This window comes from Streptomyces sp. NPDC091280 (assembly GCF_044768565.1).
Classification (GTDB): Bacteria; Actinomycetota; Actinomycetes; order Streptomycetales; family Streptomycetaceae; genus Streptomyces.
In genome coordinates this window covers 451,779-505,998 of the sequence record NZ_JBIVUZ010000006.1, presented here as the reverse complement: position 1 = coordinate 505,998, position 54,220 = coordinate 451,779, and the positions used below count along the sequence as shown (strand labels likewise).

At 71.9% G+C, this 54,220-nt stretch carries 55 protein-coding genes (1 of these 55 running past the window's edge); 20 read left to right on the top strand and 35 right to left on the bottom strand.

What is annotated here, in order from left to right; translation table 11 throughout:
* The 3 genes in view from ACIQPR_RS21125 to ACIQPR_RS21115 are tightly spaced (at most 49 nt apart) and all read left to right on the top strand, a layout consistent with a single transcriptional unit that may run on beyond the window.
* On the top strand, positions 1-211 hold the 3' end of the coding sequence (locus tag ACIQPR_RS21125) for a family 2B encapsulin nanocompartment shell protein (protein ID WP_403650495.1). The gene continues 1,232 nt to the left of window position 1, outside the view; 211 of the gene's 1,443 nt are visible here — the last part of the coding sequence; its start codon lies off the left edge, out of view; the stop codon is at positions 209-211.
* 16 nt (positions 212-227) lie between these two features.
* Positions 228-1,268: a family 2 encapsulin nanocompartment cargo protein terpene cyclase gene (locus ACIQPR_RS21120; protein ID WP_403650493.1), complete on the top strand. Its 1,041-nt coding sequence runs from the start codon at positions 228-230 to the stop codon at positions 1,266-1,268.
* A 49-nt stretch (positions 1,269-1,317) separates the two neighbouring features.
* On the top strand, positions 1,318-2,193 hold the full coding sequence (locus tag ACIQPR_RS21115) for a geranyl diphosphate 2-C-methyltransferase (RefSeq protein WP_403650491.1): 876 nt from the start codon (positions 1,318-1,320) through the stop codon (positions 2,191-2,193).
* Between the two features lie 68 nt (positions 2,194-2,261).
* Here the strand turns inward: ACIQPR_RS21115 and ACIQPR_RS21110 are convergent, their stop codons facing one another.
* The 6 genes from ACIQPR_RS21110 to ACIQPR_RS21085 are packed head-to-tail and all read right to left on the bottom strand — an operon-like array spanning position 2,262 to position 10,080.
* Positions 2,262-2,930, bottom strand: a complete 669-nt coding sequence (locus ACIQPR_RS21110) for a TetR/AcrR family transcriptional regulator (protein ID WP_403650489.1) — start codon at positions 2,928-2,930, stop codon at positions 2,262-2,264.
* Positions 2,927-4,933, bottom strand: a complete 2,007-nt coding sequence (locus ACIQPR_RS21105) for a CocE/NonD family hydrolase (protein ID WP_403650487.1) — start codon at positions 4,931-4,933, stop codon at positions 2,927-2,929. The genes ACIQPR_RS21110 and ACIQPR_RS21105 overlap by 4 nt, the downstream gene beginning before the upstream one ends.
* On the bottom strand, positions 4,930-6,660 hold the full coding sequence (locus ACIQPR_RS21100) for a dipeptide ABC transporter ATP-binding protein (protein WP_403650485.1): 1,731 nt from the start codon (positions 6,658-6,660) through the stop codon (positions 4,930-4,932). Before ACIQPR_RS21100 ends, ACIQPR_RS21105 begins: the two co-directional genes overlap by 4 nt.
* Positions 6,660-7,541: an ABC transporter permease gene (locus tag ACIQPR_RS21095; protein WP_403650483.1), complete on the bottom strand. Its 882-nt coding sequence runs from the start codon at positions 7,539-7,541 to the stop codon at positions 6,660-6,662. Before ACIQPR_RS21095 ends, ACIQPR_RS21100 begins: the two co-directional genes overlap by 1 nt.
* Positions 7,538-8,494 carry an ABC transporter permease gene (locus ACIQPR_RS21090; RefSeq protein ID WP_403650481.1) on the bottom strand — a complete coding sequence of 319 codons (957 nt, stop codon included), beginning with the start codon at positions 8,492-8,494 and terminating at the stop codon, positions 7,538-7,540. The genes ACIQPR_RS21095 and ACIQPR_RS21090 overlap by 4 nt, the downstream gene beginning before the upstream one ends.
* A gap of 2 nt (positions 8,495-8,496) precedes the next feature.
* The gene (locus tag ACIQPR_RS21085) at positions 8,497-10,080 is read right to left on the bottom strand and encodes an ABC transporter substrate-binding protein (protein ID WP_403650479.1); all 1,584 of its coding nucleotides are present in this window, start codon (positions 10,078-10,080) and stop codon (positions 8,497-8,499) included.
* 387 nt (positions 10,081-10,467) lie between these two features.
* Here ACIQPR_RS21085 and ACIQPR_RS21080 point away from each other — a divergent pair, with 387 nt between their 5' ends.
* Complete coding sequence (locus ACIQPR_RS21080; protein ID WP_403650477.1) at positions 10,468-12,996, top strand: beta-L-arabinofuranosidase domain-containing protein; 2,529 nt, start codon at positions 10,468-10,470, stop codon at positions 12,994-12,996.
* Positions 12,997-13,013: 17 nt separating this feature from the next.
* Here the strand turns inward: ACIQPR_RS21080 and ACIQPR_RS21075 are convergent, their stop codons facing one another.
* Positions 13,014-13,496: a VOC family protein gene (locus tag ACIQPR_RS21075; RefSeq protein WP_403650475.1), complete on the bottom strand. Its 483-nt coding sequence runs from the start codon at positions 13,494-13,496 to the stop codon at positions 13,014-13,016.
* 159 nt (positions 13,497-13,655) lie between these two features.
* On the opposite strand from ACIQPR_RS21075, the gene ACIQPR_RS21070 reads away from it, so the two are divergent.
* The 3 genes from ACIQPR_RS21070 to ACIQPR_RS21060 all read left to right on the top strand — a co-directional run bounded on the left by ACIQPR_RS21070 (position 13,656) and on the right by ACIQPR_RS21060 (position 16,245).
* Positions 13,656-14,864: an epoxide hydrolase family protein gene (locus ACIQPR_RS21070; RefSeq protein WP_403650473.1), complete on the top strand. Its 1,209-nt coding sequence runs from the start codon at positions 13,656-13,658 to the stop codon at positions 14,862-14,864.
* Positions 14,865-14,987: 123 nt separating this feature from the next.
* The gene (locus ACIQPR_RS21065; RefSeq protein ID WP_403650471.1) at positions 14,988-15,641 is read left to right on the top strand and encodes a ClpP family protease; all 654 of its coding nucleotides are present in this window, start codon (positions 14,988-14,990) and stop codon (positions 15,639-15,641) included.
* Between the two features lies 1 nt (position 15,642).
* Positions 15,643-16,245, top strand: a complete 603-nt coding sequence (locus tag ACIQPR_RS21060) for a ClpP family protease (RefSeq protein ID WP_403650469.1) — start codon at positions 15,643-15,645, stop codon at positions 16,243-16,245.
* 9 nt (positions 16,246-16,254) lie between these two features.
* On the opposite strand, the gene ACIQPR_RS21055 is transcribed toward ACIQPR_RS21060, so the two are convergent.
* A complete protein-coding gene (locus ACIQPR_RS21055; RefSeq protein ID WP_403650467.1) occupies positions 16,255-16,689 on the bottom strand; it encodes a helix-turn-helix domain-containing protein in 435 nt (144 codons plus the stop codon).
* Positions 16,690-16,776: 87 nt separating this feature from the next.
* Here ACIQPR_RS21055 and ACIQPR_RS21050 point away from each other — a divergent pair, with 87 nt between their 5' ends.
* Complete coding sequence (locus ACIQPR_RS21050; protein WP_403650465.1) at positions 16,777-17,559, top strand: class I SAM-dependent methyltransferase; 783 nt, start codon at positions 16,777-16,779, stop codon at positions 17,557-17,559.
* Here the strand turns inward: ACIQPR_RS21050 and ACIQPR_RS21045 are convergent.
* Together ACIQPR_RS21045 and ACIQPR_RS21040 are read right to left on the bottom strand one after the other, a co-directional pair.
* Positions 17,556-18,008, bottom strand: coding sequence for an ATP-binding protein (locus ACIQPR_RS21045; RefSeq protein WP_403650463.1), 453 nt, complete (start codon positions 18,006-18,008; stop codon positions 17,556-17,558). The genes ACIQPR_RS21050 and ACIQPR_RS21045 overlap by 4 nt on opposite strands.
* 80 nt (positions 18,009-18,088) lie before the next feature.
* Positions 18,089-19,366, bottom strand: coding sequence for a DUF6777 domain-containing protein (locus ACIQPR_RS21040; protein WP_403650461.1), 1,278 nt, complete (start codon positions 19,364-19,366; stop codon positions 18,089-18,091).
* A gap of 162 nt (positions 19,367-19,528) precedes the next feature.
* On the opposite strand from ACIQPR_RS21040, the gene ACIQPR_RS21035 reads away from it, so the two are divergent.
* Both ACIQPR_RS21035 and ACIQPR_RS21030 read left to right on the top strand, forming a co-directional pair.
* The gene (locus tag ACIQPR_RS21035) at positions 19,529-20,818 is read left to right on the top strand and encodes a streptophobe family protein (protein WP_403650459.1); all 1,290 of its coding nucleotides are present in this window, start codon (positions 19,529-19,531) and stop codon (positions 20,816-20,818) included.
* A gap of 31 nt (positions 20,819-20,849) precedes the next feature.
* Positions 20,850-21,266: a nuclear transport factor 2 family protein gene (locus tag ACIQPR_RS21030; protein WP_403650457.1), complete on the top strand. Its 417-nt coding sequence runs from the start codon at positions 20,850-20,852 to the stop codon at positions 21,264-21,266.
* 78 nt (positions 21,267-21,344) lie between these two features.
* Here the strand turns inward: ACIQPR_RS21030 and ACIQPR_RS21025 are convergent, their stop codons facing one another.
* Genes ACIQPR_RS21025 through ACIQPR_RS21010 form a run of 4 tightly spaced genes read right to left on the bottom strand, consistent with a single transcriptional unit; the run spans position 21,345 to position 25,635 of the window.
* The gene (locus ACIQPR_RS21025; RefSeq protein WP_403650455.1) at positions 21,345-22,283 is read right to left on the bottom strand and encodes a serine/threonine-protein kinase; all 939 of its coding nucleotides are present in this window, start codon (positions 22,281-22,283) and stop codon (positions 21,345-21,347) included.
* Positions 22,273-22,821 (bottom strand): hypothetical protein, encoded by a 549-nt coding sequence (locus ACIQPR_RS21020; RefSeq protein ID WP_403650454.1) that lies wholly within the window; start codon positions 22,819-22,821, stop codon positions 22,273-22,275. The genes ACIQPR_RS21025 and ACIQPR_RS21020 overlap by 11 nt, the downstream gene beginning before the upstream one ends.
* A 9-nt stretch (positions 22,822-22,830) precedes the next feature.
* A complete protein-coding gene (locus ACIQPR_RS21015) occupies positions 22,831-25,170 on the bottom strand; it encodes an FHA domain-containing protein (protein ID WP_403650452.1) in 2,340 nt (779 codons plus the stop codon).
* Positions 25,171-25,224: 54 nt separating this feature from the next.
* A complete protein-coding gene (locus tag ACIQPR_RS21010) occupies positions 25,225-25,635 on the bottom strand; it encodes a hypothetical protein (RefSeq protein ID WP_026178618.1) in 411 nt (136 codons plus the stop codon).
* 370 nt (positions 25,636-26,005) lie between these two features.
* Between ACIQPR_RS21010 and ACIQPR_RS21005 the strand changes: the two genes are divergently transcribed.
* The gene (locus ACIQPR_RS21005; RefSeq protein WP_403650450.1) at positions 26,006-26,395 is read left to right on the top strand and encodes a nuclear transport factor 2 family protein; all 390 of its coding nucleotides are present in this window, start codon (positions 26,006-26,008) and stop codon (positions 26,393-26,395) included.
* 119 nt (positions 26,396-26,514) lie between these two features.
* Here the strand turns inward: ACIQPR_RS21005 and mgrA are convergent, their stop codons facing one another.
* A complete protein-coding gene (gene mgrA / locus ACIQPR_RS21000) occupies positions 26,515-27,507 on the bottom strand; it encodes an L-glyceraldehyde 3-phosphate reductase (protein ID WP_403650448.1) in 993 nt (330 codons plus the stop codon).
* Positions 27,508-27,632: 125 nt separating this feature from the next.
* Between mgrA and ACIQPR_RS20995 the strand changes: the two genes are divergently transcribed.
* The gene (locus tag ACIQPR_RS20995; RefSeq protein WP_403650446.1) at positions 27,633-28,523 is read left to right on the top strand and encodes a LysR substrate-binding domain-containing protein; all 891 of its coding nucleotides are present in this window, start codon (positions 27,633-27,635) and stop codon (positions 28,521-28,523) included.
* Positions 28,524-28,550: 27 nt separating this feature from the next.
* Positions 28,551-29,066, top strand: coding sequence for a DUF664 domain-containing protein (locus ACIQPR_RS20990; RefSeq protein WP_403650444.1), 516 nt, complete (start codon positions 28,551-28,553; stop codon positions 29,064-29,066).
* Here ACIQPR_RS20990 and ACIQPR_RS20985 read toward each other — a convergent pair.
* The 4 genes from ACIQPR_RS20985 to ACIQPR_RS20970 form a co-directional block, all read right to left on the bottom strand.
* Positions 29,048-30,127: an adenosine deaminase gene (locus ACIQPR_RS20985; RefSeq protein ID WP_403650442.1), complete on the bottom strand. Its 1,080-nt coding sequence runs from the start codon at positions 30,125-30,127 to the stop codon at positions 29,048-29,050. The two genes, ACIQPR_RS20990 and ACIQPR_RS20985, sit on opposite strands and share 19 nt — an antisense overlap.
* Positions 30,128-30,184: 57 nt before the next feature.
* The gene (locus tag ACIQPR_RS20980) at positions 30,185-30,580 is read right to left on the bottom strand and encodes a VOC family protein (protein WP_403650440.1); all 396 of its coding nucleotides are present in this window, start codon (positions 30,578-30,580) and stop codon (positions 30,185-30,187) included.
* Positions 30,581-30,676: 96 nt separating this feature from the next.
* Positions 30,677-31,609, bottom strand: coding sequence for a M48 family metalloprotease (locus ACIQPR_RS20975; protein ID WP_403650438.1), 933 nt, complete (start codon positions 31,607-31,609; stop codon positions 30,677-30,679).
* 34 nt (positions 31,610-31,643) lie between these two features.
* Positions 31,644-32,015 carry a BlaI/MecI/CopY family transcriptional regulator gene (locus ACIQPR_RS20970; RefSeq protein WP_403650436.1) on the bottom strand — a complete coding sequence of 124 codons (372 nt, stop codon included), beginning with the start codon at positions 32,013-32,015 and terminating at the stop codon, positions 31,644-31,646.
* 228 nt (positions 32,016-32,243) lie between these two features.
* Between ACIQPR_RS20970 and ACIQPR_RS20965 the strand changes: the two genes are divergently transcribed.
* Positions 32,244-32,702, top strand: coding sequence for a pyridoxamine 5'-phosphate oxidase family protein (locus tag ACIQPR_RS20965; protein ID WP_403650434.1), 459 nt, complete (start codon positions 32,244-32,246; stop codon positions 32,700-32,702).
* Between the two features lie 46 nt (positions 32,703-32,748).
* Here the strand turns inward: ACIQPR_RS20965 and ACIQPR_RS20960 are convergent, their stop codons facing one another.
* The 9 genes from ACIQPR_RS20960 to ACIQPR_RS20920 form a co-directional block, all read right to left on the bottom strand.
* A complete protein-coding gene (locus ACIQPR_RS20960) occupies positions 32,749-33,654 on the bottom strand; it encodes an aldo/keto reductase (RefSeq protein WP_403650433.1) in 906 nt (301 codons plus the stop codon).
* Positions 33,655-33,696: 42 nt separating this feature from the next.
* Complete coding sequence (locus ACIQPR_RS20955; protein WP_403650432.1) at positions 33,697-35,061, bottom strand: phospholipase; 1,365 nt, start codon at positions 35,059-35,061, stop codon at positions 33,697-33,699.
* Between the two features lie 134 nt (positions 35,062-35,195).
* On the bottom strand, positions 35,196-36,257 hold the full coding sequence (locus tag ACIQPR_RS20950) for an NAD-dependent epimerase/dehydratase family protein (RefSeq protein ID WP_403650430.1): 1,062 nt from the start codon (positions 36,255-36,257) through the stop codon (positions 35,196-35,198).
* An 84-nt stretch (positions 36,258-36,341) separates the two neighbouring features.
* Positions 36,342-36,974 carry an SRPBCC family protein gene (locus ACIQPR_RS20945; RefSeq protein ID WP_403650428.1) on the bottom strand — a complete coding sequence of 211 codons (633 nt, stop codon included), beginning with the start codon at positions 36,972-36,974 and terminating at the stop codon, positions 36,342-36,344.
* Complete coding sequence (locus ACIQPR_RS20940) at positions 36,971-37,336, bottom strand: ArsR/SmtB family transcription factor (RefSeq protein ID WP_403650426.1); 366 nt, start codon at positions 37,334-37,336, stop codon at positions 36,971-36,973. Before ACIQPR_RS20940 ends, ACIQPR_RS20945 begins: the two co-directional genes overlap by 4 nt.
* Before the next feature lie 59 nt (positions 37,337-37,395).
* A complete protein-coding gene (locus tag ACIQPR_RS20935; RefSeq protein WP_403650643.1) occupies positions 37,396-38,757 on the bottom strand; it encodes an aldehyde dehydrogenase family protein in 1,362 nt (453 codons plus the stop codon).
* A 72-nt stretch (positions 38,758-38,829) separates the two neighbouring features.
* Positions 38,830-40,026, bottom strand: coding sequence for an RNA polymerase sigma factor (locus tag ACIQPR_RS20930; protein ID WP_403650424.1), 1,197 nt, complete (start codon positions 40,024-40,026; stop codon positions 38,830-38,832).
* Positions 40,026-40,382, bottom strand: coding sequence for a YciI family protein (locus ACIQPR_RS20925; RefSeq protein ID WP_403650422.1), 357 nt, complete (start codon positions 40,380-40,382; stop codon positions 40,026-40,028). The genes ACIQPR_RS20930 and ACIQPR_RS20925 overlap by 1 nt, the downstream gene beginning before the upstream one ends.
* Before the next feature lie 92 nt (positions 40,383-40,474).
* Positions 40,475-40,987, bottom strand: a complete 513-nt coding sequence (locus ACIQPR_RS20920) for a MarR family winged helix-turn-helix transcriptional regulator (RefSeq protein WP_403650420.1) — start codon at positions 40,985-40,987, stop codon at positions 40,475-40,477.
* A gap of 111 nt (positions 40,988-41,098) precedes the next feature.
* Between ACIQPR_RS20920 and ACIQPR_RS20915 the strand changes: the two genes are divergently transcribed.
* The 3 genes from ACIQPR_RS20915 to ACIQPR_RS20905 all read left to right on the top strand — a co-directional run bounded on the left by ACIQPR_RS20915 (position 41,099) and on the right by ACIQPR_RS20905 (position 45,223).
* Positions 41,099-42,181, top strand: a complete 1,083-nt coding sequence (locus tag ACIQPR_RS20915) for a substrate-binding domain-containing protein (protein ID WP_403650418.1) — start codon at positions 41,099-41,101, stop codon at positions 42,179-42,181.
* A gap of 213 nt (positions 42,182-42,394) precedes the next feature.
* Entirely contained in the window at positions 42,395-44,092 is a 1,698-nt protein-coding gene (locus tag ACIQPR_RS20910; protein ID WP_403650416.1) for a purine-cytosine permease family protein, read from the top strand.
* Positions 44,093-44,194: 102 nt separating this feature from the next.
* The gene (locus tag ACIQPR_RS20905; RefSeq protein ID WP_403650414.1) at positions 44,195-45,223 is read left to right on the top strand and encodes an acyl-CoA dehydrogenase family protein; all 1,029 of its coding nucleotides are present in this window, start codon (positions 44,195-44,197) and stop codon (positions 45,221-45,223) included.
* Positions 45,224-45,272: 49 nt separating this feature from the next.
* Here the strand turns inward: ACIQPR_RS20905 and ACIQPR_RS20900 are convergent, their stop codons facing one another.
* From ACIQPR_RS20900 to ACIQPR_RS20880, 5 genes are all read right to left on the bottom strand, one after another.
* Positions 45,273-46,415 (bottom strand): LLM class flavin-dependent oxidoreductase, encoded by a 1,143-nt coding sequence (locus tag ACIQPR_RS20900; RefSeq protein ID WP_403650412.1) that lies wholly within the window; start codon positions 46,413-46,415, stop codon positions 45,273-45,275.
* 62 nt (positions 46,416-46,477) lie between these two features.
* Complete coding sequence (locus ACIQPR_RS20895; RefSeq protein WP_403650410.1) at positions 46,478-47,698, bottom strand: SfnB family sulfur acquisition oxidoreductase; 1,221 nt, start codon at positions 47,696-47,698, stop codon at positions 46,478-46,480.
* Between the two features lie 5 nt (positions 47,699-47,703).
* The gene (gene ssuE, locus ACIQPR_RS20890) at positions 47,704-48,258 is read right to left on the bottom strand and encodes an NADPH-dependent FMN reductase (RefSeq protein ID WP_403650408.1); all 555 of its coding nucleotides are present in this window, start codon (positions 48,256-48,258) and stop codon (positions 47,704-47,706) included.
* A 30-nt stretch (positions 48,259-48,288) separates the two neighbouring features.
* Positions 48,289-49,410 (bottom strand): dimethylsulfone monooxygenase SfnG, encoded by a 1,122-nt coding sequence (gene sfnG / locus ACIQPR_RS20885; RefSeq protein WP_403650406.1) that lies wholly within the window; start codon positions 49,408-49,410, stop codon positions 48,289-48,291.
* A gap of 118 nt (positions 49,411-49,528) precedes the next feature.
* Complete coding sequence (locus ACIQPR_RS20880; protein ID WP_351520955.1) at positions 49,529-49,606, bottom strand: putative leader peptide; 78 nt, start codon at positions 49,604-49,606, stop codon at positions 49,529-49,531.
* A 143-nt stretch (positions 49,607-49,749) separates the two neighbouring features.
* Between ACIQPR_RS20880 and ACIQPR_RS20875 the strand changes: the two genes are divergently transcribed.
* Positions 49,750-50,685 (top strand): LysR family transcriptional regulator, encoded by a 936-nt coding sequence (locus ACIQPR_RS20875; RefSeq protein WP_403650404.1) that lies wholly within the window; start codon positions 49,750-49,752, stop codon positions 50,683-50,685.
* Positions 50,686-50,727: 42 nt separating this feature from the next.
* Here the strand turns inward: ACIQPR_RS20875 and ACIQPR_RS20870 are convergent, their stop codons facing one another.
* Positions 50,728-50,916: a hypothetical protein gene (locus tag ACIQPR_RS20870; protein ID WP_403650402.1), complete on the bottom strand. Its 189-nt coding sequence runs from the start codon at positions 50,914-50,916 to the stop codon at positions 50,728-50,730.
* A 179-nt stretch (positions 50,917-51,095) separates the two neighbouring features.
* Between ACIQPR_RS20870 and ACIQPR_RS20865 the strand changes: the two genes are divergently transcribed.
* Positions 51,096-52,469 (top strand): cryptochrome/photolyase family protein, encoded by a 1,374-nt coding sequence (locus ACIQPR_RS20865; protein WP_403650400.1) that lies wholly within the window; start codon positions 51,096-51,098, stop codon positions 52,467-52,469.
* On the opposite strand, the gene ACIQPR_RS20860 is transcribed toward ACIQPR_RS20865, so the two are convergent.
* Complete coding sequence (locus ACIQPR_RS20860) at positions 52,458-53,441, bottom strand: MerR family transcriptional regulator (protein WP_403650398.1); 984 nt, start codon at positions 53,439-53,441, stop codon at positions 52,458-52,460. The genes ACIQPR_RS20865 and ACIQPR_RS20860 overlap by 12 nt on opposite strands.
* A 157-nt stretch (positions 53,442-53,598) precedes the next feature.
* On the opposite strand from ACIQPR_RS20860, the gene ACIQPR_RS20855 reads away from it, so the two are divergent.
* Entirely contained in the window at positions 53,599-54,201 is a 603-nt protein-coding gene (locus ACIQPR_RS20855) for a sigma-70 family RNA polymerase sigma factor (protein ID WP_403650396.1), read from the top strand.
* Positions 54,202-54,220: the final 19 nt, after the last annotated feature.

Below are 54,220 nucleotides of genomic sequence, written 5' to 3'. Positions count from 1 at the left end.
GCGCACCGGGGAGGCCGACCAGGGTGTCGTGGGGCTGTTCCAGACCGGCATCCCCGAGGAGTACCAGCCCGGTCTGAACGTCCGCTTCATGGGCATCGACCCGGCGGCGATCATCCGCTACCTCGTCACCGCGTACTACTCGATGGCCATCCTGGTCCCCGACGCGGCGGGAATCCTGGAGAACGTGCAGCTCGGCCGGACCGCCGAGTGAGTGCCTGGAGAAACGAATGAGCACATCCCTCTCGCTGCCCGGTCCGCCGGATCTGGCGGGCACACTGCGGGCCCGGCCCACCGGCGCGATCCCCGGTCTCACCCACCGTCCGGCCGCACCCGCCGACCCGGAGAAGGCCGCCGAACTCGACCGCAGACTGGAGCTCTGGGCGCGCGGCCTCGATCTGTTCCCGGCCGCGTGGGACGGGGACTTCGCCGGTTTCCAGCTCGGCCGGGCCGTGGTGCTCCAGCATCCGGGGGCGGTCGACCTGGAACGGCTGACCGCCGCCGGCAAGCTGCTGCTCGCCGAGAACATCGTCGACAGCTGCTACTGCGAGGAGGACGAGGGCAAGGGCGGCGCGCACCGCGGCCTCGGCGGCCGGCTGATCCTGGCCCAGTCGGCGCTGGACCCCTACCACGGCACCCCCGAGCTGGAGGCCGAGTGGCGCCAGGGCATGCGGGCGGACGGTCCGCTGCGCTCGTACCACTTCGCGATCCAGGACTACGCCCTCCTCGCCACCCCCAGCCAGACCGACCGGATCGTGCACGACCTCGCCCGGCTGCACCTCGGCTATCTCGCCGAGGCGGCGTGGGCGGAGATCCGGTACAAGCCGCGGGTCTGGGAGTACCTGGTGATGCGGCAGTTCAACAACTTCCGGCCCTGTCTGTCGATCGTGGACGCGGTCGACGGCTACGAACTGCCCGAGCAGCTCTACGCCCGCCCCGAGATCCAGCGGGTCACGGCGCTGGCCTGCAACGCCACCACCATCGTCAACGACCTCTACTCCTTCACCAAGGAGCTGGCCAGCGACCCGGAGCACCTCAACCTCCCGCAGGTCGTCGCCGCCGCCGAGCGGTGCGGGCTGAAGGCCGCCTATCTGAAGTCGGTCCGGATCCACAACGAGATCATGGACGCCTTCGACGAGGAGTCCGCGGCCCTGTCCGCCACCTCGCCGCTCGTCGCCCGCTACACCGAGGGCCTGGCCGCCTGGGTGTCCGGCAACCACGAGTGGCACGCGACCAACACCCACCGCTACCACCTGCCCAACTACTGGTAAAAGTCCGGTCCCTGACGTCTCGTCAGACGCACCACGCTAGGAGTCACCGTTGACCACCACCGACGCCGGCACCACCGCAGCACCGGTGCCGACCCAGTCCACGTACCAGAACCGTGTCGCGGACTACTGGAACGCCGAAGAGAACCCGGTCAACCTCGCCCTCGGCCAGATCGACGACCTGTACCACCACCACTACGGGATCGGCGGGGCCGACGAATCCGTACTGGAGGACCCCGACCCCGTGCGGCGCCGGGAGCGGCTCACCGCCGAACTGCACCGCCTGGAGCACGCGCAGGCCGAACTGCTCGCCTCCCACCTCGGCCGGCTCACCCCGGACGACCGGGTCTTCGACGCCGGCTGCGGGCGCGGCGGCGGGAGTGTGGTGGCGCATCTGCGTCACGGCTGCCGGGCCGACGGGGTCACGATCTCCGCGAAGCAGGCCGAGTTCGCCAACGCGCAGGCGCGGGCCCGGGGCATCGACGGCAAGGTCCGCTACCACCACCGCAACATGCTCGACACCGGCTTCCCGACCGGCGGGTTCGCCGCGTCGTGGAACAACGAGTCCACGATGTACGTCGAGTTGGACCTGCTGTTCGCCGAGCACGCCCGGCTGCTGCGCCGCGGCGGACGCTATGTGGTGATCACCGGCTGCTACAACGACACCTACGGCCGGGCCTCGCGCGAGGTCTCCCTCATCAACGCCCACTACATCTGCGACATCCACCCCAGGTCGGAGTACTTCCGGGCGATGGCCCGCAACCGGCTGGTGCCGGTGCACGTCCAGGACCTCACCGAGGACACGATCCCCTACTGGGCGCTGCGCAGCCAGGCCGACCATCTGGTCACGGGGATCGAGGAGACCTTCCTGACCGCCTACCGCAACGGCAGCTTCCAGTACCTGCTGATCGCGGCCGACCGGGTCTGAGGCCGACGCCCCGCGTACCGCGCGCCCCCCGGCAGGCGCGCGGTACGCGGTGGGCGGCACCGGGGAGGTCAACCGGACGGTCGGCGCCCCAACTCCCTCTCGATCAGCCGGTTGAGGTGCCGGCGGGCGTCCTCGGTGCTCAACGGGGGTGCCTGGCGCAGCCGTTGCAAAGCGAGACCGTCCGCGAGGGCGGCGAAGCGGACCGTGAAGCCGTCGAGGTCGTCGGAGTCGAACTCCCCGTCCGCGACGCCCCGTTCGGCCAGCGCGCGGATCTGCTGGTGCCAGCTCTCGTACCGCCGGGCCTGGCCGCCGCTGAAGGCCTCGTCGGTGCCCTGCTCGCCCGCGTTCCAGTAGTCGAACCACATGCGCCAGTGCCGGTCGGTGTCCTCGGTGAACAGCGCGTCGACCAGCAGCCGCAGCGCCTGGGCCCCGCTGGTCGCCTGCTCGGCGGCCTCGTGCAGTTCGGCGTAGTAGCGCTCGATGTGCAGGACCATCGCCTCGGAGAGGATCTCCTGCACACTGCCGAAGTGGTACGTCACGGTGCCGACCGAGACTCCGGCGGCGGCGGCCACGTCCCGCACGCCGACCGAGGCGTAGCCGCGTTCGGCTATCAGCGGGACGGCCGCCTCGACGATGAGCCGGCGGCGCACCTCGGTGGGCTGCCGGGTCCGGTCGGCGGCGGCGACCGCGCGGCGGGGGGACTTCGCGGCCGGCTGGGGCTGCTTGGCGGCGGTCATCCCGAGGTCCTCGGGGTGGTGCGGTGCCATGCGCGCTTGGCCACTGTCTCTCCGTTCGCCCGTGCTTCGACGCGGCTGTCCATGACGAAGTCCGCGTGCGTGGCGCGCAGCTCCGTCCGCGCCATGATCTCAGCGTCCCACCCGTCCCCGCGCCGCAGCCGGATCCGCCAGCGCGACACGGCGTGCGCGGACAGCGGGTCGTCGCTGCGGACGCGGTACGTCTCGCGCGCGTCCTCCTCGTAGCGCAGTCCGTCCGGATACGTCCGTGAGCCCCCGTAGTTGGGGTCGACCTCCAGCGTCCACTCCCCCTTGGCCACGTCGTGGGTGACCAGGCGTTCCGGGGTCGGCTCGGCGGGCCGGTCGTAGGTCACGTCGAGCGGGACCGCCTGCTCGGGCTCCTCGAAGCGGATCGGCGGCTCCGGTCCGCGTTCGCGCAGGGGCAGTTCCACGACGCTCCGGGCCGGTACGATCCGCAGCTCGCCGCGCTCGGCGTGCGGCCACACCCACGGCCAGTAGGTGTCGGAGACGGCGACCCTGATGCGATGCCCGGCCGGGACCGCGTAGCCGATGCCGGTCAGCTCGAACTCGACGTCCTCGTACGTCCCGGGTGTCCACTCGACGGCCCGGTCGCGGCCGTGCCTGCTCAGCAGGTTGAGCACCCCGCGGGTGACGAGCGTGGACGAGCCGTCGGGGGCGACGTCGCACAGCCGGGCCACGACATGGGCACGTGGGACGGCGCTGTCGAGGCGGAGCCGCACGCGCGGTCGGCCGAGGATCTCGACGCGTTCGCCGAGCGGTTCGGAGTCGAAGCAGACCGAGCGGCCGTCCTCCTCGCGCTGGTCCGGCGGCAGATCGCTCGCGTTGCCGAAGGGGAAGAAGCGCCCGGCGTCGAGCCCGGTGTGCTGCGGGGACCGCACGAGGACGGGCTCGGCACCCGCGCCGAGCGGGCGCGCGTCCCAGCGCACCTTCGCGCTGGGCAACTCGGTGTCTCCCACCCAACGGCCGGGCAGCTCGTCGTACGACGTCGCCGGCGGGACCGGGTCGGTGATCCAGGCCCGCAGCAGGGGCTCGTCCATGACGCCCGTGTCGATGCCCTTGAGGTGGTGGTCCCACCAGCGCAGGGTCTCCTGGAGGAAGCCGATGGCCGGGCCGGGCGGCAGACCGCGGTCGGGGTACTGGTGCGACCAGGGGCCGACGATCCCCCGGACGCGGTCGCCCGGGAGGTGTTCCACGAGGCGCAGGACGGTGTCCCGGTAGGGGTCGTTCCAGCCGCCGACCGCGAGGACGGCCGCGTCGATCGCCGTGTAGTCCTCGCAGACACTCCCGTGCTTCCAGTAGTCGTCGCGCTGCTGGTGGTCGAGCCAGGTGTGCAGGAAGGGTTCGAGGGCGTCGAGTCGGTCGCGCCACATCGGCAGCCAGCGGTCCGCGCCGACGCTCTCCGGGTCCGGCGGCCGGGCGGCGAAGGCGAGCATGGTGCCGGCCCAGGCGAGCATGTCGATGCCGAGGACGGCGCCGCCCGTGTAGTGGACGTCGTTGTCGTAGCGGTCGTCGGTGGAGCAGACGGTGACGATCGCCTTGAGCGGTTCGGGGGCGAGGGCGGCGATCTGGAGGGAGTTGAAGCCGCCCCAGGAGATGCCGAACATGCCGACCTTGCCGGTGCACCAGGGTTGCGCGGCAAGCCAGTTGACGACGTCGACGCCGTCGGCGAGTTCCTGCGCGTCGTACTCGTCGCCGGGCAGCCCCTCGCTGTCGCCGTGCCCCCGGATGTCGACGCGGACGGAGGCGTAGCCGTGTCCGGCGTACCAGGGGTGGCGCTGGGCGTCGCGGGGCGCGGTCCAGTCGCTCTTGCGGTACGGGAGGTATTCGAGCAGCGCGGGTACCGGGTCGGCCCCAGCGTCGGCGGGCCGCCAGACGCGGGCGTGCAGCCGGGTCCTTCCGTCCCGGGTGGGGATCCAGACGTCCTCGCGGACGACCCGGCGTTCGAACTGCTCGCGGTACTTCACGAAACTCCTTCCGCCACGGGGGCGTTGAGGGGGCGCCAGCGCCGGACGCGGTGGCCGGTGTCGCCGTGGTCGGTCCAGATGTCGTCGCCGTCCGTCGCGTCGGCCCAGTCGGTGGTGTCGTCGGCGTAGGGCCGTGCGTCGGGGTCGGGTTCGAGGGCGGCGGCCATGAGCCGGCGGGTGTAGGGGTGGCGGGGGTCGGCGAACACGGCCTCGGTCGGGCCCTCTTCGACGACGACTCCGTGGCGCAGGACGACGACGCGGTCCGCGACACCGCGTACGACCGCCAGGTCGTGGCTGATGAAGAGGCAGGCGAGGTCGCGTTCGCGGCGGAGGTCGTCGAGGAGGCGGAGCACGTCCGCCTGGACGGACACGTCCAGGGCGGTGGTGATCTCGTCGGCGATCAGGACGTCGGGCTCGCCGGCCAACGCCCGCGCGATCCCGATGCGTTGCCGCTGGCCGCCGGAGAGCTGCGCGGGCAGGCGGTCCGCGAGGTCCGGGTCGAGCCGTACGTCGGCGATGAGGCGGCGGGCCCGCTCGGTCGCCGTCGCTCGGTCGGGCGCGGTGCCGAAGAACCGCAGCGGGTGGCGGACCGCGTCGCCCACGCAGCGGCGGGGGTTGAGCGAGGTGTCCGCGTTCTGGAAGACCAGCTGCACGCGGCGCCGCAGTGACAGCGGCCGTCGCTGGGCGGGGCGGGCCAGGTCGCCGTCCTGGTGGCGCATCGTGCCGCCGGAGGGGGCGCGCAGTCCGGCCAGGGTCCACGCGAGGGTGGACTTGCCGCTGCCCGACTCGCCCACGAGGGCGAGGACTTCGCCGCGCCGGACCTCGAAGGAGACACCGTGTACGGCGCGGGTGCCGCCGTAGTCGACGGTGACGTCCTGGGCGGACACGGCCACGGGGGCGTCGGCGGGCACCTCGGTCCTCGGCCTGACCTCGCGTTCCCCCGACTCGCCGACGACCGCGAGTCCGGCGTCGTCGAGGCGCGGCACGCTCGCCAACAGGCGGCGGGTGTAGGGGTCCTGGGGCCGGGTGAAGAGCTGCCGTGTGGGCGCCTGTTCCACCACCCGGCCCGAGCGCAGGACGGTGACCTCGTCGGCCATGTGCGCGACGACCCCGAGGTCGTGGCTCACCAGGACGGCGGCCAGGCCGAGTTCGTCGCTGAGGGCGGTGATCAGGTCGAGGACGCCGCGCTGGGTGACGACGTCCAGGCCGGTCGTCGGCTCGTCGAGGACGAGGACCTTGGGGCGGGCCGCGATGGCCATGGCGATGGCGACGCGCTGCTGCTGGCCGCCGGAGAGTTCGTGCGGATAGCGGCGCGCGAGGTCGGCGGGGCGCGGCAGCCGTACCTGTTCGAGGAGTTCGGTGACGGGCACCTGGCCGCCGGCCTCCGCGATCTGGCGTCCGACGCGCATGGAGGGGGTGAGGGCGTGGCCGGCGTTCTGGCCGACCATCGCGACCGTGTCGCCGCGCAGTCGCCGCAACTCCCGTGCGGGCAGGGCGAAGACGTCGGCGCCGGAGACGTGGACCGATCCTCCGGTGATCCGGGAGCCGTGGCGCAGATGTCCGAGGAGGGTCGCGGCGACGGTCGACTTGCCGCTGCCGGACTCGCCGACGAGCGCGTGCGTCCGGCCCTCGGCGACCTCCAGGGACACCTCGTGCACGACGGGCACGTCCCGGCCGCCCGAACGGTAGGCCACGGAAAGGGAGTTGACGGAAACGATCGGGGTCATCAGGAGCCCTCCCCGATCCGGTCGACGCCCCAGGCCTTGGAGAGGCCGTCGGCCGCGAGGTTGAGCCCGACCACGAGGGTGGCCAGGGCGACGATGGGAGCGAGGCTCGCCATCGGGACGACGGTGATCGCGGTGCGGTTCTCGGCGACCATCAGCCCCCAGTCGGGAGTGGGCGGGTCGGCGCCGAAGCCGAGGAAGGACAACGAGGAGATCAGCAGGACGACCCAGGAGGCCCGCATCGCGAACTCCACGCACACCACGTCGGTGATGTTCGGCAGGATCTCCCGGCGCAGGATCGACCAGGTGCTCTCGCCGCGGGCGCGGGCCGCGGTCACGTAGTCGGCGGGGACGACCGCGAGGGCGGCGCCGCGCACGACGCGGACGACCTGCGGGACGTAGACGATCGCGACGGCGAGGACGATGACCGCCGGGCCGGTGCCGAGGGCGGTGACGACGACGAGGAGGGCGAGGATCGACGGTACGGCGAGGACCGCGTCCAGGACCCGGCCCAGTACGTCGTCGAACCAGCCGCCGCGCAGGGCCGCAGCGCAGCCGATGACCGTGCCGAGGGCGACGGTGAGGAGAGTCGCGGCGACGGAGACGCCGAGGGCGTACCGGCCGCCGTACAGGACGCGGGCGAGGACGTCTCGGCCGTACTGGTCGGTGCCGGCCCAGTGGTTCCAGCTGGAGCCGAGCAGGGCGTGGCCGGCGTCGTTCGCGATCGGGTCGTAGGAGGTGAGGAGGGGGGCGAGCAGGGCGATCAGGACGTGTACGGCGACGATCGCGAGGCCGACGAGTGCCGTGCGGGAGGTGCGCAGGGTGCGCCAGGCGCGGGTGCCGCGCGTGGCCGGGGCCGGGGTGGTGGGGGCGAGCGTGGTCATCGGGTCCTCCCTCGGGTGCGGAGCCGGGGGTCGAGGGCCATGGTGGCCAGGTCGGCGGCGAGGTTGCAGACGACGTAGACGACCGCGCTGAGCAGGGCTATGGCCTGGATGGTGGGCAGGTCGCGGTTCTGCACGGAGGAGAGCATCAGCTTGCCGATGCCGGGGTAGTTGAAGACGTTCTCGACCACCGCGACCCCGCCGACCAGCCACGCCACGTTGAGCGCGATGACGTGCAGGGTGGGCAGCAGGGCGCTCGGCAGGGCGTGTCGGGTGACGACGCGCCAGGTGGAGAGGCCCTTGAGGCGGGCGGTGGTGACGTACTCGGTGGCCATCACGTCGATGACCGAGGTGCGGGCCATGCGGACGATGTACGCGGCCATCACCACGGCGAGGGCGAGGGCGGGAAGCCATACGGCGGGCAGGAGTTGGCCGACGGTGGCGTCGGGGCCGTAGAGGACGACGGCCGGGAACCACGGGAGGGCGACCGAGAAGCACAGGACGAGGACGGTCGCCACGACGAACTCGGGGACGCTCATGCCGACCAGGCTGACGGTGGAGATCAGGTGGTCGGGCCAGCGGTCGCGGTGGAGGCCGGCGAGGATGCCGAGGACGATCGAGCCGGTGACCGCGAAGAGGACCGTGACGAGGGCGATCAGCGCGGAGTTGGCGAGGTGGGTGGTCACCTCGCCGCCCACGGCCCCGCCGGTGACGAGGGAGGTGCCGAAGTCGCCGTGGAGGGCGCCGCCCACCCAGTCGGCGTACCGCTCCCAGGCGGGCCTGTCGAGGTGCAGCTTCTCGCGCAGGGCGGCGACCGCGTCCGGGGTGGCGTCCTTGCCGAGGATCTGGGTGGCGACGTCGCCGGGCAGCGCCTGGACGGCGAGGAAGACGAGGACGGAGGAGAGGAAGAGGGTGCCGACCGCCGCCGCGGTGCGGCGGGCGATGAAGGAGAGCATGGTCAGGCTCCCTTCAGGCCGATGCCGAGGTAGTCGAACTCGAAGCCGTGCTCGGCGTAGCCGCGTACCTTGCGGGAGACGCCGACGAGCCGGTCGGCGAACATCGGGGTCATCGCCCCGCCCCTCTCGATCACCAACGTCTGTGCCTCGCCGTAGAGTTCGCGCCGTCTGGTGTCGTCGAGCTCGGCGCGGGCGCGGTCGAGGACGGTGTCGAAGTCCTTGTCGGACCAGGCGGTCTCGTTGTAGGAGGAGCCGCTGCGGAAGATCTGGGTGAAGAGCTGGTCGACGGGCCGGCCCGTGAACCAGTAGGTGGCCATCAGCGGCTTCTTCATCCAGATCTGGGTGTAGTAGGAGTCCGCGGCGGCCGTCTTGACCCTGATCCGGATGCCGGCCCGCTTCGCGGAGTCCTGGTAGGCGAGGGCCATCGGTGTGAACAGCGGGTCGTAGGAGGAGGTGTAGAGGTCCATCGCCAGGCCCTCGTGACCCGCCTGCTTGAGCAGGTGTCTCGCCTGTTCGGGGTCGTGCTCGGGGTGCGCGGCGAGGTGCGCCGGGTCGCCGGGCGGCACCGGGTTGTCCCAGCCCGCCGCGCCCGCGCCCTGGAGGGCGACCTTCACGACGTGCTCGGGGTCGTAGGCGAGCTTCATCGCCCGGCGGACGCGGACGTCGGTGAAGGGCTTCTCGGTGGTGAGCATCGGCAGGACATACCACTGGGCGTTCTTCACGCGGGCGACGGTGGCGCGGTCGGAGGCGGCGACCACGCGGGCGGTCGCGAAGTCGAGGTTGGTCTGCGAGAGCAGGTCGACCTGGCCCGCCAGCAGGGCGTTCGAGCGGGCCGACATGTCGGCGACCGAGTAGAAGTCGACGGCGTCCAGGACCGGGCGGCCCGCCCAGTGGTCCGGGTAGGCGGTGACGCGGCCGGGGCCCGCCGGGGCGAACGACTCCAGCTTGAAGGGTCCGGTGCCGATGCCGGTACGGCCGATGGACTTCGCGCTGCCGTCCGGGACGACGTAGCAGTTGTAGTGCGTGAGCAGGCTCGGGAACTCGGCGTTCGGGGTCTTCAGCGGGACGACGAGGGTGTGGGCGTCGGGTGTGCCCAGCCGCGCCGGGTCGATGAGCGGGGCGAGGACCGCGGCCTGCGGGGACGCCGTCGCCTTGTCGAGGATGTGGCGCAGTGTGTAGGCGGCGTCGGCCGAGGTGAAGGCGCGGCCGTCGTGGAAGGTGACGCCCTCGCGGAGGTGGAAGGTCCAGGTGCGGGCCTTGGCGTCGGGTTCCCAGGACTCGGCGAGGTCGGGGGCGAGTTCGCCGTGCGCGTCCACGCGGACGAGCCGGTTGTAGAGGGCGCCCAGGTATTCGTACGCGGACAGTGAGCTCGCCGGGTCGAGGGTCTCGGCGTCGGAGGCGGGCGGCCGGGCGATGCGCAGCGTGCCGCCGCGGTCGGGGGCGCCCTTCGCGGCGGCGGCCGGCAGGACGGGGGCCGCCGCCGCCCCGGCGCAGCCGGTCAGCAGCCAGGACCCGCCGAGTGCCGCGGCCGAGGCGAGGCCCGCGGTGAGCACCGACCGGCGGCCCGGGTGGTGGATGTCGGACATGTACCGACCGTCCTTGTCGCTATTCGTTCAGCTATTCGTTCAGCGGAACGATTGAGTGAAGTGCGTGAACGATAACGAGAGGATGGATTCCCGCCAACCCTTCGAGCGCGGAAATTAACGTCCGAAACGCACTGGTTACCGGGAGGCGTCGCACCGGGGGCGGCTCGGCCGGGACGCACACGCCGCCGCCCGACGGCGACGCCCCGGGAGCGGCCTCACTCGTCAACTGCCGCCCCACCACGCCCTGTTGACATCACCCGGCGGGCGCCTAGCGTGTGCAGCGCACAGCATGTCGCACGACCTTCGGGATCTCGAACCGGAGTCGGGACGGTGGAGGGACACCGCCGCCCCGACTCCCACCTCCTCGACATGCGAAGGACACAGGTGATGACCCCACCCCTGGGCAGACGTCAGCTGCTCGCCGCCGCAGGTGCCGCCTCGGCCGCGATCACCCTCACCGGGACGGACACCGCGGCGTACGCCGGCACGGATCACGCCGGCGCCGGATCCGGCGCCGTCCGGCCCTTCCCGCTCACCGCCGTGACCCTGCTGGAGGGCCCGTTCCGGGACAACCAGCGGCGCAACTCGGCCTATCTGCGCTTCGTCGACCTCGACCGGCTGCTGCACACCTTCCGCACCAACGTCCGGCTGCCCAGCGGCGCCCGGCCCTGCGGCGGCTGGGAGGGCCCGGACGTGGAGCTGCGCGGCCACTCCACCGGGCATCTGCTCTCCGGACTCGCGCTCGCGTACGCCAACACCGGTGACACGGTCCTGCGCGACAAGGGCCGGACGCTGGTCGCCGAGCTGGCGAAGTGCCAGGCGGCCTCGCCCGCCGCCGGTTTCCGCACCGGCTATCTGTCCGCGTTCCCGGAGAGCTTCTTCGACCGGCTGGAGGCCGGGACCGGGGTGTGGGCGCCGTACTACACGATCCACAAGATCATGGCGGGCCTGGTCGAGCAGTACCGGCTGACCGGGAACGAGCAGGCCCTCGATGTGGTGCTCCGGCAGGCCCGTTGGGTCGACGCGCGGACCTCGGGGCTGTCGTACGAGCAGATGCAGCGGGTGCTGGAGACCGAGTTCGGCGGTATGAACGACGTGCTCGCCGATCTGCACGCCCTCACCGGCGACACCGGCTGGCTCGATGTCGCCGAACGCTTCACACACGCCCGGGTCTTCGATCCGCTGGCCCTGGGCGAGGACCGGCTCGCCGGGCTGCACGCCAACACGCAGATCCCGAAGATGGTCGGCGCGCTGCGGCTGTGGGAGGAGGGACTGCCCGAGCGGTACCGCACGATCGCCGCGAACTTCTGGGAGATCGTCACCGGCCACCACTCGTACGTCATCGGCGGCAACAGCAACGGCGAGGCGTTCCACGAACCGGATGTCGTCGCCGGGCAGTTGTCGGACAGCACCTGCGAGAACTGCAACACCTACAACATGCTCAAGCTGACCCGGCTGCTGCACTTCCACACCCCGGACCGGGTGGAGCTGCTCGACTTCTACGAACGGGCCCTGTTCAACCAGCTGTTGGGCGAGCAGGACCCGGACTCCGAGCACGGCTTCAACATCTACTACACCGGTCTGGCGCCGGGTTCCTTCAAGCGCCAGCCGTCGTTCATGGGCGCGGATCCGGACGTGTACTCCACGGACTACGACAACTTCTCCTGCGACCACGGCACCGGCATGGAGACACACGCCAAGTTCGCCGACACGATCTACACGCACGACGAACACGGCCTGCTGGTCAACCTGTTCGTGCCCTCCCAGCTCGGCTGGCGCGAGCGGGGCATCACCTGGCGGCAGACCACCGGCTTCCCCGACCGCGCCTCCACCGCGCTGACGGTGATCGCCGGACGGTCCACGCACCGGCTCCGCGTCCGTGTCCCGTCCTGGGCCTCGGGCGCCCGCGCCGCCCTCAACGGCCGTACGCTGCCGGACCGTCCGAAGCCGGGCAGCTGGCTCAGCCTGGAGCGGACCTGGCGGGCCGGCGACCGGGTCGAGCTGAACCTGCCGATGCGCACGGTCCTGCGGCCGACCCCCGACGACCCCGATGTGCAGGCCGTGCTGCACGGTCCCGTGGTGCTGGCCGGGGCGTTCGGCGACCGGGCGGAGCCCTGGCTGTCACGCCTGGACGTCGACTCCGTACGGCGGTTGTCGTCCGACCCGCTGCGCTTCACCGCCCGCGCGGACGACACGGACGTGACGCTGCTGCCGATCGCCCGCGTCCACCACCAGCACTACTCGGTGTACTGGCTGACCGGCCAACCCCCGCCCCCGCCGCCGGAGTTCGCCGCCTGGCACCGCTTCGACGAGACCTCGGGCCCGACGGCGGCCGACGCGACGGGCAACGGCCGTACGGCCCAACTGGTCGGTGGCGCCACATGGTCGGCGGACGGCCTGCTCGGCGGTGCGGTCGCCCTGGACGGCGTGGACGGTCATGTCGCCCTCGCCGAGGACCTGTTGGCGGGCGCGTCGGCGTACTCGCTCGCCACCTGGGTCCGGCTGGACGGCCGGCCCGGCACCTGGAGCCGGATCTTCGACCTCGGCACCGGCGTCACCGCCAACATGTTCCTGACCCCGCTCAGCGGCGACGGCACCCTGCGGTACGCGATCACCGCGGGCGGGGCGGGCGCCGAGCAGCGCATCGACGCCGACCCGCTGCCCGCCGGCCGCTGGACCCATGTGGCGGTGGCCTACGGCGACGGGACCGCCGTCCTGTACGTCGACGGCGCGGAAGCCGGCCGCAACACCGCCGTCACCGTGGAGCCACGCCGCTTCGGCAACCACGTCCGCGCCGGGTACATCGGCCGGTCGCAGTACGCCGACCCGTACCTGAAGGGCGCGGTCGACGACTTCCGGGTCTACGGCAGGGCGCTGAGCGCCGCCGAGGTGGCGACGCTGGCGCGACCCGCGTAGCCCTGTCCGTGACCGGGTCACTCCCCCGCGAAGGCCTTCTCCAGCGCGGCGAGGTCGAACTTGCCCATCGCCATGAAGGACTGCGTCGCACGGGCGACCTTCGCGGGGTCCGGGTCGGTGATCATCTCGACCAGCCGGGTGGGGACGACCTGCCAGGACAGCCCGAACCTGTCCTTGAGCCAGCCGCACGGGCCGGGCTCGCCGCCGCCTTCGAGGAGCTTGGCCCAGTAGTAGTCGATGTCCTCCTGGTTCTCGCAGGGGATCTGGAAGGAGACCGCCTCGGTGAACTTGTACATCGGGCCGCCGTTCAGCGCGACGAACTTCTGTCCGAAGGCCGTGAACTCGACGGTGAGCACCGAGCCCGCCGGCTGCGGGGCGCCCTCGCCGTAGTGGCTGACCCGGCCGATGCTGGAGTTCTTGAAGATCGACACATACAGATGGGCGGCTTCCTCGGCCTGGCCGTCGAACCAGAGACACGTGGTGAATCCGTCGGTGGTCATGCGTTCCTCCATGGGCTCCCGGGGCGTCGGACACGGTCGTCCGTGCCGATCGCCCCTCGTCGGTCATCTGTATCGACCTGTCCGCGCCGCGAAACTCATCGGTCGGCGCCCCGACAATCCAGGTGACCCGTCCACGGCCCACGCCTAGGCTCGGCGTCCATGGCATATCCGCAGGCAGACAGTGTCCACCCGTACCGCATCGACATCCCGCAGGCCGACCTCGACGATCTGCACGCCCGCCTCGACCGCGTCCGCTGGCCCGACGAGCTGCCCGGCACGGGGTGGGCGTACGGCGTGCCGGCGGACTATCTGCGGGAGCTGGTGCGGTACTGGCGGCACGCGTACGACTGGCGGGCGGCCGAGCGCGAGCTGAACGCGTGGCCGCAGTTCACCACCACGATCGACGGCTCGAACGTCCACTTCGCGCACATCCGCTCCCCGGAACCGGCCGCCACCCCGCTGGTCATCACCCACGGCTGGCCGGGCTCGATCGCCGAATTCGTCGACATCGTCGGCCTGTTGACCGATCCGGCGGCCCACGGCGGAGACCCGGCCGACGCCTTCCACGTGGTCGTGCCGAGCATCCCGGGCTTCGGCCTGTCCGGGCCCCCGGCCGACACCGGCTGGGAGGCGGGCCGTATCGCCGACGCCTGGGCCGAACTCATGCGGCGCCTCGGCTACGAGCGCTTCGGCGCGCAGGGCGGCGACTGGGGCGGGGCGATCTCCCGCGAGCTGGGCCGCGCCCACCCCGACCGGGTCATCGGTGTCCATCTCAACCTGCTGCCGGGCGCGCAGGCGCTCACCGAGCCCACCCCCGAGGAGCTGGACGCGCTCGGCCCCGAGGAGCGGGCGAGGACCCTGGAGTCCTGGCACCGCTGGACCGCGTGGTCGCGCGAGGGCACCGGGTACGCCGTCCTGCACGCCACCCGCCCGCAGACCCTGGCCTACGCCCTCACGGACTCGCCGGTCGGCCAACTCGCTTGGATCGTCGAGAAGTTCAGGGAGTGGACCGACTCCGGGGAACTGCCCGAGGAGGCCGTGGACCGGGACCGGCTGCTCACCGGCGTGATGCTGTACTGGCTGACGGGGACCGCCGGTTCGGCCGCCCGGATCTACTACGAACGGGCGCACGCCACCGGCGCCCGGGCCGCCGCGCCCACCCTCGTGTCCACCACCCCCACGGCGCTCGCCGTGTTCCCCGCCGAACTCCAGATCCCGCTCCGCCACAAGGCCGAGCGCACCGAGAACATCGTCCGCTGGACCGAGCTGGACCGGGGCGGCCACTTCGCCGCCATGGAGGAACCGGACCTGCTGGCCGAGGACGTACGGGCCTTCTTCCGGCAGCTGCGCGAGCAGGGCACGCGGTGAGCGGAGGGTGGCAGCGGCCGTCCGCTCTGCCCACGGCGAATCTGCCACCAGCCTAGAAACCCGCGGTCCGAGCGTCCGCCGGTCGACAGTGGAGACACCACAGAGCCCCGACAAGGAGTGCCGATGTCCTCACTCACGGCCGGCTTCGCGCCCGCCCGCATGCCACGAGGCGAGGAGGGCGACACCCCGCCCTCCCGCTTCGACGACCACCTCGCCGCGCAGCTCCTCGCCCAGCGGATCGTCCTCCTCGGCACCCAGGTCGACGAGGTCTCCGCGAACCGCGTCTGCGCCCAGCTCCTGCTGCTGTCCGCCGAGGACCCGCGCACGGACATCAGCCTGTACGTCAACAGCCCCGGCGGCTCGGTCACTTCGGGGCTGGCGATCTACGACACGATGCAGCTGATCCCGAACGACGTCTCGACGCTGGCGATGGGCTTCGCGGCGAGCATGGGCCAGTTCCTGCTGACCGTCGGGGCGCCCGGCAAGCGGTACGCCCTGCCCCACGCGCGGGTCATGATGCACCAGCCGTCGGCGGGCATCGGCGGCACCACCGCCGACATCGAGATCCAGGCCGAGAACCTGGAGCACACGAAGCGGACCATCGAGCGCCTCACCGCCCGGCACACCGGCCAGAGCGAGGAGACCATCTCCCGCGACGGCGACCGCGACCGCTGGTTCACGGCCGAACAGGCCAAGGAGTACGGCATGGTGGACCGGGTCGTCGCCTCGCTGGCCGACGTGCGCCCGGCCGCCGCCAAGCGACGGATGGGGCTCTGACATGGGGACGTACACGATTCCGAACGTCGTCGAGCGGACCCCGCAGGGCGAGCGCTCCTACGACGTGTTCAGCCGGCTGCTGTCCGAGCGGATCATCTTCCTCGGCACCGAGATCGACGACGGGGTCGCCAATGTCGTCATCGCGCAACTCCTCCATCTGGAGTCGGCGTCCCCGGAGAGCGAGATCGCGATCTACATCAACTCCCCCGGCGGCTCGTTCACTTCGCTCATGGCGATCTACGACACCATGACGTACGTCCAGGCCCCGATCTCGACGTTCTGCGTCGGCCAGGCCGCCTCCACGGCGGCCGTGCTGCTCGCGGGCGGGGACCCCGGACGCCGGTTCGTGCTGGAGCACGCGCGGGTGCTGCTCGGCCAGCCGGCCAGCGGCGGGCAGCGCGGCATGGTGTCCGATCTGGCGCTCCAGGCGAAGGAGATGGTGCGGATCCGCTCCCAGGTGGAGGAGGTGCTGTCCCGGCACACGCACCACGACATCGCGACACTGCGCGCCGACATGGACCGCGACAAGGTGTTCACCGCGCCGGAGGCCGTGGCGTACGGCCTCGCCGACGAGGTGGTCAGCCGACGCCTCGCCGCGGTCTGACCGACACCGTCAGGCGGCGACCAGGCACAGCCCGTCGTACGGCGAACCCGCCCTGCCCCGACGCCTGTCGCGGTGCCGGGTGAACTCGTTCCGGGTCAGCGACAGCAGGTCGCCGAGGTCGAGGCCGAGAGCGTGGGCGGCGGCCGCGAGGACCTCCGAGGAGGCCTCCTTGCGGCCCCGCTCCACCTCCGAGAGATACGGCACGGAGATCCGGGCGGCGTCGGCGACATCCTTCAACGTGCGTTCCTGCGCGCGGCGTTCACGTCGTAGGACGTCACCGACCAGGTCGCGCCACAGCGGTTCCTTCGGCGCCGGAGGGGCCGGCTCCGGCCGGTGCGGGGCAGGCGCGTGCGGGGCCGACGTGCGCGGGGCCGACGTGCGCGGGGCCGACGTGTGCGGGCGCAGCGGGATCACGCGGGCTTGGTTCGGCGCTTGGTTGCTCACCCCCTCAGACTAAAAGCGCTGGACGCCAGGGCAAGGGATCAGCATTCTGCCCTGGGGGAAATCGCCGACCTGAAGGGTGCGCGAACAGTGCTGCGCGACACGTTCGACGGAGTGGCCGAGCGGTACGACCGGGCCCGCCCCCGGTATCCGCGCGCTCTCGTCGCGGAACTGGCCCGGGTGGCGGACCTCGGCCCGCACAGCCGGGTCCTGGAGATCGCCCCCGGGACCGGCCAACTCACCGTCCCGCTGGCCGAGTTCGGCTGCCGGCTGACCGCCGTGGAACTGGGGCCGGCACTGGCGGCGGTGGCGCGGCGCAACCTGAGCGCCTTCCCGCGCGTGGACGTGCGGGTGGCGGACTTCGAGCTGTGGGAACCGCCGGACGACGAACCCTTCGACCTGGTGGTGATCGCGACGGCGTACCACTGGTTCGACCCCCGCAGCTTCTTGGCGAGGACGGCGTCCGTCCTGCGTCCCGGCGGACGGCTCGCGGTCGTCACCACCGACCATGTGGCGGGCGGCACCCAGGAGTTCTTCGACCGCTCGCAACGCTGCTACGAACGCTGGGACCCGAGCACCCGGCCCGGCTTCCGGAGTCCCACCGAGGACGAGACGGCCACGGACACCGGGGAGTTCGAACGCTCCGCGCACTTCGAGGACGTCACGGTGTGGCGCGGTGCGCGGGAGCTCACGTACACGACGGACGAGTATCTGGACGTCCTGCTCACCTACTCGAACCATCTCGCCCTGGACGAGCCCGCGCGCCGGGGCCTGCTGGCCTGTCTCCGGGAGCTGATGGACACCCGGCACGGGGGCCGGATCACCAAGCGGTATCTGCACGAGCTGATCACGGCCACCCGGACCGGAAGCTAGCCGGTCAGCTCCACCACGGCTCTGACCTGCTTGCCGACCGGTACGCGCTCCACGCTCACCCGGGCGGCCAGGGCGTGCACGATCTCCAGGCCGTGCCGGCCGATCCGCTCGGGGTCGCGGGCGAAGAGGCGGGGCAGGGCGACGCTGCTGTCGCACACGGACACCGTCACCGAGGTGTCCGTACCCTCCAGTTCCAGGATGTACGGGCCGTTGCTGTGCCGGTCCGCGTTGGTGACCAACTCGCTGACCACCAGCAGCAGTTCGCTTTCGGAGCGGTCGTCGATGGTGGCGCACCACTCGGTTCTGAGCCGTTCGAGGAACTGGTGGGTGAAGTGCCGGGCGGCGGAGATGCAGCCCGGTTCCCCGGTGTAGTGCGCCGCCCGCCGCAGCGGTTCCACGGGCACGTCGAAACGAGTCGGTATCACTACCCCGTCCCGGTGGTCGATCATGCGTGTCTCTCTCGAAGGCGGGCGCCGGACTGTTGCTGTCGCACCAGTGCTCGTACCCAGCCCCACGCCGGGCAGTCCCCCTAGGAGAGTGACGGTGAACTCGTCCCCGGGGAAACCGGCGCGCTGAAGCCGGACACCGAGGCCGACGCGGACGTCGTCGTGGCGCTGGAGACGACCGATGAGGGCGCCGAGGCCGAGGAGGAGGACGAGGTCTCGGTCGACGGCGGCTCGGAGGACGGCGGTTGCGGACTCGCGGGCGACGAGGACGGAGCGGACGGCGACGAGGAGGACGAGGACGGGGAACTCGACGTCGGCGGACACGGGCTCGTGGACGCACCGGGCGTACCGGGCGTGCCCGGTGTGCCGGGGGACGTGGAGGCGCAGGGCGACGGGGAGGTGGAGGACGGCGAGGTCGGCGGGGACACGGTCACCGAGGGGCTGGCCGGGTTCAGCGGCGGCGGGGTCCGGTGGTCGTGGCGGCCCGTGTCGCCGTGGTGGCGGCCGAACCAGTGCCCGTTGTGCGGGTCGTAGATCACGAAGATGTTGATGACCTGCGGTGCGGGGGTGACCACGACGACGTTCTGCGGGCGGTACGACGACCAGGTGTCGCCGGTCGGCTTCGGGGTGGTCTGCTGGGCGACCGGCGGGGAGAGCGGGTTGCCGCAGGCGCAGCGGACGCGGGGCACGCCGTGGCTGTCGACGAGGACGGCGGTGCCGGCCTGGAGGACGGCCTGGTAGCCGGTGGCGACGCCGTCGCGGTAGCCGTGGTTGGTGACGCGGGTGTCCATGCGCAGCTGTACGGGGGTGAGGGAGCGCAGATAGGCGGGGACTCCGGCGGGCTGGACGCCGACGACGGACGCGAACGCCTTGTTCTTCGCCGGGTCGGCCTGGAGCGCCTTGATCTGCTTCTCCACGTCACAGCTGGCGACGTTCTGGGTGCCGCCGTAGAGACCGGGGGCGCCGCCGTCGACACCGCGCACGGCGTTCGCGGGTTCCGAGGCGGTGGGTGAGGCGGAGGCGGGCGGGGCGGAGCTCTCGGTGGCGCTGGACTCCGTGAACGGGTCGGGGCCGGTCTTGGCCGCGGCCTGGAGGAAGACCTCCCCCTTGCTCGCGGTGTTCGTCGAGCTGCCGCCGGAGCGGCTGAAGACGAGGCCCAGGACCACCGCGGCCACCACGACCGCGGTGAGGATCGCGACGCGCGGCGCGGACTTCCACCAGGGGCGGTGCGGTTCCGGCGCCCCGGCACCGCCGCCGCCCGAGGGCTGCGAGGGTGGGCCCGAAGGGGGCTGGGAGGGTCCCGACAGCGGGCCGGAGGGCGGTCCGGTGGGGCGGCCTGAAGACGGAGGTTCGACGCTCACGAGTTCTTCTTCCCGACGCGGTTCTCAGCGGCACTGATGACGTTTGATACCGCTTTGTCCACAACGAACCCATTGTGTGCTCCGGTCCCGGTCCGCCCGCAAGCCGACGCGGACGGACCTCCCGGCGGGCGCGCTCCCCCGGCGCTGCTTAGCGTGGCAGGCGTGACCCCCGAAACCCGCTCTGACCAGGCAGTCGCCCGCCACGGCTGGATCCAGGCCCTGAGCGCGGTGCTGGCCGGGCTGCTCAGCATGGGCGTGGTCGCCGCGCTCGGCCTGTGGGCGGCGGGCGCGACGGATCTCCCGGACGGCGCGTTCCCCAGGGTCGTCACGGCGACCGTGGTGACGGCCGTCGGCGGCACGGTGAGGCTCTCCGGGAACGCGGGCGCCCTGGCCGACACAAAGGCGGGCCTGACCGTCCTCCCCCTCTCGGTGACCCTGGCCGGCGCCCTGACCACCGCCGCCGCGTTCCTCCGGCCGCTGCGGCACCGCGCGGTCGCCTCGGCCGCGGAGCTGGCGGGCTGGGCCGCGCGGATCGCCGTACTGTGGCTGCTCGGCCTGATCGGACTGGCCCTCGGCGCGCGCCAGAAGTTCTCGGTCTCCCTCGGCAGCGGCACGCTCGGCGACATCGGCGACCTGATCGGCGCCTCGCCCGAGGTCGGCTTCGAGGCGGACGTACCGCGGACGGTGCTGTTCGGTCTGCTGTGGCTGGCCGGGGTCCTGGTTCTGGCCCTCCTCGTGTCGTCGGGCGCGCCCCTCCCCGCCCGCCTGCTGCGCTTCCACGCGTCCGTCCGCCCGGCCGCGTACGCCGTGGTGGCCCTCCTCCTCGGCTACGTCGCGCTCGGCGTCGTCGTCGCCCTCATCACCGCGGCGACACGCGGGAACGTCACCCAGACCTTCGCGCTGATCCTGCTCGGCATGCCGAACCTCGTCTGGCTCACCCTGACGATCGGCCTGGGCGCCACCTGGGAGGGCCGGGTCCACGGCCCCTTCGGCCTGCCCGTGCCGCACCTCCTGGACGAGGTCCTGCGCACCCCGGACATCTCCACCCTCGACCTGAACTCCATCGCCGCCTACGACGGCCGGGTGTGGTGGCTCCTGCCGGTGAACGCGGTCCTGCTGCTGTCCGCCGCGTTCCTGATGGCCGCCCGTTCACCGGCCCGCGTCCGCGCCTGGCAGCACGCCGTCCACCTCGCCGTCGCCTTCGCCCTCGCGGTCCTGATGATCTGCCTCCTGTGCCGCGTCTCCGCCCACTACGGCCTCTCCCTCCTCGGCATCGGCGACGTCGGCGGCGGCCTCACCGGGGATCTGTTGCTGAAACCCCGGCTGTGGTCGGCGGTGGGGCTGGCCGCGCTGTGGGGCCTGGTCGCGGGCTTCCTGGGCGCCCTGCTGGCGAAGCCGGTCCGCCGCCACGGGGAGATCGAAATTCCCGGGCAGGCGCAACGCCCGGCATGAGAGTGTGCGCGCAGCCGAGGAAAGGGTCGACATGGCGCTGACACTCGAAGACCGCCTGGCGATAACGGAGTTGATTGCACTGCACGGCCATCTGGTCGACGAGGGCGAACTCGACCGACTGGCCGAGGTGTTCACCCCGGACGTCGAGTACGACCTCACCGACTTCGGTCAGGCCACGATCGTCGGCCTTCCCGAACTCGTGCGCGCGTCCCTGGCGTTGGGCGAGGGCAACCCCGTCGCCCATCACGTCACGAACGTGGTGGTCCAGGAGTCGGCGCAGGGCCGGGTCCGGGCTCAAGCGAAGGGGCTGGGGATCCGGACGGACGGCTCGTGCGGTTCGGTGACGTACGAGGACACGGTGGTGCGCACCGGGACCGGCTGGCGGATCTCGCAGCGCAAGGTGTCGGCACGGCGAGTGCCGTTGAACGGAGCACGCGGCGCCCTTTGAGAGGCGCGGGGCGGCAGTTGTGGCCCGCGCCGCCGCCGGGCGCGAAGAGCCTCAACCGGCCCGTAGCCGACGACGAGTTCAGCGTTCCCTGAACACCGGCTCCGCCCACGAGGGCACCGCGCCCGCCTCGGCCACCCCGGGCCCCGACGCCCCGCCCCGCAGGTCCGTCACGAACGCCAGGCACGACTCGTAACGGTCGTCCGGGCTCTTGGCCAGTGCCTTCGTGAAGACGGCGTCGACGTGCACCGGCAGATCGGGCCGGCACTCGGTGAGCGCGGGCGGTACGTCGTACTGGTGCGCCCACAGCAGGGCCATGTCGTCGTCCCGCCGGAACGGCGGGCGCCCCGCCAGGGTGTCGTAGGCGACGCAGGCGAGGCCGTACACGTCGCAGCGGCCGTCGACGGGCCGGCCCGAGATCTGCTCGGGGGCCACGTAGTCGAGGGTCCCGACGAACTGGCCGACCGTCGTGAACCCGGTCAGCGACAGGGACTTCTTCGTCAGACCGAAGTCGGTCAGGTACACGTGCTCGGGATGGTCGTCGTCGGTGCCGCGGGCCACGAGGATGTTGCCGGGCTTGACGTCCCGGTGGACCAGCCCGTGTTCGTGGGCCGCGTCGAGCGCGGACGCGACCTGGCCGACGATGCGCGCGGCCGTGGAGAGCCCCAACGGGCCCGCCCGGTCCAGGAGATGGCGCAGGTCGCTGCCGGAGACGTAGCGCATGGCGATGTACAGGACGCCGTCCGTCTCGCCCGCCTCGAAGACCGGCACGATGTGCGGGTGGTCGATCGCGGCGGCGACCCGGGACTCGTGGGTGAAGCGTTTGCGGAAGGTGTCGTTGCGGGCGAGTTCCGGGGCGAGCAGTTTGAGGGCGACCGTGCGGTCCAGGCGCAGGTCGTGGGCGCGGTAGACGACCGCCATGCCGCCGCGGCCGATCTCGTCCTCGATGCGGTAGCCGGCGATCCGCCTGCCGATCAGCTCGGAGGGGCGCCCGGAGAAGAGGCTCGCGTCACGGGCCATCGGGGCTCACGACCTGGGTGGGGGCGTGCCCGGGGTCGGCCGGTTCGGCGCGGGGGCCCTCGTCGGTGGCGTAGGTGCTGAGCCGGGTGCCGTCGGCGTGGACCCAGCGTCCGTGGTCGGCGTCGTAGAGCCAGACGGAGGCGCCGTCGACGACCACCCCGATCCGCAGGCCCTTGGTGCGGGCCTCGAAGGAGGCGCCGTCGAGGGCGCCGCCCGCGAGTTCCTCCACGGCGCCACGGTAGCGGGCGAGGGCCTGTTCGGCGCGGGCGAGGAGCGGGCGCGGGTCGGCGATGCCGGCCTGCGGGGCACCGGCGGCGGGCGGGTCCTGGGAGACGGAGATGAGATGGCGGCCGTCGACCCAGGCGGACCAGCCGTTGGAGCACAGGGCGTGCACCCAGTCGCCGCGCCGTTCGAGGAGCTGCACGGGCAGCAGCGCGTCGAGCGGCACGGTGGGGCGGGCGGGGTCCGGGGCCTCCCAGGCGGGCATCCCGTGCTCGGGGACGACATGCGTGGGCCGGAAGCCGGGGGTGGTCGTCATCGCGCCGCCCTATTTCCGCATCACGGCGGGTTCGTGCCGGCGCAGCAGCCGGGACACCAGGAGGCCGAAGAGCAGCGAGAGGACGACCAGCATGCCCATGTTGAGCAGCCAGGCCGCGGCCGAGTGCCGGAACAGCGGGTCGCCGGTCAGTTCGCCCGGCACGATGCGGGCCAGTCCGATGGTGCCGGCCATGCCGCCGAGCGCCCAGCGCGAGGGCACGAGCCAGGAGAGCTGTTCCAGGCCGGGTACGCCGTGCAGTTTCAACAGGGCGCCGCAGAAAACCACTTGGACGATGGCGAGCAGCACGAGCAGCGGCATCGTCACCTCCTCCTTGCGCACCAGCGCGGAGACCAGCAGGCCGAGCATCATCGCGGTGAACGCCAACAGGGCCACGGCCACGGTGATCTCGATCAGCGGTGGCATCAACACCCCTTTGCCACGGGGTGCGTTGAGGTCGACGCCGAAGAGGCCGACCAGGGTGAGCACCACGGCCTGCGCCACGGTGATCGCGCCCAGTACGACGACCTTGGAGAGCAGGTAGGCCGATCTGGACAGGCCGACGGCTCTCTCGCGGCGGTAGATCGCGCGTTCCTTGACGAGTTCCCGCACGGCGTTGGCCGCGCCGGTCAGCACGCCGCCGACGCAGAGGATGAGCAGCGCGTTCATCGCGGTCTCGCGCGTCAGGGTGCTTCCGGCGAGCGCGCGGGCCATCGCGCCCATCACGAACGGCAGCGCCACCATGATCACGAGGAAGGTCCGGTCGGCGGCGAGCGCGGCGGCGTAACGCCGTACCAGCGTGCCGAGTTGGGCGCCGCGACTGCGCGGCCGGGGCGGCGGGGCCACGGCGACCGGGCCGGAGCCGAGCAGGTGCGGCTGGGCGGCGGAGTCGCGGATGTACCGGCGGTGGAAGGGGGATTGCCTGAACTCCCCCGCCCAGTCCCGGTCCTGGTCGCGTTCGAAGGCCTCGAAGGCCTCCGGCCAGTGCTCGAAGCCGAAGAACGCGAGGGCGTCGCCGGGCGGCCCGTAGTAGGCGATCCGGCCGCCGGGCGCGAGCACCAGGAGGCGGTCGCAGACGTCGAGGCTGAGGACGCTGTGGGTGACGACGATGACGGTGCGGCCGTCGTCGGCGAGGCCGCGCAGCATGTGCATCACCGAGCGGTCCATGCCGGGGTCGAGGCCGGAGGTGGGTTCGTCGAGGAAGAGCAGTGACGGTTTGGTCAGCAGTTCCAGGGCCACGCTGACCCGCTTGCGCTGGCCGCCGGAGAGGCTGTGCACGGGCTGCTCGGCCCGCTGCCCGAGGCCGAGTTCGCGGACGACCTCCTCGACCCGGGCCTGCCGTTCCGCCTTGGCCGTGTCCTGCGGGAAGCGCAGTTCGGCCGCATAGGACAGGGCGCTGTGCACGGTGAGCTGGGCGTGCAGGATGTCGTCCTGCGGGACCAGGCCGATGCGCTGGCGCAGTTCGGCGTAGTCGCGGTAGAGGTCGCGGCCGTCGTAGAGGACGGTGCCGCGGTCGGCGGGGCGCTGGCCGGTGAGCGCGTTGAGCAGGGTGGACTTCCCGGCGCCGCTGGGGCCGACGACGGCGAGCAGGCATTTCTCCCCGACGGGGAACGACACCTGGTCCAGGAGGACCTTGCGGCCGTGGTCGACGGCGACCGTGAGGTCCTGTACGTCGAGGGAGACCTCGCCGGTGTCGACGTACTCCTGCAACTGGTCGCCGACCAGACAGAACGCGGAGTGCCCGATGCCGACGATGTCACCGGGGCCCACGGTGGCGCGGGGCACGGGCTGGCCGTTGAGGTAGGTGCCGTTGTGGCTGCCGAGGTCGACGATCTCGTACGTCCCGTCGGCGAGGGCGCGCAGTTCGGCGTGCCGGCGGGAGACGATCAGGTCGTCGACGACGAGGTCGTTGTCGGCGGCCCGGCCGATGCGGATCGTGCGGGCGGGCAGCGGTCGTACGGTGGTCGGCTGCCGGAAGGTGCCGGTGAGGGCGGGCATGGACACGGCCGAGGGGCGTTCGGGGGCCGGGGCGGGGCGGCCGGCCAGGGTGACGCGCGGGCCGTCGGCCGCGCTGCCGAAGCGGATCACGCTGCCGGGGCCGACGTCCCACGCGTCGACGCGGCGGCCGTCGGCGTAGGTGCCGTTCGTGCTGTGTTCGTCCTCCAGCGTCCAGTGGTCGGCGTCGGGCCGCAGGACCGCGTGGTGCCAGGAGACCCGGGCGTCGTCGATGACGATGTCGCTGAGCGGATCGCGGCCCACGTGGTAGTCGCGGCTCGGGATCATGACCGTGGAGCCCGACTCGGTCTCCAGGAGGAGTTCGGGCGCGGTCCGCGCCATCGGACGCTCCGGCATGCCCAGAATTCTACCGATTGGCTCCGTTGTGCGCCCGGCCAGCGCCCGGCCGGGTCAGGCGACAGGGACGACGAGTGCGGGAACGGTCCGTTGCATCCGGAGGGCGTCCACCGATTCGGCGAGCAGCTCGTACTCGGTGGTCTCGTCGCTGATGGCGATCTGCACCAGCCGGCCGGCCGCCAACTCGTAGGCGACCTGCTCCTGATGCCCGACGTCACGTGCCCAGGTGCGTAACGCCTTGGGCACGTCCGGCGCGGTGTCGGCGACCGGTACCAGCGCGCCCCGGGGGAAGCGCGGGTTCTCCGGCTGCGGGTCGAGCCGGTCGGCCATCCACACCGCGCGGTCCCGTAACCACCACAGGGCGAGCGCCAGTGTGGGAGCGCGGTAGGTGCCCAAAGGCACACCGACGCGCTGTCCGCCGCAGGTACCGTACGCGGTGACATGGCACAGGAATTCGTCGTGCACGATCACTCCCCCGTCGCGTGTCTCGAATGCCGGTCGGGCCTCGCTTTCCATGCGGCTCTGGCTGGCGGCTCGGGTGGCTCAGGTGGTGCGCACGATGGCGGATTCGCATCGTGAATTAGTGCTCTAGCAGACGAGTATGTTCACTCCTGAAACACTGTCACCACGACTTTTTAGCCAGTCTGTTGGCATATTCACCGCCCTCTTTGGCCGAAAAGCTTCGGGACCCCTTTCGCGGCGCTCTCCCGCCGCCATTACCCGCGGGGTAATCGACCCTCCGCGCGGACCTCGGCATGGTGGTACCACCGGGTCGGCACACAGCGGGATCCGGGCCCTGACCAGTACGAACGACCTCGCCGGAGGCTGATTCACCATGTCGGAGAACACCGATCGCCACGAGAACGCCGTCGCCCGCTACTTCGAGGCCTGGAACGCGGGCGAGCCGGAGGCACGTGCGAAGGCGGTGGCCGCCGCCTGGTCCGTCGAGGGTACTTACACCGACCCGTTGGCGACAGTCACCGGCCACACGGAGATCGCGGCGCTGATCGCCGGGGCGCACGCGCAGTTCCCGGGCTTCGCCTTCCGCCCCCTCGGGGCCGTCGACGGCCACCACGACACCGCGCGGTTCGCCTGGGAACTGGTGAGCGAGACCGACGGCTCGGCACCCGTCGCCGGCTTCGACGTCATCACCCTGGACGCGGACGACCGCATCCGTTCCGTGCTCGGTTTCCTCGACCGGGTGCCCGGCGGGCCCACCGGGTGACCGTACGGCGAAGGTGGCGCGGAACATCGCGGCGGCCCGCGCCCACGCCTCCACCCGCCAGGGGTGGAGGCGCGCCGATCCGGAGCCGGCCCAACGCCCCCGGGAGGCCGGCGAGCGGCCTACCGCTTGACGATCGCGTCGATGCGGGCCAGTTCCTCGGCGTCGAAGTCCAGGTTGCGGGTGGCCGCCACGCTGTCCTCGATCTGCTGCGCGCTGCTCGCACCGACCAGCGCCGAGGTGACCCGGCCGCCGCGCAGCACCCACGCCAGGGCGAGCTGGGCGAGGGTCTGGCCGCGTCCCTTGGCGATGTCGTCGAGGGCGCGGAGCTGGCCGACCAGGTCCTCGGTGACCGCGTCCGAGTTCAGGAACGGGCTGTCGCTCGCCGCCCGGGAACCCTCCGGGATGCCGTCGAGGTAGCGGGAGCTGAGCAGCCCCTGCTCCAGCGGGGAGAACACGATGGAGCCGACCTGGAGTTCGTCGAGGGCGTCGAGCAGGCCCTCGTCCTCGGGGCGCCGGTCGAGCATCGAGTAGCGCGGCTGGTGGATGAGCAGCGGGGTGCCCAGCTCGCCGAGGATGCGGGCGGCCTCCCGGGTCTGCTCCGCCGAGTAGTTGGAGATGCCGACGTAGAGCGCCTTGCCCTGCTGGACCGCGGAGTGCAGGGCGCCCATCGTCTCCTCCAGGGGAGTCTCCGGGTCGGGGCGGTGCGAGTAGAAGATGTCGACGTAGTCCAGGCCCATGCGGTTCAGGCTCTGGTCGAGCGAGGACAGCAGGTACTTGCGGGAACCCCACTCGCCGTAGGGGCCGGGCCACATCAGATAGCCGGCCTTGGTGGAGATGACCAGCTCGTCGCGGTACGACCCGAAGTCCGCCTTCAGCGCCTCGCCGAGGGCGGACTCGGCGGCGCCGGGCGGCGGGCCGTAGTTGTTGGCGAGGTCGAAGTGGGTGACGCCGAGGTCGAAGGCGCGGCGCAGGATGGCGCGCTGGGTGTCGACCGGGCGGTCGGGCCCGAAGTTGTGCCACAGGCCGAGCGAGATCGCGGGGAGCTTCAGACCGCTGCGGCCGGTGCGCCGGTAGGGCAGGTCCGCGTAGCGGTCGGGGTGTGCGGTGTACAACGCGACTCCAGAGGGGTTGGCACACGGGATACGGGTTCCAGAGAACCGTCGTCCACTCTGTCCGACCTGCGGGCAGTGGTCCAACAGAAGAATCCGATGGAATTCAGCGGTTACGCTTCTCAATCATGGAGCTGCGTCATCTTCAGCATTTCATCGCTGTCGCCGAGGACCACCACTTCACCCGGGCGGCCGAGCGGCTGATGGTGTCCCAGTCCGGGCTGTCGGCGTCGATCCGCGCCCTGGAGCGGGAGTTGCAGACCCCGCTGTTCGTGCGCACCACCCGCCGGGTCACGCTCACGGAGGCGGGCCGGGCACTGCTGGGCGAGGCGGAACGCATCCTCGCACAGGTGCGGTCGGCGCACGAGGCGGTGGCCGCGGTGCAGGGCGTGCTGCGCGGCACGCTCTCGCTGGGCACCGAGCAGTGCATCGCCGGAGTGCATGTGGCCGGGCTGCTCGCCGCGTTCCGGCGCAGGCACCCGGATGTGGAGATCCGGCTGCGGCAGGCGGGTTCCGGGGCGCTCGCGGAGGAGGTCGCGGCCGGGCGCCTCGACCTGGCCTTCGCCTACCGCACCCAGGCGGACACCGACCAGCTGCGCTCGGTGTCCCTGACCAGCGAGCCGATGACCGTGCTGTGCCATCCCAGCCACCGGCTCGCCCGGATCGGCGCGGCGGTCACTCCGGACGACCTCGGCGGTGAGGTCTTCGTCGACTTCCACCCGGACTGGGCCTCGCGCCGCACCACGGACGCCGCCTTCGCCGAGGCGGGCGTACGGCGGACCGTCGCACTGGAGGTCAACGACGTGCACAGCCTCCTCGACCTGGTCGACGAGAACCTGGGCGTGGCCGTCGTCCCCAGGCACTTCCGCCACAAGCGCGAGGCGCTCACCGCGCTCTCCCTGAAGGGGCCCGGCGACGAGGTCTACGAGACGGTGGCCCTGCTCCCGCCCCCGCAGGCCACCAGTCCGGCGGCCCGCGCCCTGATGACCCTGCTCGAAACCGGGACTCCGGCCGCATGAGCGAAGGCGATGCGCGATGGTGGTCGTATGCATGCCAACGACATCCTCATTGACGCGTTCGGACGCGTCCAGGAAGAAGTCCATGCCGCCCTCGACGGCCTGACCCCGGACCAGCTGCACGCGCGCGTGGGCGCCGACGCCAACTCGATCGCCTGGCTGGTCTGGCATCTCACCCGCATCCAGGACGACCATGTCGCCGACGCCGGCGGCCTCGACCAGGTGTGGCTGACCCAGGGCTGGGAGAAGCGCTTCGGACTAGATCTGCCGCCCCGGGACCACGGATACGGCCACACCTCCGCGCAGGTCGCCAAGGTGCGCGTCGAGTCGGCCGGACAGCTGACCGGGTACTACGACGCCGTCCACGAGCAGACCCTGACGTATCTGCGCGGGCTGGTCCCGGAGGACTACGAGCGGATCGTGGACGAGAGCTGGGACCCGCCGGTCAGTCTGGGCGTGCGGCTGGTCAGCGTCCTGTCCGACGACCTGGAGCACGTCGGACAGGCGCAGTACGTGCGGGGGCTGCTTCAGAGCGCGGCGGCGTAGCCCGGCAGGACGACGTCCTCGATGAGGGCCTTGCGCTCGTCGTACGGGATGAACGCGCTCTTGAGGGCGTTGACCGTGACCGTGCGCAGGTCCTCGACGCTCCAGCCCGCCTCCTCGACCAGGAGGGACATCTCGCGCGTCATCGTCGTACCGGACACCAGTCGGTTGTCGGTGTTCAGGGTGACGCGGAAACCGAGGTCCTTCAGGGCGGTGATGGGGTGCTCGGCGATCGAAGTGGCCGCGCCCGTCTGGAGGTTGGAGGTCGGGCACATCTCCAGGGCGATCCGGCGGTCGCGGACCCAGCCCGCGAGGCGGCCGAGCTTGCCGGTCGCGAGGTCGGGGATGTCCTCGGTGATGCGGACGCCGTGCCCGATGCGCTGGGCGCCGCACACCTGGAGGGCCTGGTGGATGCTGGGCAGTCCGTGCGCCTCACCGGCGTGGATGGTGAACGGGACGCTCTCGCGCCGCAGGTGCTCGAAGGCGGCGAGGTGGTCGGCGGGCGGGAAGCCGTCCTCGGCACCGGCGATGTCGAAGCCGACGACACCGGCGTCCCGGAAGGCCACCGCGAGGTCCGCGGCCTCGGCGACCCGGTCGAACATCCGCATCCCGCACAGCAGCGTCCGCACCTGGACCGGGGTCCCGGCCGCGGCGGCCTTGGCCATACCGGCCGCGAGCCCTTCCTGGACGGTCTCCACGACCTCGGCGAGCGCGAGTCCGCCGTCGGTGTTCAGCTCGGGGGCGTAGCGCACCTCTCCGTAGACGACACCGTCGGCGGCGAGGTCGAGGACGTACTCCTCGGCCGCGCGCAGCAGTCCCTCGCGGTTCTGGAGCACGGCGAGGGTGTGCTCGAAGGTGGCGATGTAGCGCACCAGGTCACCGGAGTCGGCGGCGTCGACGTACCAGGCGGCGAGTTCGTCGGGGTCGGTGGTGGGCAGGGTGTGCCCGACCGTCTCCGCGAGTTCCACCAGGGTGGCGGGGCGCAGGGCGCCGTCGAGGTGGTCGTGCAGCACGGCCTTGGGGAGCCGGCTGAGGGTGTCGGCGTCTATGCGCGTAGATGACATGTGCGGTCGTTCCTCGGTCGTGGTGCGGTGAGCGGGCGGGACGGGAGCTGCGGGAGGTCAGGCGGCGGGCTGGAGCAGGTCCCAGCGGTTGCCGTACAGGTCCTGGAAGACGGCGACGGAACCGTACGGCTCGTGGCGCGGCTCCTCCAGGAAGGTCACGCCGGCGGCCAGCATGCGGGCGTGGTCGCGGGCGAAGTCGTCGGTGTGCAGGAAGAAGCCCACGCGTCCGCCCGTCTGGTCACCGACCCGGCCGCGCTGTTCCTCGCCCTTGGCGCGGGCGAGCAGCAGGCCGGTCGCGAAACCGTCCGGGCCGGGCGGCGCGACGACGACCCAGCGGGAGCCGTCGGGGCGGGGCGCGTCCTCGACGAGACGGAAGCCGAGGGCCTCGGTGTAGAAGCGGATCGCCTCGTCGTAGTCGTCGACGACGAGGGTGACCAGGGCGATACGGCTCATCGGGGGGCTCTCCGCGCGGTTCCGTCCAGAGGGATGTTGACAGGCGAGGTTATACGTAAAACGTGGCCCGCGCCAGTCGCCCGCGGGACCCGCCCCTCACCGGGCCGCCTCGCCCTGCGCCACCTCCACCCGGTGGTGGACGTCGATCATCGAGGCGGCGGAGGCGGCGAAGGAGAGCGCCGCGCAGGCGATCAGCAGGGCGGCGAGTCCGCAGGCGGCGGTGCGGCGGCTGCCGTGCGGGGCGGCGAGGAGGGCCTTGACGCGCTGCGGGACCGGGCCGGTCGTGGCGCCGGGGACGAAGTCGGGGCGCCGGGAGCGGGCCGGCTGTCCGGCGAGGGCCGCGCGGGCGATGGCGCGGGCGATCAGGCGCCGGTCGCCGACGACGGTGGCGGCGGCCTCGTCGGCCGCGCGCTCGGCGGCGAGCCGGATGGCGTCACGGACCGGGCCGAGCGCGGGGTGGCAGCGGGCGGCGAGTTCGGCGGCGACGAGGAAGTAGTGGTGGCCGCCCGCGTTGTGCGCCCGCTCGTGCGCGAACAGCGCCTCGCGCTCGGCGGCGTCGAGGCTGCGCAGCATCCCGGTGGTGACGACGATGCGGTGCGGTCGGCCGGGCAGGGCGTACGCGTCCGGGTGCGGGGAGTCGAGCACGCACAGGTCACCCGCGACGGGCCCGCGTCCCGCCTGCGCGCGGGCGGCGCGGAAGCCGCGGGACTGGCGCAGCGCCCACCGGGTCAGCGCCCCGGCGCATCCGGCGAGGGCGGCGGCGGACAGCACGGCCGCCGGCGGGACGAGAGCGCCGTAGGAGGTGCGCAGTGGGTGGATCAGCTCGCCGAGGGCCGCGAACGGCGGGAGTCGGAGCAGGCCGGTGAGGACGAACGCGCCGAGGGCGGCGAGGGTGCAGCCGGCCGCGATCAGCGCGGAGCCGGTGAGCAGCCACAGCGCGGTGCCGGGTTCGAGCCGGTCCAGGGCGCGCCGGGCCATGGGGCGCAGCGCGAACGGCAGGACGAGCGGGAGGAGCAGGAGGGCGGTCATCGCTCACCGGATTCCCGGGCTCGCTCGCCCGACCTCACTGTTCACCGGATTCGAGCAGGTCGCGCAGCACGCGCTCGTCGTCGGGGCTGAGCTGGGCCACGAAGCGGGCGAGGACCGTCTCCCGGTCGCCGTCCCGGTCGAGTTCGGTGTGCATGCGGCGGGCGGTGAGGCCCTGGGCGTCCTGGACCGGGAAGTAGGCGTAGCCGCGGCCCCAGCGCAGGCGGTCGACGACACCCTTGTCGTGCAGCCGGGTCAGGATCGTCGTCACGGTGGTGCGGGCCAGGCCCGTGCCGAGGCTGAGCTGCACCTCACCCGGGGTCTGCGGGTCACCTGCGGCCCAGAGGGCGGCCATGACGGTGGCCTCCAGCTCACCCGCCGGTCGGCGTTCGTCCTTCGCGTCGGCCATGGGAACGATCCTCACCCCGTCCTCGTCCGCCGTCCGGCGGCAGACTGTCTACAGAAGTGTAGTCGTCAAGGCGCCGTGCGGTCACCGCACTCCTGTACCCATTCCCGCGCGCCGGGCGGGAGACGGGCGGCAGCGATCTCCTGGGGCCGCCGCCCCGCCGCCTCGGTCCGCGGTCCTACGACCCCGGCCCGAGGCGCCGCGCGGGCACCGCCGGTAGCGTCCCGGGCCATGAGGATCACCGGGCCGCCGCGCGGCCCCGAGCAGCGCAGGCGTGACGTACTGGCGCGGCTGGAACGGGAGTCGGACATCTGGGTGGCCTCGGCGGACGCCGGCGGACTGCCTTGCCTGGTCCCGCTGTGGTTCGTGTGGGACGGGCTGGCCGTCTGGCTGTGCACCCGGCCCACGAACCCCACGGGCCGCAATCTGCGCGACGGCCGGCGGACCCGGCTGGCCCTCCCGGACTCCCGGGACGTCGTGCTCGTCGACGGCGAGGCCACGGCCTTCACCGCCGAGGACGTCCCGGCCGCCGCTGCCGACGCCTTCGGCACGAAGTACGGCTGGGATCCCCGCGAGGAGCGCGCGCCCTACGCCTTCTTCCGGGTACGGCCGCTCGCGGTCCAGGCGTGGCACGAGGTGCGGGAGCTGCCGCAGCGCCATCTCATGCGGGACGGCGCCTGGCTGGTGTGAGCCCCGAGGCACGGGCCCCGGCTCGGGCTCCGGCTCCGGTTCCGGCTCAACCGGCCTTGCGGTGCAGTGTGTTGAGCCGGTCCAGTTCGTCGTCGGTCAGGCGGATCGCGCCGGCCGCCACGTTCTCGGCGAGGTGGTCGGGGTTGCCGGTGCCGGGGATGGCGAGGACGTGCGGCCCCTGGGCCAGGGTCCACGCCAGGCGGATCTGGGCGGGGCTGGTGCCGTGCGCCTCCGCGACGGCCAGGACCTCGTCGTCGTGGGCGGTGGTCGCGCTTCTCGCGCCGCCCGCGCCCGCGATGGCGAAGAACGGCACGAACGCGATGCCCTGCTCGCCGCAGATCCGCAGCATCTCCTCGGTCCCGGCCTGGTACGAGTCGAGTGCGAACCGGTTCTGCACACTCACCACCGGGGCGATCCGCTGCGCCTCGGCGAGGTGCCGCGACTCGACGTCGGAGAGCGCGAGGTGGCGGATCAGGCCCTCCTCCTGGAGTTCGGCGAGCGCGCCGAAGTGTTCGGCGATCGAGTCCTGCCCCATCCGGCGCAGATGGACCACGTCGAGCCGGTCGCGCCCGAGCTGGCGCAGGTTCTCCTCGACATGGCCGCGCAGGTCGTCGGGGCGTGCCGCGTTGCCCCACTCCCCCGAGTAGGTGCGGAAGGGGCCGACCTTCGTGGCGATCACGAGGTCGTCCGGGTAGGGGGCGAGCGCGGTGTTGATGAGTTCGTTGGCCGACCGGAGCGACGAGAAGTAGAAGGCGGCCGTGTCGATGTGGTTGACACCGAGTTCGACCGCCTCGCGCAGTACGGCGATCGAGCGGTCCCGGTCGCTCGGCGTGCCGAGGTCGAAGGCGGCGCTGCCCGTCAGCCGCATCGCGCCGAAGCCGAGGCGGTTGACGGTCAGGTCGCCGAGTTTCCAGGTGCCCGCCGCCGCGGCGGTGATCTTCGCTGAGGTCATCAGCGGAGTTTCGCACACACGCGCGGCGCGGCCACCGGCACTTTACGGATACGTGTAGGTGTTCAGGGCGGCGACGGCCGCGGCGGGGTTGCCGAGGTCGTAGCGGTCCACGGCGAGGAAGTTGGGCTTCTTGCGGGCGGCCGGCTGGCAGAACCGCTGGGCCCGGTCGAGGACCTTGGTGTTGTCGGTCTGCGCGGTGCCGGCGACGGCGGCGTCCCGGAAGTGGTTCATGACGAACAGCGGGCGGAACCCCGAATAGGTCTGGGTGAGCGGGACGTTGAGGTCGCTGCCGTACCAGCGGCTGTAGCAGGACCAGTCGGAGGAGCCGACGCCGGAGCCCATGGACCAGTAGTTCTCGACGGTCCACTCGCGCTGGTACATGACGCCGAAGCTGTCCCGGGTGAGTCCGGCGGACTGGTCGGAGGCCCGGCTGTGGTCGGTGAAGATCAGCAGGCGCTGGTCGGCGGCGATCAGGTCGGCCAGCTTCGGCCAGCCGTTCTGCTTCACGCCGGTCCGGTCGGGGCGGTACAGCACGTCGTACAGGCCGTTGACCCGGGCGAGTTCGGCGCGCAGGACGGTCGGGGCGACGTAGTCCTCAAGGAAGACGGTGACGAACTGGTCGGTGTGCGCCTTGAGGAAGTCCACGATGCGCTGGAGGTCGACGTTGAGGGCGACCGGGCTGCTGACCAGGGTGCAGCTGTCGTGGCAGAGGATCGCGCCGTCGGAGGTCTGGTGGATGTCCAGCATGAACCCCCGTACGCCGTCGGAGAGTTGCTGGTTGATGCCGCGGGCCTGGTTGGGGAAGAAGTTCACGAAGGGCGGGGCGAAGCCGCCGTCGACGCCGTTGGCGTAGGCGTTGTGCGCGGTGAGGAACGTGACCTGGTCCAGGGTGCGTTGGTCCTGGGCGGGGATCGGTGCGGTGGGCGAGGTGACCGGGGTCAGGTACCAGGAGGCGAGAGTGCCGGCGGAGCCGATGGCGAGCTGGGCCGGGTAGTTGGCTCCGGAGGGCTTGGCGGCCACGGTCAAGTAGCTTGCCGCGCCCGGGACTTGCAGCGTGTACTGGTCGCCGCCGGTCGCGTTGACCTGCCAGGCGGCGTCGGCGCTCGTGCAGGCGACGGTTCTCGCCTGGGCGCCCGAGCGGCCCAGACAGCTGCCCGCGGTGTCGGTGCTCTCCAGGACGTACGAGGATCCGCTGGTCCGAAGGGTCCACTGCTGGTGGTCCTCGTTGCCCTTGGGGTTGTGCTGTTCCACCGCTCCCCCCTTGTCGGCCGCGTTGAGCCCGGTGGTGGCGCTCTGGACGTAGTAGGTGCCGGGGGCCGGGACGGCGTCGGCGGCGCCGGCCGGTGGCGCGAGAAGCGTCGTGGCGAGTGCCGCGGTGACGGCGAGCAGGGCGTGGGGGGTTCGCATGGGTGCCCTTCGGATGAAGTGCCGCGTGGTCAGGGTCATGACACCGGAAAGGTGATCGGGCCACACCCAAGCGCCTTTGGTCTCGACCGGTCAAGAGGGAAGCACGGTCGGCTGGATGAACGGCGCGGGACCGGTCACGGTCGGCGCGCTCCGCGCAACTCCCGCCAGGCCGTGTAGTGGTCGACGAGGGTCTCCTCCAACGGCCGGTAGTGGATGCCCAGTTCCTCCACTCCGCGCCGGTTGTCCACGGTGAACCTGATCCCGAGGTGCTTGCGGATGTAGTCCTGGGTGAGCCCGAACGCGGGCCCCAGGATGCGCACCGGCCAGTGCGGGAGGCCGTGCCGGGGCAGCCGGTACGCGCGCGGGAAGCGCTGCCGCAGGGCGCGTGACATGTCGAGGAAGGACGCCATCCGGGCCGCCGCGACGATGTAACGGCCGTGCGCGTCGGGGCGTTCGGCCGCCGCGATGTGCGCGCTCGCCACGTCCCGCACGTCGGCGACGGTGAAGCTGAAGTCGGGTGCCCCGTAGAAGAAGTAGCCCTTGAAGAGTTCGTCGAGGAGGAAGAGGCTGCCGGAGTCGGAGGCCGGGGTCAGTGAAGGCCCCAGGATCAGGCCGGGGTTGAGGCTGACCATGCGCCAGCGGTCCTGCGCGTGGGCCGCGTCCCAGGCGGCGCGTTCGGCCACGGTCTTGGCGTAGTGGTACGGGTTGTTCTCGACCGTGCTGGTGGTGTTGACGTAGTCCTCGGAGAGGATCTGGTCCTTCATCTCCCGTACGTCGGCGTAGTCCCCGAAGATCGCGCCGACCGTCGAGGTGAACACCAACTTCTCGACGGTGGGGGTGCGTTCGATGCCGGCGAGGACGTTCCGGGTGCCGGTGAGCGCGGGTTCGACGACGTCCTTGCGGCCGTCCTTGATCCTCTCCGGCATCAGGAACGGCGAGGCGACGTGGAAGACGACCCGGCAGCCCCGCATCGCCGTGTCGAAGGAGCCCGCCGCGAGCAGATCGGCCTCGAACAGCTCAAGGGCGCCCGGGAACCGGCTCTCCATGGCGCGCAGCGGCGCGACCTTCGCCTCGTTGCCCAGCGACCGCACGGTGGTGCGCACCCGGTAGCCGCGCTCCAGCAGTTGCCGCACCAGATGGCTGCCGACGAATCCGCTCCCGCCGGTCACCAACACCGTCTCGCCGCCGACACTCATCCCTGGCTCCGATCACCCGTGGCGTCCAGCGCGCACGCTACAACGGTGATCGGTCCCGGGTCAGCGCTTCGGCCGCCGCGACCGTCAACTCCCGCTTCCCGTATAGGCGGCCGTGGTCCGGTCGGCGGACGCGCGGGCCACCGTCTCGTCCTCGCCGCTGTCGACATTGGCCGCGTACCAGGCCTCGCTGCTCAGGGTGACGAAGCGGCGGCCCTCCTCGGACGCCAGCCAGGCCATGGCGTCCTCGGGCTTCACGGGACGCGCGCCGGACAGGTCGCCGTCGAGTCCCAGCAGGATCGAGTCCCAGCCCACGCCCACCGCGCCGGGTCCGAACTCGGCCCACTTGGTGTCGTCGACATGGGCGATGTGCTCCAGCTCGAAGCGCGTCCCGTCGCCCTCGGGCGTCAACCGCAGCTCGATCCAGCTGACTTCGCCGCCGAACTCCCAGGTCGCGAAGAACCCGCGGGGCGGGTCGCAGCGCTCGACGGTGCCGCCCGCATTGCCCTGCAACTGGTAGGTGCCACCGACCCGCAGGTCGCCGGTGACCGGCAGGAACCAGCGCTGGATGCGCTCGGGATCGGTACAGGCGTCCCAGACGTCCTCGGGCGGCGAGTCGTAGGTCCGGCCGATGGTGATCACGCGGGCCTCGCCCGCCCGGAAGTCGCGGCGGCCGACGCGGCGGCTCACGGAGTCGATCTGGTGGGTCACGTCGATCATGGGGTGCTCCTCGGGGTGTCCTCGCCGTTCTCACTACGCCGGCGCTCACGCCTGCCCCGGGCCAACTCGGTTGCCAGGGCGTCCAGATGCGGGGTCCAGTAGCGGCGGAACCGGTCGAGCCAGGCGTCGATGTCCCGCAGCGGCTCGGAGTTCACGGCGTACAGACGGCGGGTGCCGTCCGGTCGAACCGTCGCGAAGCCGCTCTCCCGCAGCACCTTCAGATGCTGGGAGACCGCAGGCTGCGATATCCCGAACTCGCGCCGGACGGCGTCGCCGACCGTCCCGGCGGGCTGCTCGCCCTCGGCGAGCAGTTCCAGGATGCGGCGGCGCACGGGGTCCGCGAGCACATCGAAAGCGTGCATGGACAGCAAAATATCACCTGCCGCTTATATAAGCGACAGGTGATAGATGGGCCGGGCGGTCAGGCGAGCGGCTTCTCCAGGAGGGCCTTGCGGTGGCTGAACGTCTCGATGGAATAGCGGCCGTGGTAATTGCCCATGCCGCTCTCCCCGACACCGCCGAACGGCAGGTCGGAGACGGTGAGATGGGCGAGCGGGAGGCCGTAGCCGACGGCGCCGGAGGAGGTCTCGGCGGCGATCCGGGCGCGGGTGCCGTCGGAGTCGGTGAAGACGTAGAGGGCCAGGGGCTTGTCGCGGTCGTTGATGAAGTCGATCGCCGCGTCGAGGCCGGGGACGGTGACGATCGGCAGGATCGGGCCGAAGATCTCCTCGGCCATGACGGGCGCCCCGGGATCGACGTCGGCGAGGACGGTCGGCGCGATGTACTTGTCGCCGCGGTCGCTGCGCCCGCCGACCACCACCCGGCCGGAGTCGAGCAGTCCGGCGAGCCGGTCGAAGTGGCGTTCGTTGACGATCCGGCCGTACTCGCCGGAGGTCTGCGGGTCGGCGCCGTAGACCTTCTCGACGGCGGTCGCCAGCAGGGGTTCGAGCGCGGCGGCGGTCTCCGGGTCGGTCAGCACATAGTCGGGGGCGACGCAGGTCTGGCCGGCGTTGAGGAACTTGCCGCGGGCCAACCGGTCGGCGACGACGGCGAGATCGGCGTCGCGGTCGACGAACGCCGGTGACTTGCCGCCGAGTTCGAGGGCGACCGGGGTCAAGTGCTCGGCGGCGGCGCGCAGCACGATGCGGCCGACCGTGCCGTTCCCGGTGTAGAAGATGTGGTCGAAGCGCTCGGCGAGCAGGGCCGTGGTCTCGGGGATGCCGCCCTCGACGACGGCGACCGCGTCGGTGTCGAGGTAGGCGGGCACCAGCCGGGCGAGGGCGGCGGAGGTGGCCGGGGCCAGTTCGCTGGGCTTGAGGACCACCGCGTCGCCCGAGGCCAGCGCGCCGACGACCGGGGTCAGCAGGAGCTGCACCGGGTAGTTCCAGGGGGCGATCACGAGGACGACGCCGAGCGGGTCGTACTGCGTCCAGGCGGTGGCGTCGGTGCCGAGGTGGGCCGGTACGGGGGCGGATTCGGGGCGCAGCCACGCGTCGAGGTGGTCGAGGGTGTGGTCGATCTCGCGGATCGTGAAGCCGATCTCGGTGCGCTGGGCCTCGGCGGCGCTCTTGCCGAGGTCGGCGCGCAGGGCCGCGGCGAGCTCGTCGCCGTGCTCGGTGAGCAGGTCGCGGAGGCGGTGCAGCTGCGCGGTGCGCCACTCGACGGGCTTGGTGCGGCCGGTGCGGAAGGTGGCGCGCAGCCGGGCGACGATGTCGGCGGGCTGCTCGGGGCTGGACTCGTTCACGGTGCCTCGCTGCTGGTGCGTGGGGTTCTCTACGGTCAGGTGTATATAGCAACCATTCTTGCACCGGGAGATATTCCGGTGGGGCCATGGTCACCCCGCGCGTGACCGCTGTCACATCCGTACGAGTTCCCGGCGGCGGCGTTCCAGGTAACCGCGCTCCGCCGCGCTCTCGGTGCGGGCGAGGGCCGCCTCGTACGCCGCCACGGCCTCCGTGCGGCGGCCCAGGCGGCGCAGCAGATCGGCGCGTACCGCGTGCAGCACGTGGTAGTCGTCGAGGTCCAGCGCGTCCACCAGGTCGAGGGCCGGCCGGGCGCCGTCGACCTCGGCGACGGCCACGGCCCGGTTGAGAGCGACGACCGGGCTCGGCGCGAGGGCCATGAGCCGGTCGTAGAGCTGGAGGATCTGGCTCCAGTCCGTGGCGTCCGCGGTCGGCGCGTCGCTGTGCACGGCGTTGATGGCGGCCTGGATCTGGTAGGGCCCGGGGTTGTTGCGCCGCAGGCACCGCCGGACGAGTGACTGGCCGTCGGCGATCAGCTCGTGGTCCCACCGGTCGCGGTCCTGCTCGGGCAGCGGCACCAGCTCGCCGTGCGGGCCCTCCCGGGCGGCCCGGCGCGACTCGACCAGCAGCATCAGGGCAAGCAGCCCGGTGACCTCGGGCTCGTCCGGCATCAGCTCGGACAGCAGGCAGCCCAGGCGCAGGGCTTCGGCGCACAGGTCGGGCGAACCGGTGTAGCCCTCGTTGAAGATCAGGTAGACGACGGCCAGGACACCTCCCAGCCGGTCGGGAAGGTCGGCGTCGCGGGGCACCCGGTAGGGGATCCGGGCGTCGCGGATCTTGGCCTTGGCGCGGACGAGCCGCTGCGCCATCGTCGGTTCGGGGACCAGGAAGGCGTGGGCGATCCGGGCGGTGGTGAGCCCGCCGAGCAGGCGCAGGGTGAGCGCGACCTGCGCCTGGGGGGAGAGCGCCGGGTGGCAGCAGGTGAAGATCAGGCGGAGCCGGTCGTCGCGCACGGGTCCCTCCTCGGGAGGCGCGTCGGACGCGTACAGCAGGGCGGCCTCGGTGTGCCGGGCCTCCCGCGAGGACTCCCGGCGCAGCCGGTCGATCGCGCGGTTGCGGGCGGTCGTGATGATCCACCCGGCCGGGCTCGGCGGCACTCCGGACTCCGGCCATTTCCGTACGGCCGCGGTGAAGGCGTCCTGGACCGCCTCCTCAGCGAGGTCGATGTCGCCGAGGAGACGGACCAGGACGGAGACCGCGCGTCCGTACTCGGTGCGGAAGACGGCCTCGATATCGGTGTCGAACGCCATCAGTCCTCGGACGTGTTCATGAACGGGCGCACCTCGACGGGCAGGGTGGTGGCCCAGGTCGCCCGCCTGCCCCACTCCAGGGCCGCGTCCAGATCGGCCGCCTTGATCAGGCAGAGTCCGCCCAGGTACTCCTTGCCCTCGGCGTACGGGCCGTCCGTGATCAGGACGTCGCCGCCCTCGGGGCGCAGCACGGTGGCCGTCTCCGGGCCGTGCAGGCCCCCGGCGAAGACCCAGGCACCGGCGGCCTGGAGTTCGTCGTGGAAGATCTCCAGCTTGCGCCTGATCTCCGCCATCTCCTCGTCCGAGGGCGGCTGTCCGTCGGTCGGCGTGATCACGCTGAGCAGGTAGTGCTGCATGGTGTCCTCCATGGCGCAGGGGGTGGTCGGAGTCCCTAGGGGGAGCTCTCACCTCCTACACGAACGCGATGTCCCCGGATCGACACCGCGCCTCAGGAAACCGGCAGGATTTTCTCCGCGGCGCCGTCCGCGGCCCCTTCGGCGGCCCCCTCGGCATGTTCCTCGGCAGGCTCCCCGGCGGGCTCCTGGTCGAGGACCGCCGTGAGCCGCGCGAGCAGTCGTACGAGGTCGCCGTGGTCGTCGATCGCGTCCAGCAGCCGGGTCTGGTCGGCCAGGAGGCGGTGGGCGGCGCGCTGGTGGAGGGCGCGGCCCCGGGCGGTGAGGTGGAGCAGGACGCGGCGGCGGTCGGCGCTGTCGGGGCGGCGGTGGACGAGGTTGTCGGCGACCATCCGGTCCACCAGCTTGGTCAGGCTCGGCGCGGGCATCAGGACCTGCTCGGCGATCTCGGTCATCGGATGACCCTTGCCGTCCGCGATGATCGACAAGACCCGCCACCGCTCGACCGGGCAGTTCTCCTCGGCCAGCACGGCGGCCATGCGCCGGCCCAGGCGCCGCTCGGCGTGGGCGAGCAGATGGGCGAGGCCCGGCGACGGTACGGACGACATTGCCGCTGTCCTTCCGGTAGGTCTACTGTGCGGTTCAGATTACGAGCCTCTGCGAGGGCGCCGGGGCCGGGACCGGTTTCCGTGCCCTCATGCCCTCACGGAGGTGGTCTGGTGCGTTCCCTGCCGCCCGGGCGGATCAGCGGCCCGGTCAGGACTCTGGTCGTGGCACTGGTGGTGCCGCTGCGCGGTCCCGCGGGTGTCTTCGGACCGTCCTGCGAACTGGCCGCGCAGCTCGCCGTGGAGGAACTCAACGCCGTCGGTGGGGTGTTGGGCCGCGAGGTCCGGCTGATCGTGGTGGACGGCGGCGCCCCGGCGGAGCAGGTGGCCGCCGAGGTCGAGGTGCTGGTGGCGATGCGCGCGGTCGACGCGGTGGTCGGCTGGCACACCTCGGCGGTCCGCAAGGCACTGGTGCCGCGTATCGCGGGCCGGGTGCCGTACGTCTACACCGCGCAGTACGAGGGCGGCGAGCGCACCCCCGGCGTGTTCCTGACCGGTGAGACCGACGCGGCCCAACTGCTGCCCGCCATGCGCCTGTTGGCGGAGGAGACGGGCGCGCGCCGCTGGTGCACGGTCGGCAACGACTACGTCTGGCCGCGCGTCACCGCACGGGCCGCGCGCCGCTACGCCCGGGAGTGCGGCGGCCGGGTGCGCGACGAGGTCTTCGTCCCGCTGGGCACCTACGAGTTCGGGCCGGTCCTGCGCCGGGTCGAGCGGTGCGAGGCGGACGCCGTGCTGATGCTGCTGGTCGGGGACGACGCGGCGCGCTTCAACAGGGCGTTCGCCGCCCACGGGTTGCATCAGCGGTGTCTGCGGCTGAGCACGCACATGGACGAGAACATCCTGCTGGCCACCGGCGCGGAGGCCACCGAGGGACTGTGGGCGGCGGCCGGCTACTTCGAGACCCTGGCCACCGCCGAAAGCCTTGATTTCAGCGGGCGTTACGCGGCCCGGTTCGGCGTGGAGGCACCCGTCGTGGGCAGCCTCGGCGAGTCGTGCTTCGAAGGCGTACGACTGCTGGCGGCACTGGCCGAACGGGCCCGGTCGCTCGATGTGGGCGCCATGTGCGCGGTGGGCGGCACGGTCTCGTACGAGGGCCCCAGAGGCGTACTGCGCCTGCACGGCAATCACCTCCGCCAACGGCTGTATCTGGCGCGGGCGGACGCCTTCGACTTCGACATCGTCGCCCAACTCTGACCTCCCCCACCTGCCAGGACCGAGACTACCTTCCTCCAGGAATAGTTTCTACAGGAAGCATTGATTAAATCTACGCGCGTCGCCAATAGAATTTTGAAAGCTCGCTCATTTAAAGCGTGCGAAACGGCCGGGAAACAATTCGGCGTGACTCTTCCGTCCAACTCCCCCGGGCCGTCCGGGAGATGACCCACACCCGTGGAAGAGGGAAGTGTCGTGACGGAGATCGTCGACAAAGAGGCGCCGGCAACGGCCGCCGGGCGGACCTACAACGACTGGGCGCAGAACGACACACTGGAGGACTACTCGCTGCGCTACGCGCCGAAGTCCTTCCGGCGCTGGACGCCGTACGTGGTGGCCACCACCGCGCTCGGCGGCATCGCGTACCTCGCCGACTTCGCCATCGGCGGCTCGATCGCGATCTCGAACGGCTTCTCCAGCGCCATGGTGGCGATCCTGGCGGCGGCGGTGACGATCTTCCTCACCGGCATCCCGATCTCGTACTACTCGGCCAAGTACTCGATCGACATGGACCTGTTGACCCGGGGCGCGGGCTTCGGCTACCTCGGCTCGACCCTCACGTCGGTCATCTACGCCAGCTTCACCTTCATCTTCTTCGCCCTCGAAGGCTCGATCATGGCCCAGGCACTCGACCTGGGCCTCCACATCCCGCTGGCCGTCGGCTACTTGATCTGCTCGCTGATCATCCTGCCGCTGGTGATCTACGGCATGACCGCGCTCTCCAAGATGCAGGTGTGGACGCAGCCGGTGTGGCTCGTGCTGATGGTCGCGCCGTTCGTGTCCATCGCGATCCAGGAGCCCGGCAAGTTCTCGCAGTTCACCCACTTCGCGGGCAACTCCCCCACCGGCTCCGGCATCAGCATGCTCGGCGTCGGCGCGGGCGCCGGCGTGGCCCTGTCGCTGATCGCGCAGATCGGCGAGCAGGTCGACTATCTGCGCTTCATGCCCGACAAGACCCCGCAGAACGCCAAGAAGTGGTGGGGCGCGGTACTCTCCGCCGGACCCGGCTGGGTCGTCCTCGGCGCGGCGAAGCAGATCGGCGGAGCCTTCCTCGCCTTCTACATCGCCGGCAGCGTGGGCCTGGCCAAGGCCAACGAGCCCATCCAGCAGTACGTGCACGGCTTCAAGACCTTCGCCGCTCCGGTCGCCCTCGGCCTGGCCACGTTCTTCGTGATCCTCTCCCAGATAAAGATCAACTCGACGAACGCGTACTCCGGTTCGCTGTCCTGGTCGAACTTCTTCTCGCGGCTGACCCACCGTCACCCGGGCCGCGTGGTCTACATCTTCCTCAACGTCGGCATCGCGCTGGCCCTGATGGAGGGCGGTGTCTTCGGCTTCCTCAACACGGTCCTCGGCTTCTACTCCAACGTGGCCATCGCCTGGATCGGCGCAGTCGTCGCCGACCTCGTCATCAACAAGCCCCTGAAGCTGAGCCCTTCGTACATCGAGTTCAAGCGCGCCCACCTGTACAACTTCAACCCGGTCGGCTTCGGCTCGATGCTCATCGCCTCGGCCGTCTCCATCGCCGCGTACTTCGAGGCCTTCGGCGACTACGGCAAGGCGTACTCGCCCTTCATCGCCCTGTTCCTGGCGATGGTCCTCTCGCCCCTGTTCGCGGTCCTCACCAAGGGCAAGTACTACATCGCCCGCCTCGACGACCTGGCGGAGCCGCTGCTCGGCCCCGACGGGCTGCCCTCGGCCGTGGAGCTGACCTGCGCGGTCTGCGCGACGGCCTTCGAGCGCCCCGACGTCGCCAACTGCCCCTTCCACGAAGGCGCGATCTGCTCCCTGTGCTGCAGCCTGGACAAGGACTGCCACGACTCGTGCAAGACCGGCCCCGGCGCCACCGGCCCGGTCGATCTCGCGATGCCCGCCGTCCGCTCGGCGGACTGACCCCCCGCGTCCCACCCCGTCCCCACCGCTCCGGCCCGTGTCCCGCGACACGGGCCGGAGCGTCGCGCGTGACCGGGCCCGCCGATCGGCAGAATCACCCCCATGACCTCCCACGATCTCCTCACCCGCGCCCGACTGCTGGCCGACGACCTCCTCGCCCCGCACGCCGAACAGGTCGACCAGGAGGGCGTCCCGGCGAGCCACATCGAGGCGATCAAGAGCTCCGGTCTCCTGGGCGTGAGCGCCCCCGTGTCCTACGGCGGCTCGGCGGCACCCGGCGCGGTGGCGCGGGAGACGGCGGAGATCCTGGCCGGGGCGTGCTGCTCCACGTGGTTCGTGCAGACACAGCACCACACGCCCGTGATGACCCTGGCGAAGAGCGAACTGCCGGTGCGGGAGAGCCTGTTGGGCCCGCTCTCGCGCGGCGAGCTGATGTCCGGGGTGGCCTACGCGCATCTGCGGGCGTATCCGCGCGTGCCGGTGCGGGTGACGCGGGAGCGCGCCGGTTGGCGGTTCGAGGGGACTGTGCCCTGGTACACGGGCTGGGGCCTGAACGACGTGATGCTGCTCGCGGGGGTGACGGACGCGGACGAGGCGCTGTTCGCGTTCACGGAGGCACGGGAGCAGGCGGGGCTGCGGGCCTCGGCCCCGATGCGGCTGGCGGCCCTCACCGCGTCCCGGACGGTGTCGCTGGAGCTGAAGGGCCTGTGGCTCCCCGAGGAGGCGGTGGCCCTGCGGGTGCCGTACGCGCGGTGGGCGAAGGACGACCGCCCGAAGCCGACGAACGCGTCACCGGCGGTGTTCGGAGTCGCGGCGGCGGCGCTCGCCCTGCTCGACGACGACACCGCCGACCCGCTCCGCGCCCGCCTCGACGAGGTACGCGCACAGGCCTACGCCCTGGCCGAACACCCCGTACCGCACGCGTACTTGGCCGAACGACTGGCCCTCAGGACACAGGCCTACGAGGTGCTGATGAAGACCACGACGGCGGCCGTGGTGGCCGGCGGCGGCCGATCCCTGTCCTTGACGAGCAGGGCCCAACGCCTTGCGAGGGAGGCCCTGTTCCTGCTGGTCCAGGGCCAGACCGCGGAGTCGAGGGCGGCCCACTTGCAGGCCCTGGCCGCCTCGTAGTCCGCTCGCCCCCCGTCACGACGCGACACCGATCGTGACCGCGGATCGCTCAGCTCGCGAACGGCACCTGTGCGCCCGCGGACCTCCGCTCGCCGGCCGGGTGCCGCCAGATTCCCTCCGCGGCCAACCTCGGCAGCACGCCCTCGCCGAACCAGTACGCCTCCTCCAGGTGCGGATACCCCGACAGCACGAACTCCTCGATCCCCAGCGCCGCGTACTCCTTGATCCGCTCGGCGACCTCCTCGTGGCTGCCGACCAGGGCCGTTCCCGCGCCGCCCCGGACCAGGCCGATCCCGGCCCACAGGTTGGGGTGGATCTCCAGTCCGTCCCGGCCGCCCCCGTGCAGGGCCAGCATCCGCTGCTGTCCCTCGGACTCGCTGCGCGCGAGCCCGGCCTGCACGGACTTCACGGTCTCGGAGTCGAACCCTTCGAGCAGCCGGTTCGCCTCGGCCCAGGCTTCCGCCGAGGTGTCACGGGTGATGACATGCAGCCGGATACCGAAGCGCAGCGTCCGCCCCTGCTTCGCCGCCAGACCCCTGATCCAGGCGATCTTCTCGGCGACCTGGGCCGGCGGCTCGCCCCAAGTGAGGTACACGTCCACGTACTTGGCCGCGATCTCGCCCGCGATCGGCGACGATCCCCCGAAATAGACCTCGGGCACCGGCTCCGGCAGCCGCGCCAGTTTCGCGTCCTCGACCCGCAGGTGCTCACCGGCCAGGTCGACGGTCTTGCCGTCCCACAACTGCCGGACGATCTCCAGGAACTCGCCGGTACGGCGGTAGCGGTCGTCCTTGTCGAGGAAGTCCCCGTAGGCCCGCTGCTCGTGGCTCTCGCCACCGGTGACGACGTTGAGCAACAGCCGTCCGCCGGACTGGCGTTGGAACGTGGACGCCATCTGGGCGGCGAGCGTCGGGGAGACGAAGCCGGGCCGGAAGGCGACCAGGAACTTCAGCCGCTCGGTGTGCTGGCTGACCATCGCGGTGGTCAGCCACGCGTCCTCGCACCAGGCGCCGGTGGGCGTGAGGGCGCCCACGAACCCCAGGTCCTCGGCCGCGCGGGCGATCTGGCTCAGATAGGCGACCGTCGGCGGCCGGTCCCGTCCGGAGGCGGTGGCGGGGGTGCCGTGACCGCCGCCGACGACATGGCGGCTGTCCCCGTTGGTGGGGAGGAACCAGTGGAAGGTGAGGGACACGTGGGGTTCTCCGATCGATCCGGACTGTCCTGAAGGCGGGTCAAAGGCGGGGCGAGGGCGGTTCAGAGGAGGCCGTGGCGGGGCGGCCTGGTGCCGCCCAGCACGTATCTGCCGATGTGCTGGATCTTCCAGCGCGCCGGGTCGTGCAGCGTGTGGGTGCGGGCGTCGCGCCAATGGCGGTGCAGGTTCAGTGAGTTGAGCGCCGAGCGGGTGCCCGACACCTCGAAGAGGGCGCCCGCGACCTCCACGGCCGTCTGCGCCGCGTGCACCTTGGCCGCCGCCACCGCGATGGAGGCCTCGGCCGCCGAGTCGTCGGTCAGGCCGGCGCGTGCCGCGTCCACGGTCCGGGCCGCCTGGATCAGCAGGGCCTCGGACGCCCTGGTCAGGACGGCGAGTTCACCGAAGCGCTGGATCAGCAGCGGGTCCTCGGCGGCGGTCTCCCGTCCGCTCTCGAACCACGGACGGCTCTTCGTGCGGACGAACTCGGCCGCTTCGGCGAGCGCTCCCCCGGCGATTCCGGCGTCGATGGCCGCGTGCAGCAACTGGGCCACGGCGCCGTGGAGTTGGGGGCCCTCGAAGGTGAGGTGGTGCGGCAGGACACGGTCCGCCGGGACGGGGACCGCCTCCAGCCGGACCGTGCCGCTGGCCGTGGTGCGCTGCCCCATTCCGTCCCAGTCGTCGACGACCGTGACCCCCTCGGCGTCGCTCGGGACGTAGGCGACATGCAGGTTGTCGTCCTCGGTCCGGGCGAGGACGGGGATCCAGTCGGCGAAGAGGGCCCCGGTGGAGTAGTGCTTGACGCCGGTCAGGAGGTACGAGCCGTCCGGCCGGCGGGTCAGCCGGGTGCGGATGTCCTGGACGTGCTTGGTGCCGGCCTCCGACTGGGCGTTGCCGAAACGGCGGCCCGCGAGCAGTTCGGCGAAGAAGAACTTCCGCTGCTCCTCGGTCCCCTGACGGCGGATCACATTGACGTAGGCGAAGTGGCTCTGCGGGATCTGGGCGAGACTGCCGTCCGCGGAGCCGAGCAGCCGGAAGATCTCGGCGAGGGTCCGCGCGCTCACGTCGGCGCCGCCGTACTCGGCGGGTACGGTGACGGCGAGCAGCCCGGACGCGGAGAGCCGGTCCAACTCGGCGCGCGGGAGCCTGCGTTCGGCGTCGCGGGCACAGGCCCCGGCACGGAACTCGTCGGCGAGCGCGGCGGCGAGGACGAGGGCCTCGGCGTCGTCGGCGATCACATGGGCGGTCCCGGGGCCGGGCTCGCGGGTGGGCTCGGGGGCGGTCATGGCGGTCAGCTCGCCGCCGCGAGCAGCGGGGTGCGGCCGAGGGCCGCCGAGAACTGGTCCACCACCTGGGTGAGGGCCTCGGAGGTGGCCGGGGCGACGGTGAGCGAGCCGTCGTCGTGGACGGTGATGTCCTTGTCGAGGGTGAACCAGCCCTGGACTATGTGCGCGGCACCCATGGAGTTGAGCACCGGGCGGAGCGCGTAGTCGATGGCCAGGACATGTGCGGTGGACCCGCCGGTGGCCAGCGGCAGCACGGTCTTGCCGGTGAGCGCGTACTGCGGGAGCAGGTCGAACAGCGCCTTGAGGACTCCGGAGTAGGAGGCCTTGTAGACGGGGGTGCCTACGACGACGCCGTCGGCGCGGGCGAACAGTTCGGTCGCCTCGACGATCGCCGGGTGGCGGAAGTCCGCGCCGAGCAGGGCCTCGGCGGGGACGGTGCGGACGTCGAGCGGGATCACCTCGTGTCCCTGGGCGATCAGCCGCTGGTCCAGGTGGCGCAGGAGCCGGTTGGTGCGGGAGGAGACGGAGGGGCTGCCGGAGACGGACAGGACGGTGGCCATGGGTCCTCTTTCGGGTCTGCTGCGGGGCGGTCAGGCGGGCAGGGAGACGGACTCGGCCTCGGTGTCGGGGAGTTGGGCCTCCAGTTCGCGCACGAGGGGCAGGACCCGCTTGCCGAAGTACTCGACCTCCTCGTGGTAGTGCAGGAAGCCCAGCAGGAGAAGGTCGACGCCCAGCCTGCGGTAGGCGACGATGCGTTCGGCGATCTGCTCGGGGGTGCCGATGAGCCCCGTACGGAAGCCGTCGTTGTACTGCACGAGGTCCTCGAACGTGGAGTCCTGCCACATGCCCTTGCCGTCGGCGGCGGACTGTCCGGCCTGCTTGACCGCGGCGCCGAAGCCCTCGACGGCCTCGCGGTCGGCCTTGGCGACGATCTCGCGGAGCGTGTCGCGGGCCTCGGCCTCGGTGTCGCGGGCGATGAGAAAGCCGTTGAGGCCGAACTTCGGCGCGGTGCGGGCGACTTGGGCGGCGGAGCGGCGGACGTCGGCGATCTGTTCGGTGACGCCGTCGAAGTCCTTGCCGTTGGAGAAGTACCAGTCGGAGACCCGGCCGGCCATCGCGCGGGCGGCGGTGGAGTTGCCGCCCTGGAAGATCTCGGGGTGCGGGCGTTCAGGGGTGTTGAGGGGCTTGGGCTTGAGCGAGAAGTCGCGCAACCGGTAGAAGTCCCCGGCGAGTTCGGTGTGGTCCTCGGTCCAGATCCGGCGCAGCGCCTCGATGAACTCCTCGGAGCGGCGGTAGCGCTCGTCGTGCTCCAGCCAGGGTTCGCCGAGTGCGGTGAACTCGCCCTTGAACCAGCCGGAGACGACGTTGACGGCGAACCGGCCGTTGGACAAGTGGTCGGCGGTGGCGCCGAGTTTGGCGAGGACGCCCGGGTGCCAGAGGCCGGGGTGGACGGCGGCGATGACCTTCAGCCGCTGGGTGGCGAGGAGGAGGGCGAGGCTGAAGCTGGTCGACTCGTGCTGGTACTCGGCGCCGTAGCTGGCCATGTAGCGGACCTGGCTGAGCGCGTACTCGAAGCCGTTGTTCTCGGCGAGGACGGCGAGTTCGCGGTTGTACTCGTAGCTCCAGTCGGTGCGTTGCTCGATCTTGCTGGTGACGAGTCCCCCGCTGACGTTGGGGACCCAGTAGGCGAATTTCACGGGCGCTGCGGGCATGGCGAACTCCTGTTGCGGAATATGTTTCCGGGCACGCCGAATCCGGCCGGAGCGAATTCCGACGGATATCAGGCGGGAGCGGAGGGAGAGCGGCGGATCGGGCGGAAGAGGTGGGGGATCAGGCCGCGGTGCAACAGGAGGCGCTGGAGACGCGCGCGAGGTCGACGTGGCGTCGCCGCGTGAGGTCCAGTCGCATCATCATGCCCTCGATCGTGGCAGCCGATTGCGAGGAGCGTCAAGGAAAACCCGACCGGTCTCGTATCGCGGACCATTGAATTTCACGAAGGTGTGACAGGGAAACCCTTGAACGGTCCGCGAATTCGGCCGCATTCTGCGGGCATGCGGACCGAACAGCTGGAATACATCGCGGCCGTGACCCGGCTCGGCTCACTGCGCCGGGCCGCCGACGAACTGCGCCTGTCGCAGCCCGCGTTGAGCGAGACCGTGCGCAATCTCGAACGCGAACTGGGGGTCGATCTCCTGGAGCGGAAGAGAACGGGCGCGACGATGAGCGCGGCGGGGCGGGAGCTGCTGCCGAAGATCGTCGACGTGCTGGACGCGGTGGACCGGCTGCGGGCGGCGGCGGGCGAGCGGCACCGGATCAGTCGCATGGTGCGGGTGGGCACGGTGAACGCGGCGACCGTGCCGCTGCTGCTGCCCGTCGTCCGGGAGTTCCGCGCCTCGCATCCGCTCACCCAGGTCGAGGTGGTCGGCGCGCAGCAGACGGACATCCACCGGGCGCTGGCGGAGGGCGGTTTCGACCTCGGGCTGGTCAATCACCTCGACGGTGACGACATGCCGGCCGAGTTCGAGTCCACCGAGCTGCTGTCCGGGCTGCCGGTGGTGTGCGTCCGTCCGGACAGCCCGCTGGCGGCCCGGCCGACCGTGACGGTGGAGGACCTGCTCGCCGAGCCGCTGATCGGGATGCGGTCCGGCTATGTGATGCACCGCTACGTGCACCGGCTGCTCGACGGGCGCGGCCCGGCCTTCGCGTATTCGACCGATGGCGCCGAGATGGGCAAGCTGATGGTCGCGGAGGGGCTGGGGGTGACGGTCCTGCCGGACTTCAGTGTGGTCGGGGACCCGCTGGAGCGGCTCGGTGCGATCACCTACCGGCCGATCGCGGGCGACACCGCCCGGGTGCTGCTGGTGCTGCGCCGCCGGCGCGCGGAGTCGGTGCCGCAGGCGGCCGGGGATCTGCACGAGGCGTTCGTGCGCCGGGCGGGCGAGCTGGGCGGCGCCCGGTCCCAAGGCCGGTGCGACTCCTGGTCTTGAGGCCCGTACGACGCCCGGTCCTGAGGCCGGTGCGACGCGCCGTCAGTCCTCGTCGCCCGCCGGGACCACCACGAGGAACGCGTCGGACTTCAGGTCCATGACGACCTTGGCGGGCTGTCCCTCGGCGCGGCGCCGGGCCGCGAACTCCTCGGCGGGCCATGATCCGCGCGGGGCTCCCGCCGGAAACCGCTCCAACACCTTCGCAACCATGTCCGCAGCCACCTCCGGCATCGTCCTTCGGCTCCCCGCGGGGACCGCCGTGACCATGCGTCTGCCCCCGATCGGCGGTGACATGCGCGGCACCGCTCCGGGGAGGGGCGTCCACCGGTCGGGGGACGGCCGCATCCGTCGGGGGTGCCCGGCCGGAAGCACCTCACGGCCGCCTTTTCCCCTCTCCCGGAGTGCGCACCATGAACGTCTCGGTCGTCCTGTTCACCTCGGACCTGCGTCTGCACGACCATCCCGCGCTGCGGGCCGCCGACGGGGCCCGTCAGGTGGTGCCCCTGTTCGTGCGCGACCGGGGTGTGGCGCAGGCCGGTTTCGGCGCGCCCAACCGGCTGGCGTTCCTCGCCGACTGTCTGCGCGATCTCGACGCGGGTCTGCGCGAGCGGGGCGGCCGGCTGGTGGTGCGCTCCGGTGACGTGGTCGACGAGGTGTGCAAAGTGGCCGCCGAGACCGACGCGGACGAGGTGCACATGGCGGGCGACGTCAGCGGCTACGCGCAGCGGCGCGAGCAGCGGCTGCGGCGGGCGCTGGAGGCGGAGGGGCGGCGGCTGCACGTCCACGACACGGTGACCACGGCGGTCGCCCCCGGTGCGGTGACCCCCGCCTCCTCGGACCACTTCGCGGTGTTCACGCCGTACTTCCGGCAGTGGTCCGGAGTCCACCTGCGCGCCCCGCTCGCCGCACCGCGCACCGTGCGGGTCCCCGAGGGTGTCGGTTCAGAGGAACTGCCCTCGCGTGCCGGGGTCGCGGATCTCTCCCCGGGCCTGGCGAGCGGCGGGGAGACGGAGGCCCGGAAGGTCTCGGGCCGCTGGCTGCGCGACGGGATCGCCGGGTACGAGGACATCCACGACGACCTGGCCGGGGACGCCACTTCCCGCCTCTCCCCGCATCTGCACTTCGGCACCCTCTCCCCCGTCGAACTCGTCCACCGGGCCCGGCGGTCGCCCGGGCCCGGCGCCGAGGCGTTCGTACGGCAGCTCGCCTGGCGGGACTTCCACCGCCAGGTCCTGGCGGCCCGGCCGGTGGCGGCGAGCGCCGACTACCGTACGAAGCACGACCGTTGGCGTTCCGAGGTCGCGGCCCGCGAGGACATCGCGGCCTGGAAGGAGGGCCGTACCGGCTATCCGCTGATCGACGCGGCGATGCGCCAGCTGCGCCACGAGGGCTGGATGCACAACCGGGGACGGCTGCTGACGGCGAGCTTCCTCACCAAGACGCTGTACGTGGACTGGCGGGTCGGTGCCCGGCACTTCCTCGATCTGCTGGTCGACGGGGACGTGGCAAACAACCAGCTCAACTGGCAGTGGATGGCGGGCACCGGCACCGACTCGCGGCCCAACCGCGTGCTCAATCCCGTCACCCAGGCCAAGCGGCACGACCCGGACGGTGTGTACGTCCGCCGCTGGGTGCCCGAACTCGCCGAGGTGGAGGGGCCGTTGGTGCAGGAGCCGTGGAAGCTCAGGGGACTTGAGCGGATCGCGCTCGGCGACTATCCGGATCCGATCGTCGAACTGTCCGACGGGCTGGCGCGGTTCCGGCGCGGGCGGTCAGGTGACTGAGGCCCGGTAGGCCGCCGACAGCAGGTCCACGGCGTCGGTGAGTGTCGTCGGCCGGACCGCGCCCCGCGCCGAGGTGCCGGACCAGCCGGGGCCGGCCAGTACCACCGAGGGCTGTCGCCGGGCCCCCTTGACCCCCCAGCGGAGGTCGGCGACGTGCCGGGCCAGCGGGAGGCTCGCCGTGGAGCGGGCCTGTGCCCACAGGACGACGGCCGCGGGTCCCAGTCTGCGCACCGCCGCGGTGAGTGCCTCGGCGGGCACGGCGGCGCCGAACATCCGGGTGGGCAGGGCGAGTTCGCCGAGCGCCGCGTTCAGCGCCTCGATCGGCAAGGTGTGCTGTTCGCCGGGTACGCAGGCCAGGACGACGGGCGGGGCGTCCGGCTGCCGGGCGCGGGCACCACCGTGCCGACGCAGGGCGGTGGAGACCTGCCAGGACAGCAGGTGCTCCACCTCGACGTAACGGTCCCCGGACGAGGCCCACTTGCGCCCCACCGCGTGCAGGGTCGGCGCCATCACCTCCTGCCAGGCGACGACCACGCCGTACCGGTCGACGGCGTCGGCGAGCCGGCGTTCGACGGCCGGTGAGTCGAGCCGGACGGCGGCGCGGGCCAGGCCCCGGCACTCCTGGCGCACATCGCCGAGGGGCAGGGTGCCGGCCGCCCGCGAACGGCCGGGGGCCCGGACCGGGGGCTCCGACCGCGCGCCGGCCGCCTCGCGCGCCGCGTGGGCCGCCTCCGCCGGTGGTACGCCCGCCGAGGTCAGCCGGCACATCTCCTCCAGCAGTGCCACGTCGGGTGCGGTCCAGCGCCGGTGCCGTCCCTCGGCGCGCACGGCGGGTCCGATGCCGTAGCGCCGCTCCCAGGACCGCAGCGTGGTGGGTGCCACGCCCAGTCTGCGGGCCAACGCGCCTGTGGTCAGGGGGACTTCGGCGGCGGACCGGTGCGCCGTGTCGCGGTCGGCGGGCAACTCGCTCATCCCGTGACTATACGACGCAGAATCGATGCGAGTTGATGGCTTGATCCGCGGCTCCCAGGATGGACGAACCGGGGCATGTCCCGGCAGACGTCCCCCACCGCCGTGGCGCCGAGCGCCCGGCGCGGGCGGTCGCCGTCCGAGGTGAGGAGCCGTCGTCATGGGCCCGCAGCACAGCGCCGTCCGTCCGGGCCCGGTGGCCGGACCGCGCACCGACGAGGAACTGGCCAGGGGGCTGGCGGCGGGCGACGAGGAGTGTCTGGCCGCCGTGTACCACCGCTGGTCGGCGCTGGTGCACACGCTGGCCTGGCGCTCGCTGGGGGACGTCAAGGAGGCCGAGGACGTGACCCAGCAGGTGTTTCTCGGGGTGTGGCGCGGACGGCTGGGGTTCCGTCCCGAGCGCGGCACGATGGGCGGCTGGATCGTCGGCATCACGCGGCGCACGATCGCCGACGCGCTGTCCGCCAGGACCCGCCGGCTGCATCTCGTGGCCGCCGCCGGGGCCGCCCTGCATGTCGCCGATCCCGCCGCCCACCGGCCCGACGCCGCGCTCGACCGGGTCCTCGTGCTGAGTGAACTGGCCCGGCTGCCGGCGCCCCAACAGCGGGTGCTGCGGCTGACGTACTACGAGGACCTCACCCAGACCCAGATCGCGCGGCGCACCGGCTGGCCGCTGGGCACGGTCAAGAGCCATGCCCGTCGCGGGCTCCACCAGCTGCGCCGCAGTCTCCGCCAGGGCGAACCGGCTGACCACTACACATAAAGGGTGAATAAGGAGCAGA

What these genes read in the sequence shown, in the direction of transcription:
- ACIQPR_RS20920 (WP_403650420.1), bottom strand. Translation starts at nt 40,987, where the DNA reads ATGTCGTCCGTACCGTCGCCGGGCCTCGCCCATCTGCTCGCCCACGCC.
- ACIQPR_RS21045 (WP_403650463.1), bottom strand. Translation starts at nt 18,008, where the DNA reads ATGATCGACCACCGGGACGGGGTAGTGATACCGACTCGTTTCGACGTG.
- ACIQPR_RS20965 (WP_403650434.1), top strand. Translation starts at nt 32,244, where the DNA reads ATGAGGATCACCGGGCCGCCGCGCGGCCCCGAGCAGCGCAGGCGTGAC.
- ACIQPR_RS21100 (WP_403650485.1), bottom strand. Translation starts at nt 6,660, where the DNA reads ATGACCCCGATCGTTTCCGTCAACTCCCTTTCCGTGGCCTACCGTTCG.
- ACIQPR_RS21090 (WP_403650481.1), bottom strand. Translation starts at nt 8,494, where the DNA reads ATGCTCTCCTTCATCGCCCGCCGCACCGCGGCGGCGGTCGGCACCCTC.
- ACIQPR_RS21030 (WP_403650457.1), top strand. Translation starts at nt 20,850, where the DNA reads ATGGCGCTGACACTCGAAGACCGCCTGGCGATAACGGAGTTGATTGCA.
- ACIQPR_RS21085 (WP_403650479.1), bottom strand. Translation starts at nt 10,080, where the DNA reads ATGTCCGACATCCACCACCCGGGCCGCCGGTCGGTGCTCACCGCGGGC.
- ACIQPR_RS20925 (WP_403650422.1), bottom strand. Translation starts at nt 40,382, where the DNA reads ATGCAGCACTACCTGCTCAGCGTGATCACGCCGACCGACGGACAGCCG.
- ACIQPR_RS21075 (WP_403650475.1), bottom strand. Translation starts at nt 13,496, where the DNA reads ATGACCACCGACGGATTCACCACGTGTCTCTGGTTCGACGGCCAGGCC.
- ACIQPR_RS21020 (WP_403650454.1), bottom strand. Translation starts at nt 22,821, where the DNA reads ATGACGACCACCCCCGGCTTCCGGCCCACGCATGTCGTCCCCGAGCAC.
- ACIQPR_RS21080 (WP_403650477.1), top strand. Translation starts at nt 10,468, where the DNA reads ATGACCCCACCCCTGGGCAGACGTCAGCTGCTCGCCGCCGCAGGTGCC.
- ACIQPR_RS20930 (WP_403650424.1), bottom strand. Translation starts at nt 40,026, where the DNA reads ATGGCGTTCGACACCGATATCGAGGCCGTCTTCCGCACCGAGTACGGA.
- ACIQPR_RS20895 (WP_403650410.1), bottom strand. Translation starts at nt 47,698, where the DNA reads ATGACCGCCCCCGAGCCCACCCGCGAGCCCGGCCCCGGGACCGCCCAT.
- ACIQPR_RS20880 (WP_351520955.1), bottom strand. Translation starts at nt 49,606, where the DNA reads ATGCGACTGGACCTCACGCGGCGACGCCACGTCGACCTCGCGCGCGTC.
- ACIQPR_RS20980 (WP_403650440.1), bottom strand. Translation starts at nt 30,580, where the DNA reads ATGAGCCGTATCGCCCTGGTCACCCTCGTCGTCGACGACTACGACGAG.
- ACIQPR_RS20865 (WP_403650400.1), top strand. Translation starts at nt 51,096, where the DNA reads ATGAACGTCTCGGTCGTCCTGTTCACCTCGGACCTGCGTCTGCACGAC.
- ACIQPR_RS20940 (WP_403650426.1), bottom strand. Translation starts at nt 37,336, where the DNA reads ATGCACGCTTTCGATGTGCTCGCGGACCCCGTGCGCCGCCGCATCCTG.
- sfnG (WP_403650406.1), bottom strand. Translation starts at nt 49,410, where the DNA reads ATGCCCGCAGCGCCCGTGAAATTCGCCTACTGGGTCCCCAACGTCAGC.
- ACIQPR_RS21095 (WP_403650483.1), bottom strand. Translation starts at nt 7,541, where the DNA reads ATGACCACGCTCGCCCCCACCACCCCGGCCCCGGCCACGCGCGGCACC.
- ACIQPR_RS20945 (WP_403650428.1), bottom strand. Translation starts at nt 36,974, where the DNA reads ATGATCGACGTGACCCACCAGATCGACTCCGTGAGCCGCCGCGTCGGC.
- ACIQPR_RS20950 (WP_403650430.1), bottom strand. Translation starts at nt 36,257, where the DNA reads ATGAGTGTCGGCGGCGAGACGGTGTTGGTGACCGGCGGGAGCGGATTC.
- ACIQPR_RS20995 (WP_403650446.1), top strand. Translation starts at nt 27,633, where the DNA reads ATGGAGCTGCGTCATCTTCAGCATTTCATCGCTGTCGCCGAGGACCAC.
- ACIQPR_RS20985 (WP_403650442.1), bottom strand. Translation starts at nt 30,127, where the DNA reads ATGTCATCTACGCGCATAGACGCCGACACCCTCAGCCGGCTCCCCAAG.
- ACIQPR_RS20975 (WP_403650438.1), bottom strand. Translation starts at nt 31,609, where the DNA reads ATGACCGCCCTCCTGCTCCTCCCGCTCGTCCTGCCGTTCGCGCTGCGC.
- ACIQPR_RS20875 (WP_403650404.1), top strand. Translation starts at nt 49,750, where the DNA reads ATGCGGACCGAACAGCTGGAATACATCGCGGCCGTGACCCGGCTCGGC.
- ACIQPR_RS20905 (WP_403650414.1), top strand. Translation starts at nt 44,195, where the DNA reads ATGACCTCCCACGATCTCCTCACCCGCGCCCGACTGCTGGCCGACGAC.
- ACIQPR_RS20960 (WP_403650433.1), bottom strand. Translation starts at nt 33,654, where the DNA reads ATGACCTCAGCGAAGATCACCGCCGCGGCGGCGGGCACCTGGAAACTC.
- ACIQPR_RS20970 (WP_403650436.1), bottom strand. Translation starts at nt 32,015, where the DNA reads ATGGCCGACGCGAAGGACGAACGCCGACCGGCGGGTGAGCTGGAGGCC.
- ACIQPR_RS20990 (WP_403650444.1), top strand. Translation starts at nt 28,551, where the DNA reads ATGCATGCCAACGACATCCTCATTGACGCGTTCGGACGCGTCCAGGAA.
- ACIQPR_RS20955 (WP_403650432.1), bottom strand. Translation starts at nt 35,061, where the DNA reads ATGCGAACCCCCCACGCCCTGCTCGCCGTCACCGCGGCACTCGCCACG.
- ssuE (WP_403650408.1), bottom strand. Translation starts at nt 48,258, where the DNA reads ATGGCCACCGTCCTGTCCGTCTCCGGCAGCCCCTCCGTCTCCTCCCGC.
- ACIQPR_RS21065 (WP_403650471.1), top strand. Translation starts at nt 14,988, where the DNA reads ATGTCCTCACTCACGGCCGGCTTCGCGCCCGCCCGCATGCCACGAGGC.
- ACIQPR_RS20855 (WP_403650396.1), top strand. Translation starts at nt 53,599, where the DNA reads ATGGGCCCGCAGCACAGCGCCGTCCGTCCGGGCCCGGTGGCCGGACCG.
- ACIQPR_RS21120 (WP_403650493.1), top strand. Translation starts at nt 228, where the DNA reads ATGAGCACATCCCTCTCGCTGCCCGGTCCGCCGGATCTGGCGGGCACA.
- ACIQPR_RS21025 (WP_403650455.1), bottom strand. Translation starts at nt 22,283, where the DNA reads ATGGCCCGTGACGCGAGCCTCTTCTCCGGGCGCCCCTCCGAGCTGATC.
- ACIQPR_RS21060 (WP_403650469.1), top strand. Translation starts at nt 15,643, where the DNA reads ATGGGGACGTACACGATTCCGAACGTCGTCGAGCGGACCCCGCAGGGC.
- ACIQPR_RS21015 (WP_403650452.1), bottom strand. Translation starts at nt 25,170, where the DNA reads ATGCCGGAGCGTCCGATGGCGCGGACCGCGCCCGAACTCCTCCTGGAG.
- ACIQPR_RS21110 (WP_403650489.1), bottom strand. Translation starts at nt 2,930, where the DNA reads ATGACCGCCGCCAAGCAGCCCCAGCCGGCCGCGAAGTCCCCCCGCCGC.
- ACIQPR_RS21070 (WP_403650473.1), top strand. Translation starts at nt 13,656, where the DNA reads ATGGCATATCCGCAGGCAGACAGTGTCCACCCGTACCGCATCGACATC.
- ACIQPR_RS20860 (WP_403650398.1), bottom strand. Translation starts at nt 53,441, where the DNA reads ATGAGCGAGTTGCCCGCCGACCGCGACACGGCGCACCGGTCCGCCGCC.
- ACIQPR_RS20870 (WP_403650402.1), bottom strand. Translation starts at nt 50,916, where the DNA reads ATGCCGGAGGTGGCTGCGGACATGGTTGCGAAGGTGTTGGAGCGGTTT.
- ACIQPR_RS21005 (WP_403650450.1), top strand. Translation starts at nt 26,006, where the DNA reads ATGTCGGAGAACACCGATCGCCACGAGAACGCCGTCGCCCGCTACTTC.